Source organism: Leeuwenhoekiella polynyae, from assembly GCF_004104075.1.
Taxonomy (GTDB): Bacteria; Bacteroidota; Bacteroidia; order Flavobacteriales; family Flavobacteriaceae; genus Leeuwenhoekiella; species Leeuwenhoekiella polynyae.
The window spans coordinates 1-47723 of sequence record NZ_QOVK01000027.1 but is presented as its reverse complement, the minus strand read 5'-3'; the positions used below and the strand labels follow the sequence as shown (position 1 = coordinate 47723).

The 47723-nt window shown below is 38.9% G+C and carries 36 protein-coding genes, 1 tRNA gene and 1 pseudogene; 15 read left to right on the top strand and 23 right to left on the bottom strand.

Annotation, left to right across the window (positions count from 1 at the left end):
- The 8 genes and pseudogenes from DSM02_RS18580 to DSM02_RS18545 form a co-directional block, all read right to left on the bottom strand.
- A pseudogene (locus tag DSM02_RS18580) lies at window positions 1–305 on the bottom strand (glucosamine-6-phosphate deaminase); the annotation flags it as partial.
- Between the two features lie 18 nt (window positions 306–323).
- Window positions 324–2825 (bottom strand): glycoside hydrolase family 95 protein, encoded by a 2502-nt coding sequence (locus tag DSM02_RS18575; protein WP_240674104.1) that lies wholly within the window; start codon window positions 2823–2825, stop codon window positions 324–326.
- A gap of 39 nt (window positions 2826–2864) precedes the next feature.
- Complete coding sequence (locus tag DSM02_RS18570; protein ID WP_128766988.1) at window positions 2865–5966, bottom strand: glycoside hydrolase family 2 TIM barrel-domain containing protein; 3102 nt, start codon at window positions 5964–5966, stop codon at window positions 2865–2867.
- 18 nt (window positions 5967–5984) lie between these two features.
- The gene (locus DSM02_RS18565) at window positions 5985–7115 is read right to left on the bottom strand and encodes an acyltransferase family protein (RefSeq protein WP_128766987.1); all 1131 of its coding nucleotides are present in this window, start codon (window positions 7113–7115) and stop codon (window positions 5985–5987) included.
- Window positions 7116–7125: 10 nt separating this feature from the next.
- Window positions 7126–9378, bottom strand: coding sequence for an alpha-N-acetylglucosaminidase (locus tag DSM02_RS18560; RefSeq protein ID WP_128766986.1), 2253 nt, complete (start codon window positions 9376–9378; stop codon window positions 7126–7128).
- Between the two features lie 21 nt (window positions 9379–9399).
- Window positions 9400–10263 carry an inositol oxygenase family protein gene (locus DSM02_RS18555; RefSeq protein ID WP_128766985.1) on the bottom strand — a complete coding sequence of 288 codons (864 nt, stop codon included), beginning with the start codon at window positions 10261–10263 and terminating at the stop codon, window positions 9400–9402.
- 12 nt (window positions 10264–10275) lie between these two features.
- On the bottom strand, window positions 10276–12435 hold the full coding sequence (locus DSM02_RS18550) for a sodium:solute symporter family protein (RefSeq protein ID WP_128766984.1): 2160 nt from the start codon (window positions 12433–12435) through the stop codon (window positions 10276–10278).
- 2 nt (window positions 12436–12437) lie between these two features.
- Complete coding sequence (locus DSM02_RS18545; protein ID WP_128766983.1) at window positions 12438–13850, bottom strand: glycoside hydrolase family 28 protein; 1413 nt, start codon at window positions 13848–13850, stop codon at window positions 12438–12440.
- Between the two features lie 124 nt (window positions 13851–13974).
- Here DSM02_RS18545 and DSM02_RS18540 point away from each other — a divergent pair, with 124 nt between their 5' ends.
- The gene (locus tag DSM02_RS18540) at window positions 13975–14673 is read left to right on the top strand and encodes a FadR/GntR family transcriptional regulator (RefSeq protein ID WP_128766982.1); all 699 of its coding nucleotides are present in this window, start codon (window positions 13975–13977) and stop codon (window positions 14671–14673) included.
- A gap of 68 nt (window positions 14674–14741) precedes the next feature.
- On the opposite strand, the gene DSM02_RS18535 is transcribed toward DSM02_RS18540, so the two are convergent.
- The 11 genes from DSM02_RS18535 to DSM02_RS18485 form a co-directional block, all read right to left on the bottom strand.
- Window positions 14742–16358 (bottom strand): RagB/SusD family nutrient uptake outer membrane protein, encoded by a 1617-nt coding sequence (locus DSM02_RS18535; protein ID WP_128766981.1) that lies wholly within the window; start codon window positions 16356–16358, stop codon window positions 14742–14744.
- Between the two features lie 16 nt (window positions 16359–16374).
- Window positions 16375–19497 (bottom strand): SusC/RagA family TonB-linked outer membrane protein, encoded by a 3123-nt coding sequence (locus DSM02_RS18530; protein WP_240674103.1) that lies wholly within the window; start codon window positions 19495–19497, stop codon window positions 16375–16377.
- Between the two features lie 428 nt (window positions 19498–19925).
- Window positions 19926–19999: transfer RNA gene (locus DSM02_RS18525), tRNA-Arg, on the bottom strand.
- A 137-nt stretch (window positions 20000–20136) separates the two neighbouring features.
- Window positions 20137–21006: a M57 family metalloprotease gene (locus DSM02_RS18520; protein WP_240674102.1), complete on the bottom strand. Its 870-nt coding sequence runs from the start codon at window positions 21004–21006 to the stop codon at window positions 20137–20139.
- Between the two features lie 173 nt (window positions 21007–21179).
- A complete protein-coding gene (locus DSM02_RS18515; RefSeq protein ID WP_128760127.1) occupies window positions 21180–21455 on the bottom strand; it encodes an ATP-dependent Clp protease adaptor ClpS in 276 nt (91 codons plus the stop codon).
- 25 nt (window positions 21456–21480) lie between these two features.
- Window positions 21481–22317, bottom strand: coding sequence for a 50S ribosomal protein L11 methyltransferase (gene prmA, locus DSM02_RS18510; RefSeq protein WP_128766980.1), 837 nt, complete (start codon window positions 22315–22317; stop codon window positions 21481–21483).
- An 8-nt stretch (window positions 22318–22325) separates the two neighbouring features.
- Window positions 22326–23075, bottom strand: a complete 750-nt coding sequence (tpiA, locus tag DSM02_RS18505; RefSeq protein ID WP_128766979.1) for a triose-phosphate isomerase — start codon at window positions 23073–23075, stop codon at window positions 22326–22328.
- On the bottom strand, window positions 23072–23554 hold the full coding sequence (locus DSM02_RS18500; RefSeq protein ID WP_128766978.1) for a TlpA family protein disulfide reductase: 483 nt from the start codon (window positions 23552–23554) through the stop codon (window positions 23072–23074). The genes tpiA and DSM02_RS18500 overlap by 4 nt, the downstream gene beginning before the upstream one ends.
- 55 nt (window positions 23555–23609) lie before the next feature.
- Window positions 23610–24686 (bottom strand): ABC transporter permease, encoded by a 1077-nt coding sequence (locus tag DSM02_RS18495; protein WP_128766977.1) that lies wholly within the window; start codon window positions 24684–24686, stop codon window positions 23610–23612.
- On the bottom strand, window positions 24683–26395 hold the full coding sequence (locus DSM02_RS18490) for a BT_3928 family protein (protein ID WP_128766976.1): 1713 nt from the start codon (window positions 26393–26395) through the stop codon (window positions 24683–24685). Before DSM02_RS18490 ends, DSM02_RS18495 begins: the two co-directional genes overlap by 4 nt.
- A 1-nt stretch (window position 26396) precedes the next feature.
- Window positions 26397–26951: a DUF1599 domain-containing protein gene (locus DSM02_RS18485; protein WP_128766975.1), complete on the bottom strand. Its 555-nt coding sequence runs from the start codon at window positions 26949–26951 to the stop codon at window positions 26397–26399.
- Between the two features lie 127 nt (window positions 26952–27078).
- Here DSM02_RS18485 and folP point away from each other — a divergent pair, with 127 nt between their 5' ends.
- Together folP and DSM02_RS18475 are read left to right on the top strand one after the other, a co-directional pair.
- Complete coding sequence (gene folP / locus DSM02_RS18480) at window positions 27079–27912, top strand: dihydropteroate synthase (RefSeq protein WP_128766974.1); 834 nt, start codon at window positions 27079–27081, stop codon at window positions 27910–27912.
- Between the two features lie 54 nt (window positions 27913–27966).
- The gene (locus tag DSM02_RS18475; protein ID WP_128766973.1) at window positions 27967–28905 is read left to right on the top strand and encodes a calcium/sodium antiporter; all 939 of its coding nucleotides are present in this window, start codon (window positions 27967–27969) and stop codon (window positions 28903–28905) included.
- A gap of 69 nt (window positions 28906–28974) precedes the next feature.
- On the opposite strand, the gene DSM02_RS18470 is transcribed toward DSM02_RS18475, so the two are convergent.
- On the bottom strand, window positions 28975–29991 hold the full coding sequence (locus DSM02_RS18470) for a glutamine synthetase beta-grasp domain-containing protein (protein WP_128766972.1): 1017 nt from the start codon (window positions 29989–29991) through the stop codon (window positions 28975–28977).
- A gap of 201 nt (window positions 29992–30192) precedes the next feature.
- On the opposite strand from DSM02_RS18470, the gene DSM02_RS18465 reads away from it, so the two are divergent.
- The 11 genes from DSM02_RS18465 (at window position 30193) to DSM02_RS18415 (ending at window position 42454) form a co-directional block, all read left to right on the top strand.
- The gene (locus DSM02_RS18465; protein ID WP_128766971.1) at window positions 30193–32376 is read left to right on the top strand and encodes a glutamine synthetase III family protein; all 2184 of its coding nucleotides are present in this window, start codon (window positions 30193–30195) and stop codon (window positions 32374–32376) included.
- 372 nt (window positions 32377–32748) lie between these two features.
- Window positions 32749–33990: a hypothetical protein gene (locus tag DSM02_RS18460; protein ID WP_128766970.1), complete on the top strand. Its 1242-nt coding sequence runs from the start codon at window positions 32749–32751 to the stop codon at window positions 33988–33990.
- 127 nt (window positions 33991–34117) lie between these two features.
- Window positions 34118–34621, top strand: a complete 504-nt coding sequence (locus DSM02_RS18455) for a hypothetical protein (RefSeq protein ID WP_128766969.1) — start codon at window positions 34118–34120, stop codon at window positions 34619–34621.
- A complete protein-coding gene (locus tag DSM02_RS18450; protein ID WP_128766968.1) occupies window positions 34622–35383 on the top strand; it encodes a CsgE family curli-type amyloid fiber assembly protein in 762 nt (253 codons plus the stop codon). It abuts the gene before it with no gap.
- A 3-nt stretch (window positions 35384–35386) separates the two neighbouring features.
- Window positions 35387–35794: a curli production assembly/transport component CsgF gene (locus tag DSM02_RS18445; protein ID WP_128766967.1), complete on the top strand. Its 408-nt coding sequence runs from the start codon at window positions 35387–35389 to the stop codon at window positions 35792–35794.
- A 9-nt stretch (window positions 35795–35803) separates the two neighbouring features.
- A complete protein-coding gene (locus DSM02_RS18440) occupies window positions 35804–37222 on the top strand; it encodes a CsgG/HfaB family protein (RefSeq protein WP_128766966.1) in 1419 nt (472 codons plus the stop codon).
- Complete coding sequence (locus DSM02_RS18435; RefSeq protein ID WP_128766965.1) at window positions 37212–38726, top strand: carboxypeptidase regulatory-like domain-containing protein; 1515 nt, start codon at window positions 37212–37214, stop codon at window positions 38724–38726. Before DSM02_RS18440 ends, DSM02_RS18435 begins: the two co-directional genes overlap by 11 nt.
- An 83-nt stretch (window positions 38727–38809) precedes the next feature.
- Window positions 38810–39988, top strand: a complete 1179-nt coding sequence (locus DSM02_RS18430) for an AIR synthase related protein (protein WP_128766964.1) — start codon at window positions 38810–38812, stop codon at window positions 39986–39988.
- 23 nt (window positions 39989–40011) lie between these two features.
- A complete protein-coding gene (locus tag DSM02_RS18425; RefSeq protein ID WP_240674101.1) occupies window positions 40012–41010 on the top strand; it encodes a DUF3078 domain-containing protein in 999 nt (332 codons plus the stop codon).
- Between the two features lie 86 nt (window positions 41011–41096).
- Complete coding sequence (locus tag DSM02_RS18420; protein WP_128766962.1) at window positions 41097–41837, top strand: hypothetical protein; 741 nt, start codon at window positions 41097–41099, stop codon at window positions 41835–41837.
- An 83-nt stretch (window positions 41838–41920) separates the two neighbouring features.
- On the top strand, window positions 41921–42454 hold the full coding sequence (locus DSM02_RS18415; protein WP_128766961.1) for a hypothetical protein: 534 nt from the start codon (window positions 41921–41923) through the stop codon (window positions 42452–42454).
- 86 nt (window positions 42455–42540) lie between these two features.
- Here the strand turns inward: DSM02_RS18415 and rhaM are convergent, their stop codons facing one another.
- From rhaM to DSM02_RS18400, 3 genes are read right to left on the bottom strand one after another with little or no spacing between them, the layout of a single operon-like run.
- Window positions 42541–42858, bottom strand: coding sequence for an L-rhamnose mutarotase (gene rhaM, locus DSM02_RS18410; protein ID WP_128766960.1), 318 nt, complete (start codon window positions 42856–42858; stop codon window positions 42541–42543).
- A gap of 4 nt (window positions 42859–42862) precedes the next feature.
- A complete protein-coding gene (locus DSM02_RS18405) occupies window positions 42863–44170 on the bottom strand; it encodes a DUF4861 family protein (RefSeq protein ID WP_128766959.1) in 1308 nt (435 codons plus the stop codon).
- Window positions 44171–44229: 59 nt separating this feature from the next.
- Window positions 44230–45615, bottom strand: a complete 1386-nt coding sequence (locus DSM02_RS18400) for a sulfatase-like hydrolase/transferase (protein WP_128766958.1) — start codon at window positions 45613–45615, stop codon at window positions 44230–44232.
- Window positions 45616–46363: 748 nt separating this feature from the next.
- Between DSM02_RS18400 and DSM02_RS18395 the strand changes: the two genes are divergently transcribed.
- Window positions 46364–47581 (top strand): glycoside hydrolase family 88/105 protein, encoded by a 1218-nt coding sequence (locus DSM02_RS18395; RefSeq protein ID WP_128766957.1) that lies wholly within the window; start codon window positions 46364–46366, stop codon window positions 47579–47581.
- Window positions 47582–47723 lie beyond the last annotated feature (142 nt).

The window sequence follows — 47723 nt, the reverse complement described above, 5'->3', positions numbered from 1 at the left end:
ATCGGCCAGTATTCATCCAGATTGAAGGTGATCACATTCTTAAAACTCAACCCTTCTTCTTTATGCATACGCACCAGTTCGGCATACACATTTATTGGGGACGATCCCGTAGCAAGACCCAGCACGCATTTCTCACCGGCAGCCTCTTTACTGCGGATTAAATCAGCGATCTCCTGAGCTACAATAGCCGAAGCCTGTGTAGATTGTTCAAAACTGATGTTGTGTATCTTCTCAAATCGGGTTTCCTCAAATTTCCCTGCGGGTTCGTAGGTGATTTGTTTGCTATCTTCTGAAGTTATTTTCATAATTAATAAAAACTTAGATTAGTTGTTTTTGGTTGTTATCTGGTACGTCTGGCCTGCTTGTACTGAAAAAGTAGTAAGAAAATAGTCACCATCTGCTTTTGAATCGAAAATTTTGGTATCCGCTTCAACAGGTATTTGCGTGCGTAAGGTGATTTTTCCATCGTTGTTTGCAATTATTGTTGCAGTTTGAAGTTTACCATGAGCCCATTTTAAGCTTACCTCAAAATTCCCACGGGCTTTTAGTCCCTTCACCTCTCCATCAGGCCAGGCATCGGGTAGAGCAGGGAGCAGGTGCAATTCGCCCAGGTGGCTTTGCAACAGCATTTCGGCTATGCCGGCAGTAGCTCCAAAATTTCCATCGATTTGAAACGGCGGATGCGCGTCAAACAAATTGGGGTAGGTACCGCCTTTATGTTCTTTAGAATAGGGGTCTACATAAAACATCAATTCACGAATCATTTTATAGGCGTGATCGCCATCCAGTAAACGCGCCGCAAAATTGATTTTCCAGGCTTTACTCCAGCCGGTTCCTTCATCACCACGCAGTTCAAAAGTCTTTTTTGTGGCTTCGGCTAATTCCGGAGTGGTAAGCGGCGAAATTGAAGTACCCGGGTGTAAGCCAAATAAATGCGAAACATGACGATGATGCGGATTTTCTTCTTCAAAGTCCAGATTCCATTCCTGCAACTGTCCTTTGGTACCTAATTGATAGGGAATTAAACGGTCCCGAGCAGCACTAACTTCCTGTCTAAAGTCGGCATCTTTGCCCAAAATTTCAGAAGCTTTAATCGTGTTGCTAAACAGTTCGCGAATGATGGCGATGTCCATAGTCGCACCTTCGGTAACCGCATAGCCTTTACCGTCTACCAGAAATAAATTTTCAGGCGAGGTAGAAGGCGCGGTCGTTAATTTACCATCGTGTTCTACCAACCAATCCAGCGTAAACAGGGAAGCTTCTTTCATCACCGGGTATACTTTAGCGAGATAGTCTTGATCCTGAGTAAAGGCATAATGCTCCCACAAGTGCAACGTAAGCCAGTTACCACCCATATACCAGTTGGCCCATAACGGGTCACCATCACCACGATCTCCCACCGGGTTTGCCGTAGCCCAGATGTCTGAATTATGGTGCAATACCCAGCCGGGTGCGTCGTAAAACTCTTTAGCTACACGGCTTCCGGTAACCGAAGCGTTCTGGATATAGGCTAAAAAGGGCTGATGCATCTCACTCAGATTGGTGGTTTCCGCAGGCCAGTAATTCATTTCAGCATTGATGTTTGTGGTGTAATTGGAACTCCACGGCGGACGCATTTCTTTATTCCAGATTCCTTGCAGGTTGGCCGCGATGCCGCCGGGTCTCGAAGCAGACACGAGCAAATACCTGCCGTACTGAAAATACAAAGCTTCTAACTCGGGATCGTTTGCAGCTTCTGAATAGGCTTTTAAACGGCTGTCTGTGGGCTGATTTAATTTATCCTCTGAAGTTTTGCCTAAATCAAGTGCGACCCGTTGCATATAAGCCGAAAAATCTACGATATGATCTGATTTTAACTGCTCAAACGACTTGGCCGAAGCAGCCTGCATAAATTCGCTTGCCAATTTGGCTTCGTCAAGTCCGTCTTTGTCCGGGCATTTGTCAAAACCGTTAAAACTGGTTGCGGCGGTAAGTAAAATAACGACTTCCGAAGCATCAGCGATTGCGAGACTAGTATCTTGAGTAGTTAGCTTGCCGTCTGTTTTCAACACTTTGATGCGGTATTGAAAACGCATTCCGTCGCATCCTTCAGGGTCGTCGTAAGTAATGGGTTCTACACCTTCGGGATTGTAGTAATTGGGATTTACGTTTGCCGGGGCCTTGCCGCTTACCACCAATTCCTGATTTTCGGTAACCGAAACTTCAGCGCTTAATTGGCTTTCTGCGGAAAGATTTAGGTTTAAGGCTTTGGCCGAATCTGCCGTAAGTTTCATCACCAAAACATTATCAGGTGCCGAGGTAAAAAACTCCCGGGTATAGTTCACACCATCAGACTCAAAAGAAGTCGTAGTGATCGCATTTTCGATATTCAAGGTACGTTTATAGGCTCGTACCGAATCGTTTTTCAAGACCTGATGCAGTAATAAATCACCCATCGGCATATAGGATTGGGTATAATAGCCCTGCATTTTTTTGGCCAAAAGCGTAGCTTCTTCGTAGTCTTTGGCAAAAATAGCCTCACGCAAAGGCTGCAAATAAGAAGCCGCCTCTGGGTTGATACTTTGTGGAACCGGTCCGCCGCTATAAAGCGAACTTTCATTTAGCTGAATCAATTCGTCACTCACACGCCCAAAAACCATCGCACCAATTTTACCATTTCCCAAGGGCAGGGCTTCTACCCATTCGCGTGCCGGGGCATCGTACCACAATTCGGGCAATTCAGCCTGAGCAGTTTCAGATTCTGAATTTTCTTCATTTGTACAGGAAAGCAGTGCAAAAAGCACCAGAAGAAGCAACGAAGAACTACGGAAGAACATTTTTTTCATCAATCGGTTTTTATAGTAAAGGATGCCATCCTTTTTAAATTAGAGTTCAGGTTTGATTAGTTTAAGCAAATAGCTGTAGGAGTAGCCGTCTTTAGTTAACTGGTATTGCGGATGCGGATAAGCGCCCCAACTGGTATCACCGCCCAGACCGCGTTGTGCCAAATCAATATGCAAGGTGGTTTCATCACGGTAGCGCAGGTTTGTAGGATGCTGATTCTTTTTGGTCTCACCGGGATCCAGCGCTTCGGTTTTGATGGGAAGTGCGCTGAACGATAGCGGTTGCAATCCCTCGACTTCAATCCCGTTTCCGCTGGCATCGGTGAGTTTTAGCCAGCGTGTATCGGTATGATAACCGTATTCCTGTGGGCGTATGTAAGGCATCTTCAGGCTGTCTACCTGAGCCTTGTAAATTCCTATAAAAGCAGCCGAGTTGCGGTCTGCGTAATTTTCTTCCGGCCCGCGGCCGTAATATTCCAGATTATCAAAACCGGCCGGTAACTGCATACGCATCCCAAAACGCGGAAGTTCAGGCAATTTTTTAGCCTTGAGATCAAGTTTGGCTGCCACACGAATGCTTCCGTCATTTTGGATTACATACGCAAGCGTATACGGCAGGTCAATATCGTTCAAATGATAGGTAACTTCAATAGGCAAGCCGGCTTCGGTTTGCTTATCAACTTTTACGCTCTGGAGCGTCACATTGCTGTGTGCACTGCGCCAGATGTTCAGTTCTTCAGGCATTTTGTTCCCAAAATCATTATCGGTAGGCGCGCGCCAAAAATAGGGCTGGGGCAGCCCTTCCAGTGTTACTTCGCCATTGGTATATGATTTAAACATTCCGGTTTTGAGATCAAACGTTCCCTGAATGGAACCTGAATCAAAAACGAGCTGATTGCCTTCAGTTTTGACTTTCAGATTTTGATTGGTTTTTGTGGTAACGAAAACCGGTTCGGTAAGAAAAAACTGGACTTTTGCAATCTCGTGATCGGCCGGTACAAGAGCGGTAGCCGTTTTGGTAAAGGCGTAAACATTTAGCAAATATTCCGCATCAGCATTCAGTTTGGGCAATTTGATTTTTGCCATACCTGAAGTCTGGGGAGCAACTGCCAGCGAAAAATCTTCGGTCTCAATCACCTTTCCATCCTGAAGCAACTCCCATTTAAACTGATACTCCTTCAGATTGGTAAAGTCAAATTCATTAAACACCGAAAGCTTTCGGTTTTCTTTATCAAAGTCGAATTGCACATTTTGGTACACCATTTTGACCTCTTCCAGGGCCGGATGCGGAGTGCGGTTTGAAGAGACTAATCCATTGGCACAAAAATTTTCATCATTCTGGAAATCGAGTCCGCCCAAATCGCCACCATACGCCCAATAGGTGCCCATATCGTCCTGAGTCTTGATTCCTTGATCTACCCAGTCCCAGATAAAGCCGCCCTGCATCTGGTCGCTACTTCTGATGATGTCCCAGTACTCGGTAAAATTACCGGTGCTGTTGCCCATCGCGTGTTCATATTCGCACATAATGTAGGGGCGGTATTTATCGGTTGCAGCGGCGTACTCACGCATATAATCGATGGTAGGATACATGGGGCAAACCACATCGGTATTGCGCTCTTCATTAGCCTGCTCAAACTGCACAAGCCTCGTGGTATCGCGTTCTTTGACCCAATCGTAAGCCTGCGGAAAGAAAATCCCGTTGCCACACTCGTTACCCAATGACCAGATAATTACCGAAGGATGGTTTTTATCGCGCTCTACCAGGCGTTGAATGCGGTCCATTTGTGCCGGGAACCATTCGGGTTGATAAGCCGGGTGCCGGTCTTTATTTTTAACCGCGTGTACGTTGGCGCCCATTCCGTGAGATTCTATATTGGCCTCATCAACCAGATACATCCCGTATTGATCACAGAGCTTGTACCAAAGCGGGTTTTGCGGATAATGGCTTGTACGCACGGCGTTGATGTTGTTTTGCTTCATCAACTTTAAGTCTTTGAGCATAACCTCACGCGAAGGCACATGGCCTTTAACGTCATCGTGAATGTGCAGGTTTACCCCTTTGATCAAAACCGGCATCCCATTGACCAGCAATTGTGCGTTTTTAAGTTCGATTTCCCTAAAACCGATCTGTTCTGAAGTAAGCATCAGGGTTTTCCCCGTAGCGTCTTTTAAGATCAATACCAAATCGTATAGGTTGGGCGTTTCGGCGCTCCAGGATTTTACGTTTTTGATTGTGGTCTGAAAGTTTATCGGGGTATCGGTAGTGGCAAATTTTTTAGTAGCGGAATACACCGGTTTGGAAGCATTTGCCGGAATGATTTCAAGTTGTAATGAACCCGATTGGGATGCGTTATCAAAATTTGTCAAGCTTACTGAAGCATCGAAAACGCCATCTTTGTAGTTATTTTCAAGGCCTGCTTTGAGAAAGAAATCCCAGATACTGGTTTTGGGCAAGGCGTATAAAAATACATCCTGTTCCAGACCGCTTAAGCGCCAAAAATCCTGATCTTCCAGGTAGCTGCCGTCGTGCCATCTAAATACCTGAATGGCGAGTTGATTTTTCCCTTTTATGAGTAGCGGCGTGATATCAAATTCAGAAGGGGATTTGGCGACTTTGGTCATTCCGGCTTCTTTTCCGTTTACGAAAACACGCGCATAGCCCGATACCGAAGAAAGGTTCAGGATCACTTCTTTATCCTTCCAGGTTTCCGGGATTTCAAAGCTGCGGCGGTACGTGCCCACCGGATTGTAGCTGTTGTCTACAAAAGGTGGATTTTTAGGAAAGGGATAATCGATATTCGTGTAAATGGGAATTCCAAAACCTTTCAACTCCCAGTTAGCAGGCACGCTTATGCTGTCCCAGTTTGAATCATCAAAATTCGTTTTGTAGAAATCCTGCGGACGATCTTCCGGTTTTTTGACAAAGTTGAACTTCCATGTACCGTTTAACGATTGGTAATAGGGAGAAGTTGAAAACACATCGGCGCGTGCATCCGTCTGGTTTGTATACGCGATAAAATCGGTATGTGGCTCCAGTTTATTGCGTTCATACACCAGCGGGTTTTCCCACTCGTTAACCTCCTGGGCAAGACCTGCAAAGCAGGTAAATAAGATGAAATATAGGGATGCGGTAACTTTCATGAATTCAATTTTCAATACTTATATTTTGACGTAGATTTTCTTTTTGTCCATCCAGTAGCCTAGCGCCCAGCACAGAAGCATAAAAACAATAGCGGTCATCAGCACTCCAAAGGAACCCGGGAAGATGCGTTGAAAAATTACTTCACTTACCCATTCAAAAGCGTCCTGATTTTCATTTACAGGAATCAGGCGCAGGCTGATGTAAAACAGTTCGGAAAAGAGATAAATCACCAGTGGATTTTTGCCAAATACGTTGAAGAAGTTTGTGCCAAATTTGATGTTTTTGAGTTCTACTGAAAAGATGAGTGCTGCCAGCATAGACAGATTAAGGCCAATAGTTAACATCGCAAACGGACTCGTCCATAACTTTTTAGAAAGCGGAAAAATAAGCGCCCACCATTCTGCAAGTGCAAAAACGAGAAAGCCGGCTAGCATCAGCTTGGCAATGGTCTCGTAGGATTTGCCTTTTCGTCTGATAAATACACCGGCAAGGTAACCGGCAAGAACGTTTACAATACTGGGCAGCGTGCTCAGGATACCTTCGGGATCAAAGGGAATAGCATCTTTTTTATAGATGTGGCCTTCGCCCAAAATAGCATAGTCAAATTGAGCAGCTGCATTGGTCGCCATGTCGAGTTCGCCTCCCGGTTCCCCAAAGGCATACAGAATTCCCCAGTAAGCAAGGAGGATGACCACACAAGAAATAAAAATAGCTCTAACTGAAAAATACCGTACCATCACCGCACCAAAAAAGTAACACAGCGCAATACGTTGTAAAACGCCCATTACCCGGGTTTCTGAAAATGGAGATACTTGCAGCTGCCCGTCATTAAATTCAAAAAAGGGAAACCAGTACATCAGGAATCCCAGCAGGAAGATGATTGCAGTGCGTTTAAGTACTTTTTTCCAAAAGTCTGCCGGTGCAGCTTCCTGAAAGCGACGCATCGAAAAGCTCATGGCGTTACCCACTGCAAACAAAAAGGACGGAAAAACTAAATCTGCCAGCGTAAACCCAAACCATTGCGCGTGCACCAGATATGGATACATAGCTGCACCGGTGCCCGGAGTGTTTACCAGGATCATTAGGGCGATGGTAAGCCCTCTAAATACGTCGAGCGATAAAAAGCGTTCTGAAGTTTTTACAGTCATAGGCTGGTTTTTAATAGTTATAGTCAATAGGCGGCATAACCTTCGTGATTGGAGCAATTTTGCTTCGGTATTTAGCGTGAAGCTCTTTTGCGATTTCAAAGGCATTGCCGCTGGGTTCGGTAGGGTAGGACTCTTCTTTGTTCACCCATTTCCATTCCCATTCTTTGATTTTTTCATCAAAAGCCTCCTGATCAAAATCATCCCAGTTGGCTTCAATATCGGTAATAAATTGTTGCCAGCGCGGTTTGTAAAAATCATCCAGTACTCCACTCCATTGGCGACAAGAGTATTCATGCAACGGATTATCAGGGCCGCCCCAAAGGGTGATGAGGTCGCGGGCATTACGCTCGTAAAGCGCCTTTTCTTCGGGTGTGGTGCCCCAACTTCGGGCATCTGCGATCCAGGGACCCAGCAGGAAATCTTTTCGCGTAGCGAGTAGTCGGTCCAGATCACTAATGAGCGTCAGGAGTTCGTCGCCGTGTTTTTTAAAGGCTTCTTTGTCGTTATTTTCATAAGCGATACGCATTTGCTGTTGCACCGGCAGGGCATAGTTGGCAAGCACCTGACGGCTAAGGTCTACCAGGTCGTATTCAAAACCATCTGAATTTTTAAACGTATCGCTGGCGCCAATAAACAGGTCCCAGGCAGGTAGCAAATCAAGCGGATCGTAATTCATCTTGGTGCGTGCCCAGCGGCGGTAGCCTTCAAAAGTAGGTCGTGCTGCGATGATAGACTCGGCACCGTCGCGTATTGTGGTGCCGTTATATGCGGTTGCTACTAAAATATCCCAGGCTTTTAAGATGCTGTCGTTTACCGCGCCATAGCGGTTGCGGGTATACTTTTTCAGCCAGGGCTGGAGTTCGATAGGCGTGTCGCGCCAGGTATTATCGGTCATCAATTCATAAAGTACCGGGTTTTGCTCTATGGCTTCCATCGTAAGGCCGATACCTTTTAAATTGCCCGAAGTGCTGTCATTTAAGGCCAGTGCCGGCTGCTCGGCAACGGTCTCGATACGGCCAAACATACTGATGTTTCCGCCAAAATTATGTAGCATATTCCAGATCCATTGTTTGCCGTAGAAAGCTTCGGTTTGCTTCCAGACGGGTTCAATTTCGGTCGCCAGATCTAAGATAATCATACGATCATCAGGCACCGTACTGAGCAAGCCTTTGATTTGCGGTGTTTTCCAAAAATCTTTATGGCTGTAAAACAACCAGCCCTGCATCACCCAGGTTGCTTCAGGATCTGCGGCTTTCATTCCTTCAAAAATCTTTTCGCTCAACTCCCCTAAATATTCAGGATCGTCTGAAGGCGGCTCATTTTCATTAAAAGTATCTGCCGTATAAAAGTGATCTGTACCAAAAACTTCCTCCTGTTTTTCTAAAAAGCGTTTACCGATTTCTGCGAAAAGCGGATCTTCAGCATCAAGAATATAGGTGTCTCCAAAATCATTGCCCCAATTGGTTTTTTTAAGATTGGCATTGGGGAAGAATTTTTTAAAGGAAGCCGGAACGTGCCCCGTAAATGCCGGAAGCACCGGTTTCATCCCCAACTCGCGCGAACGCTTTAAAATCTTTTTTTGCAGGTCGCGATGGCTTTCTTTCCAGCTTTGCGGAAGCGGACCGCCCCAGCCGTCCAGATTTCCCATCCAAAACCAGGAGAAATACGAAGGGCCGCTAAAGAAATCCTTCAGGTCTTCATCGGTAAAGCCGTAGGATTTGTAAACTTCGTCCCAGATGTATTCTTCGCCGGTAATAGCCAGAGGCATATTGATGCCGTGAAGCGCCATCCAGTCGATTTCCTTTTCCCAGCGCTCCCAATCCCACCAGCTCATCGAGTAGTTGAACGTGCAATAGTTGAGGTAATAGCGGTATTCGTAAGGCGATTCTTTACGTACCAGTTTCTCGGGCAAGGGTAGCGATTCCGGAAAGTTGAGGTTGGTGCCATTCCAGGTGATCTGCCCGTGCGCATACTCTTTGATGTAGTAATACAGCGCCGAGGCGATTGCGACCCCATTGTTTCCTCTCAAACTGATTTTACCATCCTGAGCTGCAATTTCAAAAGCCTGATCGCCGGCATCGGGCAGCGAATCGATGATAAACTCATCTGCGTATTCGGGAACAACCCGATTCAGCAGGCCCTGGTAGGGCGTTTCTTCCTGAGCCTTTACTTCTGTTTCCTTTTTACAGGAACTGAGTGCAACAAGTATAAAAAGGGAACAGGCAAGCTTAAAGAAAGTTTGATATTTCGGTTTAAGAGACATAACAGGTACTATAAAAATGATCTAAAATTTCAGGGTGTCCGGTAAGAATTTGGCAGCCAAATCCTCATAATAGGGACGCAGTTCTTTTACGTTTGGTGGGGTAGGAGCCTTGGAGTACAAATCATACGGATTGAATTTTTCTACCCATTTAAACATTTCGTGATCGTGAGCACTCATCAGGTGATCGTAAGCCCCTTCGCGGTGTTGCGAATAAAACGAATGATACCGTATCATATACAAAGCCGGCTCGGGCAGATAGTCTTTCAAAATGTGGTAGAGGTACTCATCGTGTCCCCAGGACATATGCACCTTCTCCAATCCGCAATACGGACTGTATACGCCGAATTTGGTATTTAGTTCTTCATTAGTGTAATCGGGATTCTTTTTAAAGAATTCCGGGTACACGATTTTGTCTGAAAAGGCACAACCTACTGGGAACGTGTCCCCAACAACGGCCCATTGTGGTTCGCCAAAAAGACATAATACTTTACCTAAATCGTGCAAAAATCCGGTAAGTACAAACCAGTCTGAATGCCCGTCTGCACGTATCGCTTCAGAAGTTTGTAGCAAATGCTGGGTTTGATCCAGATCAATATCCGGATCAGAATCGTCAACGAGGGTGTTTAAAAATTCGACTGCATCCCAAAGTGACATCTCCCGGCGGTTAAACTGAAGAAAATCTTTTTTCTTTTCAAGCACAAAATCATAGGTCTGATTGATGTGATTGATGCGGTAAAATTCTTTAACCGTGTCGCGGGCAGGAGCCTCGTAATTGCGAAATTCTTCCTTGGCTTTATGAGCCTCTTCAGGATAACGGCGTACCACGTCATCTTCCCATTCATCGAGACTTTGTAGCGGTTCTGTTTTTTGATTTGTATTTTTCATAAGTCGAAGCATTTAAGACCCGAGGGAAACCATCAGGTAAAGTAATCCAATAATGAGTATAACAATAAGACAGGCCAGCAAGAAGCCGGTACGGTCTTTTTTATTCCAGGTATAGATTTCCCAATTGCTATTTGGGAATAAAAGTTTTTCGGTGGTGGGCTGATTCTTCAGAATGCTATTGTCTACAGCACGGGTACGCATTTTACGGTAGAATTCAGCTAAATGGTTATCTGAATCCGGTTTAGTTGCTAAAGCGATAAGAAACAGCACCAGAAATGGGAATAACAGTCGAATTCCCAGTCTTATGGTTTCGTTTAAGGCATACGGATTTTTTGAAAGATCCCAACCCAAACTGTCCAGCAAGTACAATTCAAGATAAATATAACCGCGGCCGTAGGAGGTACCATCTTTCTCGGTCGTAACCCCTTTAGACCAAAAAATAGCCTGTCGCGGCATGGCATAATCCACAGCATTTGTACCGCCCAGTGCAAGTTCTTCCGGTTTACTGATCTGTTCTTTTTCGCTTTGCGGAAGCTTTTCCCATTGGGCGATATCGTGTATGCGGTTATCCAGATCGACTTCCTTTACCTCATAATTTCGGGTTACAATACGGGAGTTGGTAAGCTTCGTAAGGCTTTCATCGGTACGCATCGCCGGAAAGATATTGGGTAAGAGCGTTGGGATTAGATAAAACAAGGTAAACGTGAGCAGAATCGAACTCCACGCAGATATGCGGTTTGCGCGTCGCCATTTTAAGCCCAGCCAAAAGGCTGCTACAAAGACTACAAAAAACTCCCAGATGAACTTTAATATCTGTAAAATCGTGTCAAATTGAGTCGTAATGATTGCCGCCCCAATCAGGAATATAGCTCCCGAAATACGTGCCGCCCAGATGTAATGCCTGGCAGACTTTTCCGGAAAAAAGTATTTGTAAAAATTATTAACCACTAAACCGGACACGGTAATCATCAGGCAATCTGCCGTAGACATCAAAGCAGCCATCAAACTGGCCAGCATCAAACCTACAAGTCCCAATCCTAACGGTGCCAATAGTTGTGTGGTGGCGTGACCCCAAACAAAATCGGAGTTCATGATTTTACCACCATAAAGCAAGATGGCACAAAGGCCCACCATTCCCCATAAGATGGTTACGATACGCTTCATAAACGTACCGGTCACAAAGCCCGTACGCGCCGCATCTTCACTTTTTGCAGCTCCCGCAGTTACGAGTTGATTAGGTTGCGCGACGACCGTCATTCCAGATACTAAAGCAGCCATAACTATGAAATACCAGGTAAAGTCTAAGGTTGCAGGCGAACCAAAAATCTCAAAAGTACTTTCGGGCAATTGCTCGTGCAGATTTGAGAGCGCATCCATCATTCCGCTACCGCCAAATTGTTCGTTAATTGCCGACCAGGCAAAAGGAATGAGAATGATTGAAAGCAAAATTATAAAAATACCCTGAAGCAAATCGGTGTAAAAAGCAGCTTCGAGTCCGCCCATCGCGGTATAAAACAGAACGATGAAACAGATGGTCCAGATAAGCACATCTTCAGAAAAATAACTGAATAACGCCCGTGGATTTTCCTGTCGGAGTTCGGCTAATTCCTGTTTCTCAGCTTGCGAGAGGTAGGTGAAGTTTTCGTTAGATAATTCAAAAAGGCGGTCTGCTTTTTCTTTTTCAATTTTTTCAGTCGCTGTCAATTCGCTTGCGGGCTTCCCGGTCATAGCTAAAGCCGTTGTGGTAACCGCTTTATAACCTACAGAGAGCAAGCCCATCATCCCGATGGTTCCCACAAGAGCATAGGTCGCGGCCATTTTTCGTGAAGCATAACGCTGTTCATAAAAATCACCCATCGTGGTGATGCGCAACCGTCGCAACCACGGAGCTGTGATCCAAAATAAAGGAGTGGCAAAGAGCATTAAAAGCGAACTCCAGATTCCGCTGGCGCCGTTTTTAAAGGTGGTGGTTGCCACACCTGCCGGACCGTCTGCTGAGGTTGCCTGCCCAAAACTCGCAAATGTTGAAAAGAGTTTTCCAAATTGTCTGCCGCCCAGAAAATAATCTTCTTCTTTTTTAATCTTCAGGCTAGATCGTATACCGATATACACAATGACACCGAAGTACAGCACCAATACTAAAATATCCAGATATGATAAGCCTAAAATCATAATTAGTTTGCGATTTTTTCGAGTTGAGTTTTTCCTTTTTTAACGATGCTTTCCAAATTTTCAAAGGCTGCCGTTCCATTAAAATTATCAAGAACTAGTGGAGTTATATTTTCGGCATAAAGCGCGTTTCCATAATAATCAGGTCTTTGGGTTCCCCAGTTTACTGTGGTGTTTGAAATGTACACATTACTGGCGTTTACCATATAAAAACCTGAGGTCTGCTCGCCTATAAAATCGGCATCTTTACACGGCCTACAATCGTAATAACCTCCGGGATATTCGGTGGTTTTTGAAATCTCCAGATCAATGTCATTAAAGCGGATGTTATCGAGCAAATCTGGTGATGCAGCTCCCAAGAAAATACCATTTTCGCTCTTGCACCTGATGTTTGCAAACGTGATGTTAGAAACCTTGCCAATACTGGCTTCTTTAGCTCCGGGCTTTAACCTCCAACCAGCATCTTTGTGATTGTGTGAGGCGCGGGGATAAGCCGTAATGTAAATAGGTTCTGCCATTCCCCACCAAACGTCAGAAAACTGCTTACATTCTACCATAATGTTAGAGAAAATGATGTCTGACACGGTGCCTTCGTCCCGGTTTTGAATACCTATACCTCTACAACTTCCGGTAATAATGCAGTTATTAAAAGTAACGTGGCTTATGGCATCCATATTTTCTGAACCAATTTTAATCGCACACGAAGTACTAATCAATGTACAATTAGAAATTACGATATTTTTACAGGGACCTAACTCCTCATATTCCCTTCTGTTTTTTAGGCAGATGCAATCATCACCTGATTCGATATGGCAATTGCTGATGCGTACGTTTTGGCAATGATCGAGATCAATACCGTCGCTATTGCGTACTTTAATATCATTATAGATTGAAATGTTTGCGATTGAAACATCATAACAACCTATAAAATGAAGCGCCCAGTAAGCAGCATTACTTACTGTAATGCCGTGCATCTTTACATTTTTACATGAAACCAAAGTAAGAATGTGCGGTCTGGGATCTACCGTTTCAAAAGGTTTAAGCTCATAAGAGTCGTGTAGCTCATCACCCATGAAAAAGATGCCGTTACCATCTATTGTGCCACCGCCTGTAAAGGAAATCTGGCTGAGATTTTCTCCACCTATCCAGATGGTGCCTTCACCCAGATTTTTTCTAAAGGCGCTTTTAATATAAACACCTTCGTCAGGGTAGGCCTTTAGCACAGCACCCTGCTCCAGATGTAATTCAATATTTGATTTGAGGTCAAAAGGTCCTGTAAGGAACGGTTTGCCTGGCGGAATAACGACTTTTCCGCCACCAAGGCCGGCACAATGATCTATGGCCTTTTGAATGGCCAACGAATTATTCGTAAAATCATCATTTACGGCACCAAAATCGTTTATATTCGTTATATTCATTAATTTTATATGTAGGACATATTTTAATATAGCAATATATTTAAAATATGTGTTAAAATTACTTTTTGAATGTCTTAAGTTTTAGTTGATTTACCAAATATTTGCAATTAACCATAAAACCATTATGTCTTCCAAAATCAAACCCATTAAATCTGTTTCACTGGTTGAGCAGGTAGAACAACGTATTCTCGAATTTTTAAAAGAGAACCGTTTTAAGTCTGGAGACTCTTTACCAGGTGAAATTGAACTCGCCGAAAACCTGGGTGTTAGCCGTAACATTGTGCGCGAATCGCTTAGTCGCCTGCGAATGCTTGGCGTAGTCGAATCTAAAAAGCGCAAGGGAATGTTTATTGCAGAACCTGATATTTTAAGCGGAATAGAGCGCATTATGGACCCCGACCTTCTTGGAGAAGAAGCCATGCAACACATTTTTGAACTACGACTGGTTCTTGAAGTGGGTATGAGTGAATTGCTGTTCATTAGAAAAAAAGATGCTGATATTGTTAAGTTACAAGAAATAGTAGACCGGGAGGCTAATGATCCGCTTTGTAAAACCGATCTTCAAACCCGTCTGGCTTACGAGATTGAGTTTCACTCGTATCTCTATAAGATGTCTGGTAACGGAACCTTGAACCGTTTTCAATCTATGCTGCTACCGGTTTTTCATTTTATGATGCAGCAGGAATCAAAGTCTGCCGCAGAACCGAAGCGGGGTAGTATCTCTCACAATGACCTGGTTGAAACCTTGCGTAATGGTACTGCTTATGAATTTAGAGAGAACATGCGTAATCATCTTACACCACACTTTAGCAAACTGAGCTAATTATTTAAAACTGAATAAAAAAATCCGTCAATCCAGGACTCACCTTGTGATCGACGGATTTTCCGGTTTTAATAACCGGGGTTTTGGCTAATTGTCTTACCGGAAGCGTCAATCTCAGCCTGTGGTACGGGTCTGAGAAGATTTTTCTCGGTAATCGCATTGTTAAGCGCTGCGTGCGGGTTGTATTCTAAAACGCGTGATAGCAAAGTACCGGTACGTTTTAAATCCATCCAGCGGTTTACCTCGCCTATCAGTTCGCGGGCACGTTCATCCAATATAAATGCAAGATCAACATCACCCGCAGTAAGCGGTGTAGTAATACCGGCACGTGAACGTACTGTATTAAGATATGTGACAGCTGCACCGGGATTATTATTTTGAAAAGCCGCTTCTGCTGCAATAAGATAAGCTTCAGCCCCGCGCATTATTACCATATCACGGTCACCTAAGGCACGCTCATTTGCATAAACGAAAGGAGCTCCCGGGTCTTCAAACTTCTTAAACATTGGCCAGTGTACATTAGTAACCCCGTCGTTCACAAGGTATTGATCCGGATTGATTACTGCATACGGCTTGCTGTCTATACGTTCCTGGCTCCAGGCCGTTTTAGGAAAGTAAATGGCAGTGTCTCCTACTTCAAGTCCGTCTTCAGCCACATCAGCATACATAACATATCGTAAGGTTTCTTCATTACGGGTATCTTCTTCATCAAACATATTGAAGAAGTATGGAGTAGGCATTCTACCGATACCATTTTGATATAAGCTACCACGAGCTAATCCGGGATAGTTAAAGTATTCAAACTTGTACAGTAAATGTTTGGTATTACCCCAGCCTACACTTGAACTTTCGCTTCCAAAAAGGAATGAAAAAATCACCTCGTCATTGCGCTGGTTTTCGATATCTACCACATCTGCAAACGTAGGTTCAAGCGGATGATTTGCGATTACCGTTTCTGCAAGAGCAATTGCCTGAGTATAATCGTCTGAAGCCGCAAAAGATTTGTAGCCGCGTGTAAGTAATATCTTAGATAACAGGTGACGGGCAGCATCTTTAGAAACGCGACCGTATTCGTCGGGATTTTCATCAACAGCGCTGATGGCGTCATTAAGATCATTAACAATTAGTGTATATACTTCTTCTTCAGACGCGCGCATAAAATCAGACTGAGCGGTAGTGGTGGGTTCTGTAACAAGGGGTACTCCTCCGTAATTTTCTACCAGATTAAAATAAGACCAGGCTCTGAAAAATTTGGCTTCGCCTACTCCTCTGTTTTTTAAGCTTTCTTCTACACCATCAATCAAATCAGCGTTTTCAAGCAGCGTATTTGCGGCAGCGATCTGCTTATATTGATTCGCCCAATACACCTGCATCACATAATTTGAGGCGTTCATGTCTACGTAATCGTTGATTGCATCAACACCGGTAAGCGGGGAAGCGCGGGTCACGATATCAGTACCGAGATCTTCCAGTACATAAAGCATATCTGGAGCATAACGGGTGGTGTTGTCACGCGTTACTTCGTAGATATAATTATTGAGTTGTAGAAAGCTTTCTTCATTTTCTCTTGAAGAAGGAATACTGATAGCCTGTCTGTTTGTTTCCTCAAGAAAATCATCGCAACTTGTTACCAGCGTACCGGTAAGCAGAAGTGCTAGAGCTGAGATATAAATTGATTTTTTCATAATACTATTTATTTTTTTAGAAAGTAAAGTTGATACCGGCCATATACGTACGTGCCATAAATGACGCACCATAGGTATTTCTACCGGCATTTTCAGGATCCCAACCATCGTATTTACTAAATGTAAATGGGTTTTGTACTGTCGTGTAAAAGCGTAGTTTTTGAATCCCTAATTTTTGAATAGTTTCCTGAGGAAGTGCGTAGCCCAGAGTCATAAAACCAACTTTTACGAAAGATACATCCATATTTTTGATAGCTCCCTGATATGATCCACCGTTACCGGGCTGAAACCAGTTATTGGTAGGGTTCTCAGGTGTCCAATAATTAGTATCATATCCATTCCACAAACGAGCCGGTTCACCATCATATGAGAATGCGCGGGCATTGTGAAAATTACTGGAGATCGTTACGCCCTGACTAGTATATACAAAGAATGAGAAGTCAAAGTTTTTATAGTTCATCGTACTCGTAAAACCTCCGGTCCATTTTGGGAGTGGGTTTCCTAAAACTACCCGGTCACCTTGTTCAGTAATTTGTCCGTCACCATTGACGTCAACTACACGTACCTGCCCTGGTTTCTGACCGAAAGATTCAGCTTCTGCAGCCTGATCCAGTTGCCAGATTCCGTCGTACTTAAAGCCATAAAGTGATCCGGTTGGTTCTCCTACACGGTGAATAAACGTTCCGCCCTGTGCTCCAAAAATGATTTCATCACTATTACCATATAGATTTACAATCTCATTACGATTGCTGGCAAAATTGAGGTTCGTACTCCAGGTAAAATCTTCATTTTCTATAATTTTGGCATTAAGGCCTATTTCTATACCTCGGTTACGAGACTCCCCGATGTTGTCAAAGGTTCCTCCAAAACCGGTTACTGTGGGCAAAGGTCTAAAGAAGATGATGTCTTTAATATTACGGTTGTAAACATCAACACTACCGGTTAAGCGGTTGTTTAGGAAACCAAAGTCAAAACCCACGTTTACTTCTGAAGTGCGCTCCCAAGTTAGATCCTGGTTAGCAAGACCATTAACAAATAGCGTAGATACACTTGCATCGCCAATATTGGTATAACTTGATTCGAGTAATGAAAGAGTTCCCAGCGGGTTTAATCCTCCGCCGATACCGTTGTTACCAGTTTGCCCGTAGCTTAAACGTAACTTAAGATCTGAAAATACCTTTTGGTTACGCATAAAATCTTCGCGTATTACGCGATAAGCAAATGATGCTGAGGGGAAAAATGCCCATTTGTTATCATCAGATAATACGGAAGCTCCATCGTATCTACCGGTAAGGGTAAGAATGTAACGGTCCATCAAATTATAATTGATACGTGCTGTATAAGATTCTAACGTCTGTCTGCTAAACCCGCTTCCATACGAGTTCACATTTGAACCGGCTCCCAGGTTATAAAATAAGAAGTTGTCTGATGTGAAGTTTCTTACCTGAATACCATAAGATTCATTGTCCTGCAAAAATCTGGAATATACTAGTGTTGCTGCCAGGCTGTTGTCATTGTCAATATCTAAGCTGTAATCAACAATGTTATCCCAAGTATACGAATAGTCTAAGAAGTTGTTTACCTCTGCACGGGTATTACTCTGGTTACCAATTGCACTTTTGGTGTACAGACCACGATATTCTCCCACACGGGTATATTTGATGTTAGGTGCAAACTTCGTAGTAATGCTAAGTCCTTCTAGCGGTTTAACGCTAAGGGAAATGTTACCAATAAAATTGATGTATTTGTTTTCTAATTTCCAGTTTTGGGTATCAAAAATAGGGTTACTTAACTGGGTCTCTTTTTGAGTAGGCAGGAATAATAAATCCCCGTTGTCATCATAGGGTCTTCCTATAGGCTTAAGCCGATAGGCACTTCTAAAAGCTTCTAAACTTCCTTCATTAGTTTTTGCTAAAGTGATGTAGTTATCATAGCCAAATGTTAACCAATCTGTAAGATCACTTTGAATATTTCCTTTTAAGGTATACCGATTAAAATCCTCGCCGTAGACAGTTCCCTGGTCCTGTGTATAACCTAATCCGGCAGCATAAACGGTGTTTTCATTCCCTCCACTTATGTCAAGGGTATGGTTTTGCTGAAAACCATTACGGGTGATGAGGTCTACCCAATCTGTACTAACTCCGTTTGCGATATTTTCACGTTCTTCTTCACTCAGATAATCATTGATGTTTACCGCTTCTGCAGAGTATTGGCCGTAATTACCATCAGTATTAGAAGCGAACTGGTTACCCACAACCACATCTCTAAGAAATGGAATATAGCTTTTGCCATTAAATACTGGTGGCAGGTTATAGATTTCTTTAAAACCTACGTAGTTGTTGTAACGCACCGTCATTTTTCCTTCTTTCCCTTTCTTGGTCTGAATGATTACAACCCCGTTTGTACCACGTGAACCATAAATCGCAGCAGATGCTGCATCTTTAAGCACGTCCATACGCTCGATGTCAGCCGGATTAAGGAAAGAGATATCATCAACAAAAATTCCGTCTACTACAAATAAGGGATTTTGACCAGGGCTGTATCCGCCATTTCCAGAACCTGTATTAATAGTATTGGCACCTCTTACACGAATGTTGAAGCCTCCTCCACCGGGTTTGTTATCTGTACGTTGTACCGTAACACCAGCTACCTGCCCCTGTATAGAAGAAACCGCGTCTACTTTATTGGTTTTTTCTAGCGTTTCTGAGCTAACGGTCGAAACCGATCCGGTTAGATTAGAGCGCTTTACTTTACCGTAACCAATAATCGCAACCTCTTCAAGAGACTGTATATCAGTTTCCATATTTACGGTAAGTGAAGTCTGGTTTTGTAGAGGTACTTCCTGAGTCAAGTAACCTACATAACTAAATACGAGTACTGCACCCGGCTCAACCTGTAATTGAAATGAACCGTCTAAATCTGTAATAGTACCGGTATTGGCGCCTTTAATACCAACACTTACACCTGGTAAAGTTTCTCCAGATTGTGTGTCGTAGACCACTCCCGAAATCGTTTTCTGTTCATAGCTGAAAGAAATTTCTCCAGATAGAGGAGCAGCCATAAGTGTGGTTGTACTCAATAATGCCAAAGTCACTAGTGTGATTTTTTTAAGCATCCTGAGTTGTAAAAATGTTCTCATAAATGTGTGTTTTAGTTTTGATATTCAAATCATTATGTGTTTATGTAATTATGTACTACATATCAATATTATGAAAATATTTTATTTATAAAGCACTATAGTTAAAAATTTAACATTTATAGTTTGCATTGATTTTTTAATTGTAAGCGTATGAATACTAGTTTGTAATGCTTTTTTCTGATTTTTAGAAGATTTTTGAAATCAGTAAAGAGAGTGAAGTATCTAAGCTTAACTTCTATATTGCTAATAGCAATCTTGCTTAATAGCTATATTTAATTTGATTGTTATTCATTAAATATTTTAAAGAAAAGAAGGAGGGATAGCTATACGGCTAAGGATTCTGACTAGTAGGGAATAACCATAAATTAAAAAAACCCACGTTTGCGGGTTTTTTTAAGACTTTTATAGTCAAAAGTAGACTTATTTTGTGACCTTGCCAGGATTCAAACCTGGAACCTCCTGAGCCGTAATCAGGTGCGCTATTCAGTTGCGCCACAAGGCCTTTATTTTTGCAAAAATTTGATATTTATTTACCTCATTTTGCGGGTGCAAATATAAGTCTTTTTTGAATATCTGCAAACTTAAAAAATAAAAAAAGCCATTTTAATTAAAATGGCTTTTAAAGTGTCTAATTAATACTTAGTACATATTGTTTAAAGCAGTAATATCATTAGCGTTGAATTCACCATCTTCACTAGCACTAAAGCAAGCAAGCATAATAGATGTAGAGTCATAGCCAGTTGGAGTTCCCGGAATGTGGTTAGTATCTCCACCTTCATTTACATTTTGACCGCAACTTTGTCTGCTAAACCAATCTGTATGTCTAAATCCTACTGAGTGACCTATTTCATGAGTTAATACGTGTTCAACAACATTTGTGTCATAATTAGTAAGGCCATAAATCTGTACAAATTTAAAAGGCAATCCATTACTAGGGAAGCCAGCGCTACCACCTGCACCACTAGGATTGTTGACAGTGTTGTTATAGACAACCATGTCTTTACTTTGATAATCTGTACCAAAAGTTAAATTGAAACTAATGCTTACACCATTTAGATCATTGTAGTTTGCTACTGCCCATTCAAGTGCGGTACGTTCTTTTTGGGTTAAAGCCTGGTTGCCACCAGTATACCCAATTATCGAAATCGTACGTCCCTGACTCACTAATGCAGATGTCCTATATTGTTTAGAATCTCCTTTACCATCTTTAGTTTGCTTAATGTTAGCGGTCATTTCAGCTAATTGATCTGGAGTTACAATAACATCCTCTTCTAAGAAAAGTCTGGGCTCAGAGGAACCGTCAGGAAAGTAGAAGTCGTCCCAACGAATATAATTAGTATTCATTCCTAAATTTTCAACCTGATCAATGACGGTTTGTGACACCTCAAGATTAGCAGTAGGTTGTGCGGCTTCAGGTGTGCTTTCTGAAGCCTCTTCAGAACAAGAAGCAAATACCATTGAAATTCCCAGGCTTAAAAAGCCTACTTTTTTAATTGTTTCTGATAACATATAATAATAGTTAGTGTTTATAATACTTGTAAAATATTATAAAAAAACAACATGTAACGCTATTAATCGTTAAAATTATAACTTTTAACGATTTAAAATTGCATTTAATCAATAATAAGGTAAGAAAAAAGCCTCTTTAAGAGGCTTTTTATGTATAGGCTATTTTTTGGAATTTATATGATTTCTGCACTGAGGCCGGCATCTAGAAGTGCGCTACAACGTGGTTCAAGGTCATCATAGCTTCCGGTCTTTACAGTACATTTTCCTTTATAATGAACTATCAATGAACATTGTTCTGCTTGTATTGGGGTATGATCACAAACATGTACTAAAGTATTTATTACGTGATCAAATGTGTTAACATCATCATTGTATACGATAATTTCATTATTTCGATCTTCTGCCTCGAGGACGTCTACTTCTTCTTGAATCTTTTCTCTTGTGCTCATTGGTAAAAAACTTATATTCAGGGGGTTAATTTTTTACAAATTTACATGCTACCCAATTATTTTTTTCAAAATTCATGATAAAATTTAATCCGTGTTGATTGCAAACGTTAGTAATCGCCGGAATATCTTGAGTGTAAAACCCACTTAAGAGCAAAATACCTTCATGATTTAAGCAACCTGCGTAGGTGGGAATATCATTCATTAGAATGTTTCGGTTAATGTTTGCGATGATCAGATCATATTGTTTGCCTTTTAAAAGACTAGAGTCTCCCTCGTATGCTTTAATAAAATCAACATCATTACGGGATACATTCTCTACAGTATTCTCATAACACCACGGGTCAATATCTATTGCGTCTACCGGTTTTGCGCCTTTTAATGCAGCAAGAATAGCAAGTATTCCTGTGCCACAACCCATATCAAGTGTTTTTAAGCCAGCAACTTCAATTTTTAGAAGGTGTTTGATCATGAGATGTGTGGTCTCATGATGCCCGGTACCGAAAGACATTTTAGGTTCAATAACAATATCAAACTCCATCTCTGGTTTAGGATGAAATGGAGCTCTTACCGAGCAAATACCATCAACTTCAATGGGTTCAAAATTCTTTTCCCATTCTTCGTTCCAATTTACCGGCTCTATAAGCTTAACAGAGTATGAAACTTCAAATTCAGGGTTATTGAGTAGATAGATGTCTTCTAAAAGATTTTCTTTATCTAAGGCAGAGAGGATGTATGCTTTTACACCCTCTTCTGTCTCATCAAAACTTTCAAAATCAAGCTGACTCAATTCAGCAATGAGTATTTCTGCACCGGGATTTACCGGTGTTACTTTAAACGCGTATTCAGAATATGCTTCAGCCATAAATTATTTTAAAATGCGTTTACGATCGCCATAAAGTCTTCGGCTTTTAAAGAAGCACCACCTATAAGGCCACCATCAACATCTGGCTTTGAAAATATCTCTTTAGCGTTAGCAGGTTTTACACTACCACCATAAAGGACAGTAACGCTGTCTGCTACTTCTTGAGAATATTCATCAGCAATAGTTTTTCTGATAAAAGCGTGCATTTCCTGAGCTTGATCTGGGCTTGCTGTTTCTCCTGTGCCTATTGCCCAAACCGGTTCATAAGCTAGTATTATGTGCTTCCAGGCATCTGCATCCAGATGAAAAAGCGCCTGACTGATTTGTTTATTTACCACTTCAAAATGCTCGCTGAAGTTTCGGTCTTTAAGCTCTTCACCAAAACAGTAAATCACTTTCATATCATTTTCTAAAGCGGTATTTACTTTTTCTGCAAGTAAATCTTCTTTCTCTTCAAAATAAGCTCTGCGCTCGCTATGTCCTAATATTACTGTTTTAACGCCAACACCCTTTAGCATAGAGGCACTGATCTCACCGGTAAAAGCACCAGAAGTAGATTGATGCATATTTTGTGCTGCAACTTCAATACCAGCTCCTTTTAATGCTTCAAAGGCACTGTAAAGGTTTGTAAAAGGAGGTGCTATAATAATTTCTGCATCAGAAGTTTTAGCTATAGATTTTAGTCCGCCGATCAATTCTTGCGTATCAGCAAGATCTGTATTCATTTTCCAGTTACCGGCTACGATGTTTTTTCTCATTGTATTTGATTTAGTAGTTGATTGTCTTTTGTGGTTATTGCTTTATAAACTTTAATTTGTCCAGATTCATCAAGCAAAATATAGCGAGGAATCCAGTCCAGATCTATACTGCTGCATAGCGGTCCTTTCCAACCATGTTTGATGAAGTAATGACTTCCCTGTAGGTCATATTTATCAATACCTGCTTTCCAGCGCTCTGTATCTTTGTCTAGTGAAAGAAAAACGTAATTTATATTAGGATTATCTTCTTGTAGTTTTTTTAGATCAGGAAAGCCGGCGATACAGTCTTTACACCAGGATGCCCAGATATCAATCAGCACAGTTTTGCCTTTATGCATTTCTAAAACAGATTCAAAAGTGACTTCAGAACCGCTAGTCTTGATCAAGACATCCTGAAGTGCTTCGGCAGAAAATGATTTTTCCTGAGAAAAACCTACTGAAAAACAAAGTATTGTTAATAATGTAAGTATGATTTTCATAAAAACGAATAAGATATAAAATTAGGATTAGTCAGCCTATTCTACAACAATATGGCTATCTAATGCGCACTTTAGGGTCCAGGAGACCGTAAATAATATCAACGAGAATATTTATAAGAATAAACATCGTTGCGATGACGAGCACAGCACCCATAATTATGGGTAAGTCAAGCGTATTTAAGGCATCGACGATCTCTTTACCAAGGCCATTCCATCCAAAAATATATTCCACAAAAACAGCACCCGCAAGCATAGAAGCAAACCAGCCCGAAACTGCTGTTACCACAGGGTTTAAAGCATTTTTTAACGCATGTCGCCACACGATCTGATGCTGATTGAGTCCTTTTGCCTGAGCAGTACGGATGTATTCCTGATTGTATACTTCTAAAAGTGAATTACGCATCAATTGAATTACAACCGCTAACGGACGTATTCCTAAAACCAAAGCAGGTAATACAATATTTTTCCATTGAATGGTTATGGCTTCACCGAAATCGTCCATCTCATACAGGCTTCCTGTCATATTGAGATTTGTGTATTCGTGTAGTATATAACCAAAAAACCAGGCAAATAAAATAGCACTGAAAAAACTTGGAACACTCATTCCAAAGGTACTCACAACCTGAATTAATTTATCAAGCCAAGTGTCTCTGGCATTCGCCGAAATGACTCCTAGAAGTATACCCAAAAGAATAGCAAGGGTTATTGCACTCACTGCAAGAACTATAGTGTTGGGTAAAGTTTCAGAAATGACCGCTACAACCGTTTTTCCTGTTTTTTGAAAAGACTCTCGTAGGTACGGTTTTTTTATAGCCAGCGTATAGTTTCCAATTGAAAATATTCTCGTGTAATTATATTTTCCGGAAGTTAAACTCGTATAATTATCTCCGTTATTGTTATGAATAGAAAGGGGAGATAAATCATTAAGGTAATATGCGTATTGGGTAAGCACAGGTTGATCAAAACCGTATTTATGTTTTATTATCGCTAATTGCTCAGGGTCTTCATTTTGGTCCAGCATCATGCGTGCAGGATCTCCTGGAAGAACTGTAAATAATAAAAACACAACTGTTACTACCCCAAACAGGGTAAGCAAAGCGTAGAACAATTTATTTAAGATATATAGAATCAGAGTCTTTTGATTTCAGAGATTTTAAGGGCTTTAAATTTGGCATCTTTGCCCATCAAGTCGGCTACATATTCTTCAATAGTGCGCTCAAACCCTGCTTCTTTTCTGCGTTGATTTACGGTTTCTGGGTCTTTAATTGGCCAAATAAAAAAGCCGTTTTCTGCAGTGATCTGAGCCTGACTTCCATAGAGTTGCTCTTTATCTTGCATCATTAAAAATTTATCTTCTAAAACCGCTACCTTAGTTATAGGTATTTCGCCTTGAGCTGCAGCTTTTTTAAATAAATCTATATACTGATCTATTTGTATGGGATTGTGTTCAATAACTTCTAGCGCAATAAGATTTGTAGGTTCACCCACTAATGATTTACCGGGATAGCCGTGATTGTCAAGAATAGCTTTTACGACTTTAAGGTTACTGGTGTCAAGCATGCGTTGCTTTTTCCATAGATCACCTGTGTAATCTTCTTTAGGAATACCCATTTCTTCTGCCAGCGCAATACGTTTTGCTTCGTCTGTTTCTTGTAACAAAGGTCTATACAATTGATCATAACGTGCAATACTGTCTAAGCGTTGTTTCAATTCTAGGTTAAGAGCTGGTTTAGCAGAGGGCAAGACTTCAAGCTCAATTTCATCAACATCATTCCAATGTTTTTTCTGAATGATCGTCCCTTTGTTGAGTTTTAAAATTCCTGGATTACTGCGTACAATAGTTTTAAGTGTTGTAGCATCAGTAAAATAAAAATCAAAGTTGATGTTTTGTTTATTTTGTAGATCACGCACAGCTTCATCGCCAGATGCGGTAAGACCAATTACTGTATACCCTTTTTTTAAAGCTTCATCTGTAAGATCTTTAACTGCCGGCCAGCCATTCCATTCGGTTTTGCTTAGATCATAAGCAATAATTACAATTAGATTTGGCATATTGAGAAAATCCTCAGTATAACTCTCGCCGTCTTTTTCTATGGTGAAATCGTGAATAGGGGGTATGTAACCTTCGGAAACAACTTCAGTTTCTACTCCTAAAAATTCACCTTCACTTGATGGGTATTCTCCTTGTGTTGTGATTATTTTTTCTTCTCCATTAATATTGAATTTCCAATGGTAATCAAAAACAGCTTCTGGAGCCCCTTCAGGTATGGTCATGCCTTCACTGATATTTACACCCACTTTATAAGCTCTGAAATCAATCGCCGGTAGATGCATCAATACATAATAGGCAAAACCTAGACAGCCTATAAACGTCACGAAGATTAAGATCGAGCGCGTGAAATTTGTGAAAAAAGGCTTGATCTGTTTCAGATTGAAAAACAAAAAGAGAATCATAACCAGCAGGATCACATCTTTTGTAAACGACTGCCAAGGTGTTAAAGGAAGCGCATCACCAAAACAACCACAATCTGTCACCTTATTGAAGTATGCTGAATAGAATGTAAGAAAGGTGAAGAAAACGATCATGAGCAGCAAAAGCCACATCGTTAGTTTTTTGTAGTATCCTATTATTAAAGCGACACCTAAAACAAGTTCTACAATAACTAAGATAATAGCGAGTCCCAAAGCAAATGGACTCATAAACTCGATATTTAAAACATCTGGTGCAAAATATTCTTGTAGTTTGAATGAAAACCCAACCGGATCATTGAGTTTTACAAATCCTGAAATGATAAACAGGACTCCAACAAAAATGCGTACGAAACTTACTAGTTTTTTCAAATTAAGAGGTTTTAGTTGTAGCTTCTTCAATTAATATCATAGCAAAAACAGCATAATTAATCATATCCTGGTAGTTTGCATCTATACCTTCAGAAACTAAGGTTTTACCTTTATTGTTTTCTATTTGCTTTACGCGTAAGAGTTTTTGCAAAATCAGGTCTGTAAGTGAGCTGATGCGCATATCGCGCCAGGCTTCACCATAATCATGATTCTTGTTTAGCATCAATTCTTTGGTGATTTGAACTTGCTCGTCATAAGCAATAAGTGATCGTTCCAAATTAAAATCAGGTTGCTCTACAACACCTTCTTGAAGTTGTATAAGCGCCATTATCGAATAATTGATAATCCCTATAAATTCTGAAGCTTCGCCCTCATCAACTTTATGAACAGCGTTTTGCTGCAATCCACGTATGCGCTGTGCTTTTATAAAAATTTGATCGGTAAGTGACGGTAGTCTTAGAATACGCCAAGCACTACCGTAATCACTCATTTTCTTTGAAAATAAATCGCGGCAGATCTTAATTACCGCATCGTATTGTTCTGAAGTTTGCTCCATTAAAAATATATAAAGCCGCTTAGCCTGAGTTTTTAAAACTCAAAGCATATTTATTAACGGCTGAGGTCAACGATTTTCTGTAAATTTCGCCTAAAATAAGCAATCTAGAAAAACATCGCTCTATTTCATGAAAAGCATTAACTGTAAAGGCAAACTAATTGATCTGGATACACCAAAAGTAATGGGGATTCTCAACATCACTCCAGATTCTTTCTACGACGGCGGAAGCTATAAAGATGAGCAAGATATTTTAAGACAAGCTGAGAAAATGCTTATTGATGGAGCAACGTTTATTGATGTTGGAGCATACAGTTCTAGACCCGGAGCAACAGATATTTCGGTAGATGAAGAATGTAAAAGGTTGATTCCTATGGTAAAATTATTAGTTAACAATTTTCCAGAAATCCTTTTATCTGTAGATACTTTTAGAGCTAAAGTAGCGCAGGAAGCTTTGTTGGTAGGTGCCTCACTCATTAATGATATTTCGGCAGGTTTGATAGATGATCAAATGTTGCAAACGGTTTCAGAATTAAAGGTTCCTTATGTATTAATGCATATGCAGGGAACACCACAAACTATGAAAATGCTTACTCAATATGAGGATCTTGTTAAAGAAGTGATTTTTTATCTAAGTAAACGCGTAGCTGCGGCAAGAGCCTTAGGTATTAATGATGTTATTATTGATCCCGGGTTTGGGTTTGCAAAAACAGTATCTCAAAATTTTAAATTACTTAATGCCGCAGATCAATTACAAATTCTCGATTTACCATTGCTGATAGGTCTTTCTAGAAAATCTATGATTACAAAAACACTTGATGTTGATGCGCAATCAGCTTTAAACGGAACATCCGTTTTAAACACGATTGCATTAGAAAAGGGAGCGTCTATTTTGCGTGTTCACGATGTTAAAGAAGCTGTCGAAGCTGTAAAACTTTATCAGACGCTTATAGCTTCTGCTTAGTATCGTATCAGTTAGACTGGGTTGCTTATCTTCGCAGCCATAAAGAATGATTTTATGAGTATAGTTTTTGTGATGCTTGGCTTATTACTACTTGTTATAGGGGGTGAGTTTTTAGTTCGGGCATCGGTAGGATTGTCTTTTAAGCTTAACCTTTCAAAAATGGTTATTGGCCTTACGGTAGTTTCGTTTGCTACATCGGCGCCAGAACTTTTGGTTAGTTTACAGGCAGCTTTAGACGGTTCGCCAGATATTGCTTTAGGAAATGTGATAGGTAGTAATATTGCTAATATCGCTTTAGTCTTAGGGATCACCGCAATTATTTCAACACTAGGTATTGATCGAGATTTTTTTAGATTCAATTGGCCGGTGATGGTTTTGTTCTCATTGGGGTTATACCTGGCTCTTGTAAATGATGGAATGATCTCAAAACTTGAGGGTTTTATTTTGTTTTCCTCATTAATAGCTTATTTAATTCTTTTAATCCGCAGAGCGAAAAAAGCACGAGCCGTGGATGATGAGGTTGATCCCGGACTATCTGGAGCCTCTTATTTTAAAATTGTCATTTGGCTAATAATTGGCGGGGTATCACTTTATTTTGGTTCCGAGTGGTTAGTTACAGGAGCAAAAGAGTTAGCACATATGGTGGGAGTGAGCGATTATGCCATATCGGTTACGGTTATAGCTATAGGAACTAGCGTACCTGAACTTGCGGCTTCGGTTATTGCAGCACTTAAAAAGGAAAAAGCGCTTTCGCTAGGAAATCTGATAGGATCTAATATTTTTAATATTGCTTCCGTTTTAGGTCTTACGGCAATTATAAAACCCATACCGGTTATTGATGGTAGTATTTTAAACAATATGTTTTGGCTTTTAGGCTTCGCAGTTGTATTACTTCCGTTAGGCTTTCTTCCTTTAAAATTAGAATTAAACCGCTGGAAGGGTTTTGTGCTTTTTGCAGCATATTGCATTTTTATAGGTCTAGCTTTTAGTTAGCATTTGAGAACATTATAAAAAGAGAAAAGCCCGCAATTGCGGGCTTTTATAATTTATGCTAGAGAAAATTTATATTTTCTCTTCAGCTTCTAATACCGTTTTAACGATACGACCCGCTACTTTGTATGGATCAGCATTAGATGCAGGACGACGATCTTCTAACCATCCTTTATATCCTTTTTCTACTGTGATAATAGGAATACGGATAGATGCTCCACGGTCAGAAATTCCATAAGAGAAATCGTGAATAGAAGCAGTCTCATGCTTACCAGTTAAACGCTGGTCGTTAAACTCACCGTAAACTTCAATGTGTTCTTTAGTTACAGGACGGAAAGCTTCACAAATAGTGTCATAAACTTCTTTAGAACCTGCAGTTCTTAAAGTAGTGTTTGAGAAGTTAGCGTGCATACCAGAACCATTCCAGTCACCTTTAATTGGTTTTGGGTGGTATTCTATATAGTACCCATAATCTTCAGTAAGACGTTGTAATAAATAACGTGCTACCCATATCTCATCACCAGCTTTTTTAGCTCCTTTTGCAAAAAGTTGAAATTCCCATTGTCCACTAGCAACCTCTTGGTTGATACCTTCAAAGTTAAGACCAGCATCAATACACAGATCTGCGTGCTCTTCAACAAATGCTCTACCGTGTGTGTTTTTACCACCTACAGAACAGTAATACATACCTTGAGGACCAGGATAACCACCTACAGGGAAACCTAATGGAAGTTGTGTCTCCTTGTCCATAATAAAATATTCCTGCTCAAAACCGAACCAGAAATCATCATCTTGATCAGCAATAGTGGCTCTTGCATTAGATTCGTGCGGAGTACCATCAGCATTAAGAACTTCAGTCATTACCAAGTAACCATCTCTACGAGCTGGATCTGGGTATATTGCAACGGGCTTCAGCAGACAATCAGAAGAGCCTCCTTCGGCTTGTTTAGTTGAAGAACCATCAAATGACCATACCGGGCAGTCTTCTAACTTCCCGCTAAAATCATCTTCTACTTTGGTTTTACTTCTAAGATTGGCAGTTGGTGTATAACCATCTAACCAGAGATACTCTAATTTTGATTTGCCCATAATAAATTGATTTAAATTTTTTTTGAATTAAACTAATAACAAATATAACATTTCTTTAATATCTGATATTTGTTTTAGTGGGGGGTGTAAGGGTTTATTAACGGAATAAATTTAATAAGACCCTTAAAAAATAGGGGTGTATTACGAAATCATATATTTTTACACCTCTGAATTCTGAATTTCATAAAAATCAACTAAAATATGAGCACATTGCGATTTTTTGCCTTAAAGGAAAGCCTTAGCCGTTTACCCATAACTATATCTGAAAATAAAAAAAGGTCAGAGCTTTTTGGCAAACATGTTTTTGGAAAAGAAGCTATGCGACAAGTCTTGTCTCATGATGCTTTTCAGGCAGTTGAAGCTGCTATTAATACAGGGGCTAAAATAGATCGTTTGATGGCAGATAGTATTGCTGCCGGAATGAAACAATGGGCGTTAGAATTAGGAGCAACACATTATACGCATTGGTTTCAGCCATTAACAGGGGCAACTGCAGAAAAGCATGATGCTTTCTTTGAGCAAACTCCAGAGGGAAACGCAATTGAAAAGTTTGAAGGTGCAAAACTTGTTCAGCAAGAGCCCGATGCCTCTTCTTTTCCGCATGGCGGAATTAGAAATACCTTTGAAGCAAGAGGTTATACTGCTTGGGATCCTACTTCGCCTGCTTTTATTTTAGATACTACGTTGTGTATACCTACCGTATTTGTCTCCTACACCGGCGAAGCATTAGATAACAAAACCCCGCTTTTACGTGCTTTAACAGCAATAGATCATAATGCTACGGAAGTAGCTAAATACTTCAATAAGAGTGTTAGCAAGGTAACGGCAACATTGGGTTGGGAGCAAGAATATTTTTTAATAGATTCAGCACTTGCAGTTTCACGTCCTGATATTATGCAAACAGGAAGGGCACTATTAGGTCACGCACCTGCAAAAGGGCAACAACTGGACGATCATTATTTTGGATCAATACCAGCCAGGGCTTTGAATTTTATGAAAGATTTGGAGCAACAATGTATGTTTCTGGGTATTCCTGTGAAAACCAGACACAATGAGGTTGCTCCTAACCAGTTTGAGTTGGCTCCTATTTTTGAGGAAGCCAATCTTGCAGTAGATCATAATTCACTCATTATGGATTTGATGGATCGAATTGCAGAGCGACATAATCTAAAAGTTCTTTTTCACGAAAAACCATTTGCCGGAGTTAACGGTAGTGGTAAACATAATAATTGGTCTTTAGCGACAGATACGGGAGTTAATTTGTTGAGTCCGGGTACAACACCTATGAAGAACTTGCAGTTTCTTACCTTTTTTGTGAATACCATAAAAGCAGTACAGGATAATGAAGAATTGATTAGAGCCTCAGTAGCATCAGCATCTAACGATCACAGATTGGGAGCACATGAAGCACCGCCGGCAATCATGTCTGTTTTTATAGGGAAACAACTCACAGCTGTTTTAGATGAATTAGAAAAAGTAACTGATGGTAAGCTTTCTCCTCAGGAAAAAACGGACTTAAAACTCAACGTAGTTGGTAAAATTCCTGAAATCCTTTTAGATAATACAGATCGAAACCGAACTTCACCTTTTGCATTTACCGGTAACAAGTTTGAATTCCGTGCTGTAGGTTCGACAACAAATTGTGCTAAACCAATGGTTGTGTTAAATACCGTTGTCGCCAAACAACTTAAAGACTTTAAGAGTGAAGTAGATAAGCTTGTTGATAAGAAAAAAATGAAGAAAGATGATGCGATCTTCAATATTCTTAGAGAGTATATAAAGGCATCTAAGAAAATTCGTTTTGAGGGAGATGGGTATAGTGAGGCATGGGAGCAAGAAGCTTTAAAAAGAAAGTTAAGCAACCATAGCAGTACTCCTGAAGCTTTAGCCATTCAATTAGATAAACGTTCTGTTTCAGTTTTTGAAGAAATGGCTGTAATGAATAGCGTAGAGCTTAAAGCCCGTTATGAAATTGAACTAGAAGAATATATAAAGCGCATTCAAATTGAAAGTAGGGTTTTAGGAAATATTGCTAAAAACCATATAATTCCTACAGCTATACGGTATCAAAATTTATTGATCAAAAATGTAGAAGGTCTTAAAAATATTTTTGCTAATGACTATGAGAATCTTGCACAAGAGCAAATAGCCCTCATAATTCAAATATCTAAATATATAGGTGATATCAACCGTGATATTCATGCTATGGTTGAATCTAGAAAGTCTGCAAATAAGTTAAATATAAAAGAGCGGGCTATAGATTACAAAAAAAATGTGCTTCCGTTTTTTGATACTATACGTTATGCTTCTGATAAGTTAGAGTTATTAGTTGAAGATAAACTTTGGCCATTAGCAAAAAACAGAGAATTACTCAATTTAAATTAAAAATTGAAATAGAAAACATCCTGTTTCTTACATTTAATGTAAGATTATTCTTATAAATGTATTTTTAGAGAATAAAAAGGTGTTTTTCCCTTTTTAATACTAAAGCCAGTATTTGTATAGCTTTGTGCACTACAACGATTTCGATACTATCTGAATTTCATCGAAAAGTTGTAGTGTTCTTAAAATCAGAGCGTTGTTTTTATATAAATTAGCAAAGCGTTAGAGCTCAAGCTGATGATGTAAATGAACTAATGCAAACCTTGACTCCCCTTTAATAACTTTTGATTTGACAAGCCCCGTCAAACATATCAAAAGTCTAGAATAGCATTTTATTAACCATTCTATATATTATTAATTTAAAACTTTTCAATCATGAAAAAAGTTATTTTATGCGCTAGCGCGCTAATGTTTGGGGCAGTTGCTTTTGCGCAACAGAACACCTCAACAGGAAGTCAAAGTGGAACCTCAAATAGTGGGGATGTTTATCAGGCAGGAACGATGAACAAAGCTAATTTGGTTCAAAACGGTACGACCAATAGTTCGGAGTCTTTTCAATATGGGGAAAGCAACCTGGTAAAGGTTGATCAGGTAGGAACTTCTAACCAGTCTGCTGCAATTCAGGAGGGAGGATCTGATAACAAGGCTTATGTAGATCAGGATGATTTAGGCAACATATCAAGTATCATTCAAGGTACGGGTATGGCTGCTGTAGGAAACTGGGCTAGAGTAACTCAATCTGGATCTACCGATGTTACAACCGGAAACTGGGCGAAGGTAAAACAAACCTATGATCAAAGTAAGGCTGATGTAACTCAGAGCGGAGATGATAATCAGGCAAAAGTAACACAAGTTGGTAAGCCTAATCAGCCAGGAGCACCTAATGCTCGTTTTCCTCGAAATGAAGCAGATGTTGATCAAATGGGTACCGGAAACAAAGCTCGTGTTAACCAAGAGTCTTATGCTGTTTCTGGGGATAAAAACATGGCCAAAATTAGTACTACTGGTACTGATAACTTAGCCGTGGTTGAGCAAATTGAAACTCAGGGCAACCTTGCAAAAATCACTCAGGATAATAATTATGCAGAGGCTTATGTAGATCAAGATTCAGATGACAATAAAGCTACTGTTAATCAAACAGGTAATGATGTTGATTTAACTGCAGGAAATGGTGACAAAGCGGTTGTACATCAAATGGGTTCTACAGGAAACAACGCTATTGTTAATCAGACAAGTATTGATCCTTATGGAGATCCCGGTAGCTATGCTAGAGTTTTACAAGATGGATCAGATAACTTAGCAAAAGTTAATCAGAGCACTAGAGGACAAGAGGCATTTGTACATCAATTCGGTACAGATAATACTGTTGATGTAACTCAATCTGGCTATAGCCAATATGCAGATTTATACCAAAATGGTTCTGATCATAAAATAGACCTTACTCAAGGTTGGTCTAAAGGTTCTGCAATTATTTCTCAGTATGGTAATGGTCATTCTGCTACTTATACTCAAGGTAACGGTGGAAATAACAGTATTACTACACTTCAAGAAGATTTTGTTGGTCAGGGATCTCTTGATTTAACACCAGAAGTACGCACTACTCCTGCTGGATACTAAAAAGGTGGTAATATTTTTTATCATAATGTAATTTAATTAGGATTGAAGGGGTGTGTTGAGCACACCCCTTTCTCTTCTATATAGGATTTATTTAACTAGTAATTCTTTAGATATGAATTCCTTAAAAATGCTTTTAATATTTTTTTTTACAGGTATATCCACGGGTTTAATTGCACAGACGTATGTTGCTAGTGAAAAAACAAACTCAACGGAAACTGAGCGTTCTCTTTTTAATTCTGGTTTTTATGATATGCAACGGTCGTCTTATGATAGAGCCAAAAACTTAAAAAGTAGCAATCAAGTATATCTTACTCAGGTAGGAGCGCTTAACACCATAACTATAAATACGCAGACAAACAGCTCAGATATTAAGGTTGCTCAAAACGGAACTAACAATAATCTGGATTTAAATTACGTCGCAGACCACGCTCTGGCAGATATTATTCAAAATGGAACAAATAATCAAATTGTTGACTATGTTAATCTTCCTGGAGAAACCATCGATTTAAACATCACTCAGAACGGATCAAATTTGAATTTCAATAAATACGGATCAAATAGTTTAACTGAATCGTTACAATTCAAACAAACCGGATTGTCAAAGATTCTAATAGTAAGAAGCTTTAAATAAGTGAGACTTTTTTTACTAAACATAATTCTCTTTTTACTCAATTACAATGCTATAAATGCGCAATTCATCAATCAGGAAATTGAAGCTGAAATACTAGTTGAGAACAGTGGTGAATTCTATGACTTTGTAGCAGTTGCTGAAAATAAATCTTTAGCAGATCAAAGTTTTAGATATGAATTTGCAACCTTTATTAGAGACGAAGAAGGCAAGGTTTATAAAGATTCATTAGTAGGACGATTTGGATTAGCAAGTCAGTCCAGAGAGCGTTTAGAGAATATTACGATTAGTAGGGCAGAAGAACGGCGAGTTATTGTTCTGCTTGTTATTTATAGTTTAGAAGGAAAACCACTGGGACAAGACCGCATAGTTTTAAATGATAAAAAGTCTAACACTAAAATTGTATTAGCAAAGCAAAATGAGTCAATTAATCAAGATATGGCGCCATCTCAAGATGGTTTTTTTTTAGAAGGTCTAGTTGTTGAGAATTCTATTACTAAGATGGGAAGAGATTTTTACAAGTTGTTTTATTCAAAATATTATCTATCAGGTTTGAAATCAAAAAAAGATATTGTAATTGATGAATTGCCTTTTAGAGCTAGAACAACACGAATATCGGTTAAGGTTGACAATCAGCTTGTTTGGCAGTTTTTTTCAAATCCATCTCAAGAATTTTTAAAGCAACAATCAGAAATTGCATTTAATCAAGTGGTTGCCAAACTTCAACAAATTCAGAGCACCAAAGATCAAATTACTAGATATTAAATCATGAAGCACATTAATTTCTTTGTCTTTTTCATAGCTATGATGGGAGCAACCCAAGCTCAGCAACTCACTTATAAGCCTATTAATCCGGCTTTTGGAGGAGATACGTTTAATTACCAATGGCTTTTAAGCGCTGCATCTGCTCAAAATGGTCACACGGCAAAAACAAATTCCAGAGAGGAACAAACAGAATTAGAAAGCTTTGGAGATAATTTAAATAGACAAATCTTAAGTCAACTATCCCGAACCTTATTAAATGCTCAAGTAGAAAGTATAGGCGATTTTAAAGAGGAAGGCACATTTACCTTTGGATCATTAAATGTAGAAGTTTTTGAGTCTACAGAGGGTTTAGTGATTAACATATTAGACACCTCTACCGGAGAGACTACCCAAGTCATAGTACCCAATTAATTACACATTATGAAAATAAATAAGTTGCTTACGCTGGTTTTGGGCGGAATGATTCTTAATTCTTGCGGAGCCTATTTTAATCAACCTATAATTCAGCACGAAGCAAGACAAGGTGAGTTTTCTAAAAGCACACAAGGATTACTAGATCTGCCAGAGGCACAAACTCCTGTCGAGGTCGCAGTTTATAACTTTAGGGATCAAACCGGTCAATATAAGGCCGTTGAGAATGGCAGTACGTTTAGTACAGCTGTTACGCAGGGAAGCACTGCGATCCTCCTAAAAGCTTTAGAAGATTCAAATTGGTTTATACCTATTGAGCGAGAGAACTTAAGTAACCTTACAACCGAAAGAAATATTATTCGAAATACGAAACAGGAGTATATAAAAAATCTAAACCCTAATGAACCTCCCTTACCACCGCTCAAATATGCAGGAATTATATTAGAAGGAGGTATCGTTTCATATGATACTAATATTGTTACCGGAGGATTAGGTGCTCGCTACTTTGGTATTGGGGGGTCTACTAAATATAGACAGGATAGAATTACTGTGTATCTAAGAATGGTTTCAACCAGTAATGGTGAAATTTTAAAAACAGTTTATGTCTCAAAAACAATCCTGTCTCAAGCTCTTGACGCAAGCTTTTTTAGGTTTGTTAAGTTTCAAAGGCTATTAGAAGCTGAAACCGGTATTACTCAAAATGAACCTGTTCAACTGGCCGTTAAAGATGCTGTAGAAAAAGCGGTAAGAGCTCTTATTATTGAAGGAATTGAGGATGGGTATTGGTCTGCAAAAGGAGGAAATCAAGTTAATCAGGAGCTAGTAGAATCTTATATTAAGGAGAAAAAAGAAGAACAGTCAGTTAGGCTTTATGATCGCATTTTTCAAGAAAATACGAAGCCTAATTATTTTTCTATTATGTCAGGGGTAAGTTTGATAGATGGAGATTATTCTCAAAAAAAACCGGGATTTTATTTTAGAGGAGATTATGGTCACAGCATAAATAACAATTTTGATGTTGAGGTTGCAGTCAGTTTATTTCAAGTAAATAACGATTTTCAGTATAAAAATGAATACCTGAGTTTAGACCTAAATGCAAGATTTAATTTACTGCCTAATGATAATTTAGGGCCTTATCTCTATGCAGGATCCGGATTTATTTTTGATCATAGAGCAGAAGATTCTGATCCTGAGGGTTTGTCTCAAAGTTTTATGAAAGTACAGTACGGCTTGGGTGTTAAATACAGTATAAATGAATCTTTTGATTTTAGAATGTTTGCTGAACAAAACATTGTGCTCAGTGATTTATTGGATGGTGTTGAAAATGGAAAGCGAGATGATTTTTACTATAATTTTGGATTGGGTATTCAATACCGATTTGGTAATAAGCAGAGTAATAAATTAAATAGTGTTACCGATGAAAATTAAGAGATATATAATTTCAATATTAATTATAGCTATTGGTTTTTATTCCTGTAGCGAAGATACCATTGATTTAATTGGGCAAGGTACATTAACCGGAAGAGTGGTTGATGATCAAAGCAAAACGCCGATTGCGAATGTACGGATTTCTACAAACCCCGCTTCTTCGACAGTTTTTACAGACGAGGAAGGCAGATTTACAATTGAGCCAATAGCTGAAGATGACTACGCTGTTCAAGCCGAATTAGATAGGTATGTGACCGCATTTGAAGCAGTTAGTGTTCGTGCAAATCAAATAGGTAATGTGGTTTTTGAAATGGTGGTTTCTAAAACCGCTAATAGTTCGCCTATAGCTCCAGAATTAATAGCACCTATAGATAATAGTATTGGTGTTGAATTAAATACCACATTCATTTGGTCATCAAGTGCAACTGATTCTGATGATATCACTTATGATTTAGAGTTACGCAATACCTTTTCAAATACTAAAGAGGTTTACAGTGTTATAAACGATACTATTTTAACTGTAGCGAATCTTAATCTAGGAACCACTTATTTCTGGCAAGTTTCTGCTAATGATGGAGGAAATGAAAAAGTTTTAAGTCAGGTAGGTCAGTTTAGAACCATAAATCTCGACAGAGCGCCTTTTCTATTTACGCGACTTGAGAATGGAAATAGTGTTATCTATGCAGGAGTGGAAAGTGAAGATAATGGATACACAGAATATCAATTGACTTCGTCTACTACCAATAGTTTTAGGCCACGGGCAAATGCTGAAACGAGTAAAATAGCATTCTTAAGAACGCAAGGCGGTATTGTGCATCTCTTTACAATGAATGCAGACGGTAGCAATGTTCAAAAACTTTCGGGCTCTATTCCTGTTAATGGTTTTAGGTTAAGCGAAATTGATTTTGCCTGGTCTCAGAATGGTAGTAAAATTTATTATCCAAATTTTGATAAACTTTACAGCATAGGTATAAACGGAAGTGGTGCCGCATTGATTTACCAAACTCCGGATGGTAGTTTGATTTCAGAAGTAGCAACATCAGAATTTGATCAGGATGTCATTGCGATAAAAACTAATAATATTAACGGGTATCAAACCAATATATATACGTTAAACCTTTCTACTCAGTTAGTATTGAATCGGGTTTTAACTAATTATGATGGGGCTGCTGGAGGGCTCGATTTAGATGCAAACGGCAATCGCATTTTGTACACAATAGATTTGTCAGGCTCACAAAATGAGCAATACAGAATCTTTGAAAGTAGAGTGTTTATCTATGATTTTAATTCAGGTATAAATCTTCAACTGGATGCCGATGTTGATATAGGTGAGAATGACCTTGACCCTAGATGGTCTCCCTCAGAGGGACAGGTGGTATTAACAAGACAAGCTAATAATCTTAATTCTACACCCTCAATTTATTCTATTGATTTAAATTCAAATAATAGTTCTAATGATGATAAGCTTCTTTTTTCTAACGCATCAATGCCAGACTGGGAATAGGTCTAAATTTTAAGTATATTAAAAAAACGTCCTGAAATTTCAGGACGTTTTTATTTCTTACTTTTGCAAAATAATAATATAGAATGAATCAAGAGATTTCAAAAAGGTACGCTCAACGCGGAGTTTCAGCAGGAAAAGAAGAAGTTCACAACGCAATAAAAAATGTAGATAAAGGATTGTTTCCGCAGGCCTTTTGTAAAATAGTTCCAGATTATTTGACGGGTAGTGATGAGCATTGCTTGATCATGCATGCTGATGGTGCCGGTACAAAATCTTCTTTGGCTTACATGTACTGGAAAGAGACCGGTGATATTTCAGTCTGGAAAGGTATCGCTCAAGATGCATTAATCATGAATATTGATGATTTGTTATGTGTAGGAGCAACAGATAATATTTTACTTTCTTCAACAATCGGTAGAAATAAAAACCTGATTACTGGCGAAGTGATTTCGGCCATAATTAATGGTACTGAAGAATTAATTGCTGACTTAGAAAAGCACGGTGTTTCTATAAAAAGTACAGGAGGTGAGACCGCAGATGTAGGAGATTTGGTGCGTACCATAATCGTTGATTCTACGGTGACTGCTAGAATGAAGAAGGAAGACGTAGTTAATAATGCCAATATAAAAGCGGGAGATCTTATTGTAGGTCTGGCTAGTTTTGGTCAGTCTACTTATGAGACTGAATATAATGGAGGGATGGGCAGTAACGGTTTGACTTCTGCCAGGCACGATGTATTTAATAAGTATTTAGCTGAAAAATTCCCGGAAAGTTTTGATAAAGCTGTCCCTGAAGACTTAGTTTACAGCGGTTCAAAAAAATTGACTGATGCTGTTGAAAAAAGTCCTCTTGATGCAGGTAAATTAGTTTTATCTCCTACACGTACTTACGCTCCGGTAATCAAGAAGATTTTAGCAGAAGTTGATAAATCTCAACTGCACGGTATGGTACATTGCAGTGGAGGTGCACAGACAAAAATTTTACATTTTGTAGATAAGCTACACATTATTAAAGATAACCTTTTTGATGTACCACCTTTGTTTAAATTGATACAGGAAGAAAGCGGTACAGATTGGAAAGAGATGTATCAGGTATTCAATATGGGGCATCGTATGGAGCTTTATGTAGATCCTGCTATTGCTGATGAAATTATCGCTATTTCAAAGTCTTTTAATATCGATGCACAAATTATAGGAAGAGTTGAAGATTCAGAAAATAAAGAATTAACAATTAAATCTCAGTTTGGTACGTTTAACTATTAATGACTAACCTAAAAAACCATAGTTTGAAAAAAATATTCTTCTTCAGCCTATTTAGTTTACTGCTTTTATTTGGAGTGCAAGTTCGAGCACAACATGTTGCTTTTCCGCTGCCTATTAAAAAGAATTTGGTAAAGCGTTTAACAGAACAGCTAGCTCCTAAACCCAAGACTAATTGGAAAGAAGTTAATCGAGTAGGTCTTGATCTAAGCGAAGTAGCATTTGTAAACTGGAATGCCGGAGGAAGTAATTCTATATCAGGTTTGGCAGAGTTGGTTCTTGAAAGAAATTATTCTGATAATCAAAGAAAGTGGCGTAATAAACTTACAACACGTTATGGTGTAAATAGTCAAGAAGGACAAGAGTTACGCAAAACAGATGATATGCTAGAGGTAACTTCAGACTTTGGATATCGTCGTGATACGATTTCAAACTGGTATTATTCAGCCAAGTTTAGATTTGCATCACAGTTTACTAATGGGTATAAATATCCAGATACAAGTACTCCTATTTCTCAATTTATGGCTCCCGGTTATGTATTCTTAGGTGTAGGAGGAGAATACGGTCAAAAGCTAGATAATTTATCAATTTATGCCTCACCTTTAACTTACAAATCAACTTTTGTACTCGATCAAGAACTGGCAAATAATGGTGCTTTTGGTGTAGACCCGGCTATTTACGATGATGATGGTAATATTATTCGTCAGGGATCAAATGTAAATAGCGAATTGGGGATACTTTTGCAGAGTTCATTGAATGCGAAGGTTATGGAAAATATTAACCTGACTAATTTGGTAAATCTTTACACAGATTATCTAAATAGTTTTGGCAATATTGATATTGATTGGGAGATGAACTTAAATTTTAAAGTAAACAGTTTTGTTCTTGCCAAAGTAGGATCTCATCTTAAGTATGATAATGATGTTAAAATTACGGAGACAAATGTAAATGGAGAAGAGGTGACAATGGGAGCAAGAACACAGTGGAAACAGCAGCTGGGTATAGGTGTTGTTGTTGATTTTTAAAAAAAAACGCAACAACAAAAAACTGAGTTTGCAATTTTTGCGTAAATAAATAATAATTCCTAAACATATAAGGTGAGTATAAAATTATGAGCTCTAAATTTTTCAATAATGATAAATTAATTTTTATCACATTAATTGTATTGGCTGCAATAGTCAACCTGTCTATTGTTGCTTTTATGGATTTAGAGTCTAGCAGATTTGCACGTTTTATTACCATCTTACTTTTTCTAGTTTATTTTTTAGTAAAAAAGAAAGTTATTAATTTCTGGACGCTTTCAGTTTTGCTATTTTTTACTGTCCGCGATGTATTTTTTCAATTTTATGAGGAGCCTTGGGGATACAAGCTTTATCTTATTATAGGAATATTGTGTTATACTACAATAGTTCTTGAGCGTATGCCTAAGATTTCAGAAATAAATATCAAACCCTCTGTTATCGTTGTAACTTTATTATTGGTTGCAGCAAATACATACACGCTTTATATTATAATGAATATGAGTATGGTGATGCATACTTTTCATGATAATTTAGAGCCTCTTTTGCTTTACGGATATGGTGCGGCAATGATGGTTTTAGGTGTTCAGGCTATTGCTTATAATAACAAATACAATAGCAACCGCTCGTTACTCTACACCTTCTTTGCATTCGGTTTTATATTCTCCGATATTGCAGCCTTGTTTGCGTATTATTTCAATTTTGAATTGTTCTATTTTTTCGACCGATTTTTCTTCTTAGTGTCTTTAGCGATGCTTGTTAACTACGGACTCAATTTTGAAAGTGTTAAGGAAGAGTATTATCAATATGAGATGATTGATAAGAAATTATAGTTTTTTCTACAATTTTTATTTTGATTTAATTTTACTAAAATAAGGTAGCTTTCTATCTTGTAGTAAATTTAAACTGAAAATTAATGGGAACACTTTTGGGCATCGGCTCGCGTATAAAACACGATGAATTAGGAGCTGGCGTAATAACTAATGTTACTTCAAAACATTATTGGATAACCTTTATAGAAACCGGCTTAGAAACTTTAGATTTGGATACAGATTTTGAAGTAATTGAGGCAGTAGAGGATGAGGTTGATACAATCAGCTTTTATGAGGTTGAAAAAACACTCAGAGGGCTTCTAAAGCACTATTCTGATATATCTGAAGTAGTTCCAATCGCAGATAAATGGAAGGGTGGAAGCATCACCTTAAACCCGGCAGACCCCAACCTTTCTAATAAAGAAATTCCTATAGATACCTTTTTCCATAAAATTGTAATGGTGCGTGATCGCATTCGCGTTATGGAGCAAAAGATCAACGCTAGCAAAAATCTGGATGATCAGGAGAAAATAGACTTGCAACAATATATTACCCGTATCTACGGTAGCCTGACAACATTTAATGTGTTGTTTAAAAACAGTTCTCAAAACTTTAAGGGAGAGGGTAAAAAGAAATAAAAAAAATAAGGCTGGTCGATAGATCAGCCTTGTTTTTTATTGGCAGCGTCAATAGGTTTAATACCCCTAGGTAGTTTATTTAAGAACTACTTCTGAAGTTTAAAAACTTCTTTTAAAGGTGTTTCAATAGGAGAATAGTCTGGGTTGGTTTCCATAATGTCGGCCATAAAAGCCCACCATTTTTTTACTATTGGATTCTGCGGTATTGTCTCGGTAGTATGATCTTCTTTTAAGGTTTGAAAAGCAAATAAAGTTCCTGTTTTTTCATCTAAAAAAATATGATACTGTTCTATTCTAGACTCATTTAAAAGCGACTGAAGTTCTGGCCAGATCTCGTCGTGACGTTTCTTATATTCTTCTTCAAAACCCGGTTTGAGTTTCATTGTAAAGGCCTGTGTTTGCATAATTTTATTCTGAAATCTTTTGATTTTCGGTATTTATACTGATATCTAATTCTGTATAAAGAGTATTAGCGAGATCAATAACATATTGTTTAAAAAAAGCAGCATCTTTAAAACGTTTTTCTTGACTTAACTCCCATCCTGAAACTCCATAATAGGTTATACTTTCGTCATTTTTGACGTTTACTTTAGCGAGATAAGACTGCGTAAATTGACCAGTCTTTGGAGCTTCACTATAACTAATGTACTTGTCTGAAGGTAAAATTAGCGCAGTACCCATAACCCAAGTCCTATCATAGGTTAAGGAGTCATGCTGAATCAATGCTGTCCACTTTTCGGTCTTTAATTCTTCAACACCATTTAGATTATTAATATTAGATAGGCCTATAGCCAATGTGTCTTTTTGGGTTAAACCGCTAACTGCAACTTTGTTTTGAAAAGCATACATTCCCGGCCAAATTGTAGTGGTTTCTTTTGCCTGATAGGTATTTTCTTCAGTATTCCAATTTGTATAGATGTATTCCATCGAAGATCTTACTGGACCTTTTTCCAGAATTTTAAAAGTTGTCTTTTCAATATTGCTTAAACTATCTGTGACTAAAATTCCCAGACGCTGAATTTTTCCGTCAGCTAAAATTCCAAAACCAGCTAAACCTACAGAATTTCCAACAGGGAAGACATCGCGACCCCAAGCCTCCATAGTGTGATAATTGTCTACTACCGCATTAACCGAATCAAGACCCACATCATCTGGAGATATTGCAGCTGTTTTCTTACCATAAACATCTATTGCATTTCTACCATCGAGATAGTGCCTAAAACCAACCTTATCGTTCTCCCATGTGGGTCCATCGGTTTGATATTTCTGAAATCCGAGAGCTTTAGGCATATCTGTCGCGCTAAGTGTTTCTGAAGTTGCTGGCTTTACCGGTTCGTCTTTAGTTTCTCTTTTTCCAAAACGGATGTTAGTTTTTACTGCATATTGAGGCGCTTTATCAATCCACTTAAACTTAACCTGCTTAGAAGCTTTTGCAGGAATATCTATTATAAAGAATAATTGATTCTTTTTGCCGTCATTGTTGGTGTAGCTTAATTGTGAAGCTATGGTATCTCCATCAATTAACACTAACGGATATTTAGCTGTATTATCTTTTTCAGGAAGTTTATTAAGCTCAATGCCAACAGCTTTTTGTATGAGATCAAAATCACTAGAATTTGATAGCGTGATAAAAGTGATGCGTTCTTCTTTAGAGGTATTACAACTCACTAAAGCAAGCGCAAGCAGTATTACAAGAGGATGAATTAGTTTTTTCATTGAAAAGGTTTAAAATTCTTTCAAAAGGAATATAAAGTTATTAAATGTAATGCTAACATTTAATCTTTTAGACCTACATTAACTTTATCTATGTCTTTTGCAAATTCTTTTTTTAGAAGGACTAAAAGTTTGGCGATTTCTTCTTGATTTTTCTCAGTCAAATTTTTCTCTTCGGAAGGATCTTCTTCAATGTTATAGAGCTCGAATTCTGTTTTACTATTGAGGTGTCTGGTACGAATCAGTTTAAAGGGCTTTACAATAACCGATTCTTGCAAATGTCCCCTAATGTAAATAGGGGAGTTGCGATTTTTATTTTCTGAAGAAAGTAAATCGGAAACATTTTGACCTTCTACAGAATTCGGAATATTTTCAGTATTTGCCCATTTCAAGAAAGTAGGCATAAAATCTATAACACTCAAGTAGTTTTTTGAAGTTCCTGCTTCTAAATATTGAGGCCAAGATATAATTGCCGGAACCCGTATAGCGCCTTCATAATTAGAAGTCTTAAAATCTCTTAGAGGTAGATTACTTCCTAAATTATAGTTGGGTCCATATTTACCATCATATTGTGTTGTAGGTACCCATTTTTCCTGCGCGCCATTATCACTAAAGAAAAGAACAACGGTGTTTTTGTCTAACTTTTGATTTTTTAAAGTTTTAAAGATTTCACCAATACCGTAATCCATATGGGCCATTGCAGCTGCATAAGCTTGCCTAGAGCTGTCTTTTATTGGGCTGTACTGCTCCAGCCAAAAATCAGGTTCTTGTAACGGAATATGAGGTGCACTATAAGCAATTTGTAAATAAAAAGAATCCGTTGAATCCTGCTCCTTGATATATTCTATAGCTCCATTTGTGAGTAAATCGGTTACGTGACCTTCTTCGGAAATGAATTTTCCATTTTTGTACCACGTGCTGTCGCCATTTTTATAGGTGTGCGCATATTGATCAAGCTGACCGTGCAAAAATCCGTACGAATAATTAAAACCATAAACCTCGGGTCCGTTCTCAGGCTGCAAACCCAGGTGCCATTTACCCATCAACGCGGTTTTGTAATTTAGGTCATTAAGTGCTTGAGGGAATGTTTTAATGCTATCAGGTAATTTAAGTTTGCTTTTTCCACTAATAGGAGCGACAATGCCCATGCGACTCGCCGGTCTTCCTGTCAAAAAACTTGCTCGTGCAGGAGAGCAGGTGGGGTAAGTGTAAAACCGATCTAGAATCAAACCTTGTTTGGCTAAGCTATCTAATACGGGAGTTTTAATCTCTGATCCATGAAAACTGAAATCATTCCAACCGGCATCATCAGCAATGATGACTAGAAAATTGGGTTTTGTTACTTCTGAATCTACTTCTTTTTGTTGCTCTTTTTTGCAAGCTGACATCAGAAGGAGCACTACAATTACAGAAAGAAAATAGTTAAAGGAATAAGAGGTTTTAATCATTTTCTTAGTTTGATAAAGGTTTATATTCCAGAAGAAATACCGTGGTTCCTATCAAAGTTAAACGTACAGCCTGTATAAAGTGTCCTGTTCTAACCTGATTAAACGAACCCTTATTAATGAAGCTCTGATCCTCGTTTTAATCTAGAGCCGATTTGTACTGACCGATTTGATAGTTAAAAAGCTATTCTATGTAAGGTTATAACACGCTTTATCTACGCTTTTGATACGGAGTAACTACGCTTGAGCTATAGCGTTGATTGGACGTTTGACCCGTCCTAAAACTTAGAAGATCATTTCTTATTAAAGTTAATAGGACAACCTGAACAAATATCCGGTTCTAACCTGCCTAGATTTGACTTATAAGCAGAAAGTATAGATTTAAAACAACAATGCTACGGCAAACAACCGTAGCACTATCGTCTCAAAATTAGAATTGAATCTAAACACACAAATATTCATTTATAAATTAATTTTCATCTTCACTTACAGAAGGTTAATACCAGTTGTAAAATTTATTGAGTTGGTCAATAGTTTTTAATTAAGATTTAAAGTTATAAGATGAATTGTATACTAGCGTCCTGTACTTGCCTGTGTTACTGTTTCTCTTTTCTGTTAAAAATTTCTAATTAGATATTTCTTTTAGATTTTATTTTGATTATATGAAACGGAACACTAAGTTTGTGTAATCGATTGTATTTTTATTTTCAATTATAAAAATCGTTTTCGTTAAAACCAATTCTAGTTCACAATGAGTAATTCGCGTTTTTTTAAAATATTCTTTTTGGCTCTCCTGATAGCATTTTCAGCTTGTAAAAAGGAGAAAAAAACTACTGAGGTAAAAGAAACTACAACTATTGATCTAGCTTCAGAAAAATGGTCTGTGCAAATGGCACAATCTATAATGATGCATAACCCAGAAGCTTATCAAATTGATGGGCGAGATGTGGCTAAGTGGGATTATGTTCACGGTTTGGTGCTTAAAAGTTTTTTAGACTTATATGAGAAAACCAATGATTCTACTTATTTTGATTATGCAGAACACTATACAAACGAATTGGTGCGTGAAGACGGTTCTATCTCAACCTATAATTTAGAAGATTACAATATAGATATGATTAACGCCGGTAAAATTTTATTTCCGGTTTATGAGAAAACCAAGAAGGAGAAATATAAGAAGGCCATGCAGCTGTTAGATAAGCAACTTCAGGAGCATCCACGGACTTCTGAAGGTGGTTTTTGGCATAAAAAAAGGTATCCATATCAGATGTGGTTAGATGGTTTATATATGGGCGCTCCGTTTTATGCGGAGTATGCTGTGACTTTTGGTGATTCCACTAATTTAAATGACGTTGCAAAGCAGTTTGAGCTTATTCAAAGACACGCTATTGATCCCGAAACCAATTTACTTTATCACGGTTGGGATGAGAGTAAAGAACAAAAATGGGCTGATTCAGAAACCGGTGTTTCGCCCAATTTTTGGTCGCGATCTTTAGGCTGGTATGCAATGGCGCTGGTAGATGTATTGGATTATTTTCCTAAAGATCATCCTAAACGAGCAGCGCTTATTCAGTATTTAAATGACCTTGCAGGTGCTTTAACTCCATATCAAGATAAGACAGGTTTATGGTATCAAGTTCCTACATTAGGTGATGAAGACGGTAACTATTTAGAAGCATCCGGGAGTTCTATGTTTGCATATGCCTTTGCAAAAGGAGCGAATAAAGGTTATCTTGACAGCGCTTATAAAGATTTGGCAAATAAGGCTTTTGATGGGCTTACAGAAGAACTCATTAAGCGTGATGAGGACGGCACAATTACTTTAACTCAGGTATGCGCGGTTGCCGGTTTAGGAGGTGATCCTTATCGTGATGGTTCTTGTGAATATTACATCAACGAACGTAAACAAGACAATGATCCTAAAGGTACGGGGCCATTCATAATGGCTGCATTACAATTAGATCGCTAACCACAACAAAAAAATAAAAATGAATTCCAGAATTGTTTTAGGAGCATTGGCTCTAACTGCACTAGTAGCTTGTAAAGAGAAAGAAAATAAAAATGTAGTTGAAGAAATTATTGAAATAGAAGAAGTACAACCCGCTACTTAC

Coding starts and splice junctions, on each gene's coding strand:
- DSM02_RS18440 (WP_128766966.1), top strand. CDS start 35,804: ATGAAAATAAATAAGTTGCTTACGCTGGTTTTGGGCGGAATGATTCTT.
- DSM02_RS18500 (WP_128766978.1), bottom strand. CDS start 23,554: ATGAAAATCATACTTACATTATTAACAATACTTTGTTTTTCAGTAGGT.
- DSM02_RS18395 (WP_128766957.1), top strand. CDS start 46,364: ATGAGTAATTCGCGTTTTTTTAAAATATTCTTTTTGGCTCTCCTGATA.
- rhaM (WP_128766960.1), bottom strand. CDS start 42,858: ATGCAAACACAGGCCTTTACAATGAAACTCAAACCGGGTTTTGAAGAA.
- tpiA (WP_128766979.1), bottom strand. CDS start 23,075: ATGAGAAAAAACATCGTAGCCGGTAACTGGAAAATGAATACAGATCTT.
- DSM02_RS18435 (WP_128766965.1), top strand. CDS start 37,212: ATGAAAATTAAGAGATATATAATTTCAATATTAATTATAGCTATTGGT.
- DSM02_RS18545 (WP_128766983.1), bottom strand. CDS start 13,850: ATGAATATAACGAATATAAACGATTTTGGTGCCGTAAATGATGATTTT.
- DSM02_RS18570 (WP_128766988.1), bottom strand. CDS start 5,966: ATGAAAGTTACCGCATCCCTATATTTCATCTTATTTACCTGCTTTGCA.
- DSM02_RS18415 (WP_128766961.1), top strand. CDS start 41,921: ATGGGAACACTTTTGGGCATCGGCTCGCGTATAAAACACGATGAATTA.
- DSM02_RS18485 (WP_128766975.1), bottom strand. CDS start 26,951: ATGGAGCAAACTTCAGAACAATACGATGCGGTAATTAAGATCTGCCGC.
- DSM02_RS18460 (WP_128766970.1), top strand. CDS start 32,749: ATGAAAAAAGTTATTTTATGCGCTAGCGCGCTAATGTTTGGGGCAGTT.
- DSM02_RS18530 (WP_240674103.1), bottom strand. CDS start 19,497: ATGAGAACATTTTTACAACTCAGGATGCTTAAAAAAATCACACTAGTG.
- DSM02_RS18430 (WP_128766964.1), top strand. CDS start 38,810: ATGAATCAAGAGATTTCAAAAAGGTACGCTCAACGCGGAGTTTCAGCA.
- DSM02_RS18550 (WP_128766984.1), bottom strand. CDS start 12,435: ATGATTTTAGGCTTATCATATCTGGATATTTTAGTATTGGTGCTGTAC.
- DSM02_RS18455 (WP_128766969.1), top strand. CDS start 34,118: ATGCTTTTAATATTTTTTTTTACAGGTATATCCACGGGTTTAATTGCA.
- DSM02_RS18560 (WP_128766986.1), bottom strand. CDS start 9,378: ATGTCTCTTAAACCGAAATATCAAACTTTCTTTAAGCTTGCCTGTTCC.
- DSM02_RS18575 (WP_240674104.1), bottom strand. CDS start 2,825: ATGAAAAAAATGTTCTTCCGTAGTTCTTCGTTGCTTCTTCTGGTGCTT.
- folP (WP_128766974.1), top strand. CDS start 27,079: ATGAAAAGCATTAACTGTAAAGGCAAACTAATTGATCTGGATACACCA.
- DSM02_RS18445 (WP_128766967.1), top strand. CDS start 35,387: ATGAAGCACATTAATTTCTTTGTCTTTTTCATAGCTATGATGGGAGCA.
- DSM02_RS18565 (WP_128766987.1), bottom strand. CDS start 7,115: ATGACTGTAAAAACTTCAGAACGCTTTTTATCGCTCGACGTATTTAGA.
- DSM02_RS18465 (WP_128766971.1), top strand. CDS start 30,193: ATGAGCACATTGCGATTTTTTGCCTTAAAGGAAAGCCTTAGCCGTTTA.
- prmA (WP_128766980.1), bottom strand. CDS start 22,317: ATGGCTGAAGCATATTCTGAATACGCGTTTAAAGTAACACCGGTAAAT.
- DSM02_RS18475 (WP_128766973.1), top strand. CDS start 27,967: ATGAGTATAGTTTTTGTGATGCTTGGCTTATTACTACTTGTTATAGGG.
- DSM02_RS18540 (WP_128766982.1), top strand. CDS start 13,975: ATGTCTTCCAAAATCAAACCCATTAAATCTGTTTCACTGGTTGAGCAG.
- DSM02_RS18555 (WP_128766985.1), bottom strand. CDS start 10,263: ATGAAAAATACAAATCAAAAAACAGAACCGCTACAAAGTCTCGATGAA.
- DSM02_RS18470 (WP_128766972.1), bottom strand. CDS start 29,991: ATGGGCAAATCAAAATTAGAGTATCTCTGGTTAGATGGTTATACACCA.
- DSM02_RS18520 (WP_240674102.1), bottom strand. CDS start 21,006: ATGTTATCAGAAACAATTAAAAAAGTAGGCTTTTTAAGCCTGGGAATT.
- DSM02_RS18400 (WP_128766958.1), bottom strand. CDS start 45,615: ATGATTAAAACCTCTTATTCCTTTAACTATTTTCTTTCTGTAATTGTA.
- DSM02_RS18420 (WP_128766962.1), top strand. CDS start 41,097: ATGAGCTCTAAATTTTTCAATAATGATAAATTAATTTTTATCACATTA.
- DSM02_RS18515 (WP_128760127.1), bottom strand. CDS start 21,455: ATGAGCACAAGAGAAAAGATTCAAGAAGAAGTAGACGTCCTCGAGGCA.
- DSM02_RS18535 (WP_128766981.1), bottom strand. CDS start 16,358: ATGAAAAAATCAATTTATATCTCAGCTCTAGCACTTCTGCTTACCGGT.
- DSM02_RS18405 (WP_128766959.1), bottom strand. CDS start 44,170: ATGAAAAAACTAATTCATCCTCTTGTAATACTGCTTGCGCTTGCTTTA.